Source organism: Arthrobacter sp. yr096 (genome assembly GCF_900108925.1).
Taxonomy (GTDB): domain Bacteria; phylum Actinomycetota; class Actinomycetes; order Actinomycetales; family Micrococcaceae; genus Arthrobacter.
On the sequence record NZ_FNYI01000008.1, the window covers coordinates 57,207 to 114,452 of the forward strand.

The following is a 57,246-nucleotide window of genomic DNA, read 5'->3' on the forward strand; positions in this document are numbered from 1 at the left end:
TGGGTTGGCGCAGGCCTGGCCATCATCGCTGTCGCGCTCATTGCGTCAGCGTCGCTGATGCTGCGACGAACGAACACCTCAGGCACACCGGAAACAGCACCATCACCCGTACTCACACGAAAGGTACTCTCATGACTTCACCAGCGATCCCCAAGACCACACCCACTCTGGATGTCACCGAACCGGTATTCGGAACCGAGACAGTCACGGACTTCCTGCGCGACGGCTACTGGCTGGAAGCGGCAGATATTGACGGCGACGGCAAGCCGGACCTCGTTGGCTACGGCCTGAAAGTCGGTGAAATCTACTGGTACAAAAATCCCACCTGGGAAAAGAAGCTGGTGCTGGACAAGATCAAAGAACCCGTCGGCATGGACTTCGGTGACATCACCGGTGACGGCACCACGGACCTGGTGGTTTGCTACCAGCTTTATGGTCCGGGCGGAACCATCCACCACGCTGACCCCGAAGGCGGCAAGATCGACTGGCTGGAAAACCCCGGCAACCCGTCCGAAGCCACCGAAAACTGGAAGCGGCATTACGTCGGGCGTGCCATCGGCATGCACCGTTTGCGCGTCGGCCACTTCACGCGTACGGACAAGATCCAGATCATCGGGTTCCCCATCGTTGCCGTCGAGGACGTCCACGCTGTCCTGCCCGTGGTGCTGTTCACCCCTACCGATGACCCTCGCGCCGAATGGGACAAGGAAATCATCAGCGACTCGGACTTCCGGATGATCCACGGCGTCGCCAAGAAGGGCGGACTGATTCCCGGCTCACCGCTGGACTCCATCCTCATGGCCTCCGATGAAGGCGTCACGTGGCTCTACTACGACCAGGACAACAACACCTGGGCTTGGGAGCACATCGGAGACGGCGAGGAAAGCCAATTCGAGAAAACCACCTTCAAAGGCAGCGGGGACGTCGACGGCGGCCGCATCGGCGATGATCCTCTGGCCTACGTGGCCGCGATTGAACCTTTCCACGGCAACACCGTCGCTGTGTACGTGCGCAGCGGGGGAGACGCGGAGGCTGCGGGATGGACACGGCACCTGCTGGACATCTACGGGGACCCGAACCAGAACGGTGAGGGCCCCGGTCACACTGTCATGTGCCGCGATTTCGATGGAGACGGCGACGACGAATTCCTGATTGGCCTGCGCGGTCCGGACCCCTGGCAGGGCGCGTACTACTACAAAGCCGTAGATCTGGCGAAGGGCCTGTTCCTGAAATGGAAGGTCTCCGGGGAGTCCATCGCCCGCATCGTTGCCGGTGACTTCACCGGCAACGGCGCAGAAGATTTCGCCACCATCTCCTACTCGGTCCAGCACTACTTCGTTGCCCCCAAAGCCGAAATCACCCTGCACCCGAACAACACCGTCCAACGTGGAGGATCGAACTGATGACAACCACCCAAAAGACCGGCATTGGCAGACGGTTCTTCATGGCAGGGTCCGCCGGCACCATCGCGGCAGCTTCCTTGGCCGCACTCGGAACCGCCGATGCCCCGCAGGCGCAGGCCGCAACGGAATCCGCGACTGTACCTGATGGCTCGGTCATCAAATCCGGGGACTCCCGCTATGCGGACCTCATGACCGGCAACAACCAGCGCTTCGTCTCCCATCCCGACTACGTCCGGTTGATCACCAGCACCAGGGACGCCGAGGATGCCGTCCGCGAAGCAGTCCGCACCGGAAAGAAGGTCTCTGTACGAAGCGGCGGCCACTGCTTTGCTGATTTTGTCTGCAACCCTTCCATCCAGGTCATCCTTGATGTGTCCCCGATGAACGCGGTGTACTACGACAAAAAGATGGGGGCCTTCGCAGTGGAGCCCGGCGCCCGCCTCATGAACGTCTACGAAACGCTGTACAAGAATTGGGGCGTCACCGTTCCCGGCGGCATCTGCTACAGCGTCGGTGCAGGCGGTCACATAGCCGGAGGCGGCTACGGCTTGCTCTCCCGCTCGCACGGACTGGTGGTGGACCACCTCTACGCCGTCGAAGTGGTGACCGTGGATGCGCGCCGTAAAGTCCGCACCGTCACCGCGACCCGCGACGACAAAGGCGAGCTCGGTGACCTGTGGTGGGCACACACCGGCGGGGGCGGGGGCAACTGGGGCATCGTTACCAAATACTGGTTCCGGTCTCCGGGAACTCAGGGCAAGAACCCCTCAGAGCAACTGGTCAAGGCTCCTTCCACCGTTTTGGTCAGTGCCATTTCCATTCCGTGGGACCAGCTGGATGACATCAAATTCAGGCGCCTCATCACCAACTTCGGAACCTGGCATGAGAAATACAGGCAGCCAGGGACCCCGGAATCACACCTCAGCAGCCTCTTCAACGTGAGCTCCAAAGCCCATGGAAGCCTGGGAATGTTCACCCAGATCGACGCGGCGGCTCCGGACGCCAAGGGCGTGATGGAACGCTACGTGGAAGCGATCCTGGACGGAGTTGCCATCACTCCCGAGCCCTTGGAGAAACCCAACGGCGAGATCCCGGCCATGCCCGGGTTCTTCAAGACCCGTGAAATCCCGTGGCTGCAGGCTACCCGCCTGGTAGGCACTGATAACCCGGTTATCACCAACCCCACCAGCCGTGGCGCCCATAAATCGGCATATCTCAACCAGAAGTTCACCGATGACCAGATTGCGGTGCTCTACCGTCAGATGAGCAGGCCGGACTTCACCAACCCCAACACCATGCTGGTGCTGTTCTCCTTCGGCGGACAGGTCAATGCTGTGGCTCCTGACGCCACAGCAAACGCGCAGCGCCAATCCGCGTTCAAATTCTGCCTCCAAACGTTTTGGTCGGAGGCAGCAGATGATGATTTCTACCTTGGCTGGGAGCGGGAAACCTACCAGGGCATGTTCAAAACCACGGGCGGCGTACCCGTCCCAGGCGAGCAGCTGGACGGCTGCTACATCAACTATCCGGACGTTGATGTAGCCACCAGCGAGCACAACAGCTCCGGTGTTGGCTGGCAGACCCTGTACTTCAAGGGAAACTACCCCCGGCTTCAGCGAGCCAAGGCAAGCTGGGACCCCAGCAACTTCTTCACCCACAGCCTCGGCATCGAGCTCCCGGCAGGACGTGCATCATGACCGCCCCGGTTCCCGAGGCGACCACCGCCCGGCCCCGGCTCAGCAAGCTGCCCTCCCTGACAGGGTTGCGTTTCTTCGCTGCGCTGTTGGTGTTCTTCTTCCACATCACGCTGTCCAACTCACCCATACCGCCCAACGATCCCATCAACCCGTTCGCCGACGCCGGGCTCGGATCAACCCTTGAATGGATGGTCAGCAAAGCCGGCTACGTGGGGGTCTCGTTCTTCTTCGTCCTGAGCGGCTTCCTGCTGGCCTGGGCGTCGAAGCCGGGGGAGGCAAAACGTCACTTCTGGCGGCGCCGGTTGTTGAAGATCTTCCCTAACCACCTGGTGATGTGGGCGCTGTCCATGATCCTGTTCGCAGCTGCAATCAACCCTCCACTTGGATGGATCAGCAACCTCTTTTTGGTGAACTCGTTCATCCCGGATGCCTCCGTCTACGTCGCGGTCAACCCGCCGTCATGGACGCTGAACAGCGAACTGCTCTTCTACATGCTGTTCCCTTTGCTCATGGTCCCCATCAGGAAGATTCCCGGCAACCGGCTGTGGGTATGGGCATGGGCCACCGTTGGCGCGATGATCGCGGTGCAGCTGGTCACCACGTACCTGATCCCTGCCACGCCGGTATCGGCGCTGACACCCATCTCTGAAGCCCAGTTCTGGTTCGGGTACATTTTTCCGCCCGCACGGCTGTTCGAATTCATCCTTGGCTCCATCCTGGCCCGGATAGTCCTGTCAGGGCGCTGGGTTCCCTTGAAGATGTGGCACACCCTGGTGCTCTGCGTCGCCGGCTACGCCGCCGCAATGGTGGTCCCGTTTGTTTACTCCTTCAACGTGGCCACCATCATTCCGGTCGCGGCGATCATCTGCACGGTTGCAACCCGGGACATCGCAGGCCATACAAGCTTCCTTGGCTCCAAACCCATGGTGTGGCTGGGGAACATCTCCTTTGGCTTCTACCTGTGCCAGGGAGTGGTGATCTTCTACGGACGCATTCTCCTTGGTAACGAGGTGTACCCAACGCCTGTCGCCTTGCTGGTGGTGGCCGGATTCTTTGTGGCTACGTTGTTGGGCGGATGGGCCCTGTACGCCCTCGTGGAGAAGCCAGTGATGGACCGCTGGGCGCGGCCGCGGCCCAAGCAGGTCCAGCCTGAGCCCGTTCGGGCCACAGTGACCGCCTCATAGACGCGGAAGAACGGAAGGCCCGATCCTGGTGGATCGGGCCTTCCCGTTGTATGAAGCCGTAGTGCTCAGGACATTACCTGGTAGCGGGATGTGGAGCTTCTTCCGTCACGCCGGCCTCGCTGGAAGTCAACAATTGCAGGGCTTCGGCTGCGGGCGTTCCGGGATCGGCGGTGTACATCAGGATCCGGTGTCCCGATTCGTCGGGCGGGGTCAGGACCTCGAAGTTGAGCTCAATATCGCCTACCTCAGGGTGATGCATGTACTTCAGGCCGGACATGCAGTTCTCCACAGGGTGCCGTGCCCACAAATTGGCGAACTCTTCACTGTTCATGGTCAACTCACCAACCAATGAGGCGAGTTCCGGGTCGTCGGTGGCGCGGCCCGCCACCAGCCGCAGCGATGACACCGCACGGGTGGCCTCTTCAAGCCAGCGTGTGTAGAGCTCACGGGTGTGGCGGTCCAGGAACAGCAGCCGCGTCATGTTGGGCCTCGTTGAAGGCGTCTCGGGCGCGGCGAAGTCCAAGTGACCAGCCACAAGCCTGTGACCAATCCGGTTCCAGGCGAGCACTTCACTGCGGCGTCCCAAGACGACGGCGGGTGTGTTGGACATCGACTGGATGAGCCGTAAGGTGCCGGGCCTTACCTTGTCCGGCTTGGTCAGTGTCCGCCTTTTGGTTGTCCCGGGCCGGGCAAGATTGAAAAGGTGCGCGCGCTCATCGGTGTTCAGGTAAAGCGCCCGGGCAATAGCATCGATGACCGCTTCGGAGGCGTTGTTACTGAGGCCCTGCTCCAAGCGGGTGTAGTAGGTGTTGCTGACGCCGGCAAGCATGGCGAGCTCTTCCCTGCGGAGGCCGGGTACGCGGCGGATGCCGTAGTTCAGAAGGCCAACGTCCTCTGGCTGTAAGGCAGCTCTTCGGACGCGAAGGAACTCCCCAAGTTCACTTAGATTACTCATGGGCCCATTCTGCCGGTCTTGAGCGGCGCTGTCCTGTCCCTGCCAGTGACACCTTGATACGACGTCGCACAAGTTCTTGTGACAAGACAGTGGCGTCCAGGCAAGGTAGGGGCCTGTCCCGCCTGTCACTGCCAGGGGTAGGCAGAAGGGGGTGTGGTTGATCCCCAGGCCTTCCGTGAGTGTGGAGATGTGAAGATGCCGTCCGCGGACGGCGACCCCTCCAGAGAAGGACAACTCCATGACCACGCAACCGGATGTCACCACAGGACCCGGCGTTCCACCCTTAGTCGAGGCCCAGCGGCCCGCTGAACCGACAAAACGTATGTCTGGCCGGCAAAGGCTGGCACTCATTGTTCTGCTCGCGGCGAGTTTTACCCTCGCCGTCGACTTCTCGATCCTCAACGTCGCGCTCCCGGCCATTGGCGCCGATGTAGGTTTCAGCTTGGAGAACCTTCAGTGGATTGCGACTGCATTCGCGCTCTGCGCTGCCGGGCTCACACTGCTGTTTGGTCGCGTGGCGGACATCGCGGGCCGCCGCAAGATGTTCATCATTGGCATGGCCTTGCTGGGCGCAGCATCGCTCGCCGGTGGCTTGGCTGCCGATCCTGCTTTGTTGCTCATCGCCCGGGTCGGCCAGGGTGTTGCAACGGCGATCGTGGTTCCGGCGGCACTGTCTTTGCTGCTGGCTTCGTTCCCGGAAGGTCCGCTGCGTGATAAAGCTTTGGGCCTCAACGGGTCCCTGATGGCTGCCGGGTTCACAACGGGGGCAATCCTCGGCGGACTGCTGACGGACCTGCTCAGCTGGCGATGGGCCTTCTTCATCAACGTTCCCGTAGCCATTGCAGTGCTCATCATCGCCCCCATTGTTTTGGCAGAGAGCAAGCCCGCCACCAAGTTGAGGTTGGACGTTCCCGGTGCCATCACGGTGACCCTCGGCCTTCTGGCGCTGGTGTTTGGTCTGACGAATGCCGCTGAGCACTCGTGGGCTGACCCGCTGACGCTGGGCTCCCTCGCAGCAGCCGTGGTGTTGTTCGTTGCCTTCGTGGCCGTCGAACGACGAGCCGCATCACCGTTGGTACCGCTGGACATTCTCAAGCGCTCCACGGTCGCTTGGGGCAACATCGCGGGCATCCTTGCCTTCGTCACCGAAACATCCTTGGTATTCCTGTTGACGCTGTACCTGCAGCAGGTCCTCGGGTACACGCCGCTCGGTGCCGGCCTGGCTTTCGCAGTCCTGGGTCTCGGAACTGTTCTGGGTGGTGTTCTTGGCCCCAAGGTCATCGGAAAGATCGGCAACAAGAAAGCGATTGTCTACGGATTCATCGTCCAGGCCATCGCCACCGGTGCCCTCGTAGTGCTCAGCGCGGACCCCGCCTCCATCGTCCTGCTGCTGGTTGCCACGTTCGTAGGGGGCGTCGCCAACCTCGTGGTGATCGTCGGATTCATGGTCACCGCAACCTCCGGACTGCCCGATGAAGAGCAGGGCCTCGCCACCGGGTTGGCAACCATGAGCCAGCAGATCGGCATCACCATGGGTATCCCGATCATGAGCGCCATCTTCACTGCACAGATCCTCGCAATCGGGAACAACGATGCCCCGGCCGTCCTCAGCGGCGTCACCACAGCTATTTGGGTCAATGCGGGCCTGTGCCTGCTCACGGCTCTGGTGGTGGGACTGTTCCTCCGCAAGCCCGCCCCGGCCGTCAGCTAGGGCTGGCCAGGTCCGCTATGGGCGGCACCTGGTCCTCGAACGGATCCAAACCCGGCCCGCGCTGCCCTGTGGGGGGAGTTATCCCCACAGGGCAGAGGCCCGCCGTGGTTCAGACGGCCCCGTACGTATAGGGTTTCCAAAAAGCTGGGTGTGATTCCCAGAACTGAGTGGGGGAATTGCCCTACACAGCGCCGGTGGAACCCCCGGTGTTCCCCAACAGGGCCGCCAACGTCTTCCACCGCGCGATCTCGCAGCCGTCCGTCCGGCTGAAGTGGCTAAGTACTTTGCGGCCACGGAACCAGCCCTTGACCACGGCCACTTGGGGGCCGCCGTACTGCTGCGTGCAGATTCGGTCCGGCCGCGGCTCGGGAAAGAAGATTTCTTCCCCGAATTGCTCGACGGCGGCAAGCGCCGCAGGCGCGTCCGGCAAGTTTGAGTGTATCGATTCCGGGTCCGGCGAGAGGATGCCGGCGGCGGACCGCAGGTGGAACTCCCGGCTCTCAGCGCCAGGTGCCTCTGTCAGCGTGACTGTCAGGTCGACGTCGTATTCGCTCGTGCTTGTGTCGCTGTAGTTTGCGTCGTTCTCTTGAGGGGAAACCATGGGTACCTTTCGCTGGTGGCGGCGGGTGCCTAGGCAGCCAACCCGCTCAGCTGGTTCAGGAGCGGCCCCACTGCCTGGAGCACGCGGGCCCGCAGCTCCTGGGATTCGGCCGCGAAAGCCCGCTGGTACTCAACGTACTCGGCTTTGCCCTGCGGTGTCTCAATCCTGATAGGTGGGTAGCCCCATTCTTCGAGATCGTAAGGGGAGGCCTGCATGTCCATGGTCCGGATCCGCCACGACAACTCGAAGCAGTCCATCACCAGCCCACTGGGCAGCGCGGGCGTCAGCTTGTAGGCCCATTTGTAGAGGTCCATGTTGGCGTGCAGGCATCCCGGCTGCTCCATGGTCCGCTGGTTCTCACGGGTGGGTGTGAGCTCGTTCAGTGGGATGGCATCCGGTGTGTAGAAACGGAAGGCATCGAAGTGGGAGCAGCGGATGCGGTTCTCTTCCACCACAGTGTCCGTGCCCTCGCCGCCGAGCCGGAGCTTCAAGTATTCGTGCCGCAGCTCGAACTTCTCCTGCCGGTACACCATGGCCCACTCGTGCAGCCCGAAGCAACCGAACTGGGCCGGCCGCTTCGCTGTGCCGCCCAGGATGATCCCCGCGAAACGGACTGCTTCCGCGCGGTCCGCCAGGAAGCCGTCCCGGTCAAAGGTGACCGCAGGGGTGCCCGCCGGCAAGCCCGCAGAGGCGAGGTCGTCGTCGTCGAGCGTTCGGTAGAACTTCCACGCGGCGCGCTCCAGGGCGCGATCCCCACTGAGGACCACGCCGTCGCCGGGATGCCAGCGGAGCAGCTGGCCCGGTTTCTGGGTGTAATACGTAAAGAGGAAGTCCTCAACGGGGTGCTTCTTACCTGCCGATCGTCGTGACAGATAGGGATCTGCGTACCGCGCGACCCGCGCATGGTGGGCTGCCTCCAGCCCGAGCCATTGCTCCTGGGGGAGGTGTTGCAGCCTAGAGTCCGCCATCTGAACCGAGGACGCTCTTCGCGGCGTCCCACAGGGCGATCTGGCAGCCGTCCGTGCGGCTGAAGGCGGCCGTGACTTCCTTGCCGTCCACGGCTCCGGTCACTGTGGCCGTGGCGGGACCGCCGTACTGCATGGTGCACGCCTGGTCCGTCCGGGTAGGTGCCGGGCTCAGGATGGCGGGGCTGTTCTTGATGGTGGCGCACGCTTCCGCTGCGGACGGATGCTTGCTTTCGGCGGCTGGCGTGCCGCCGGCACACACGAGTGTAAAGGTCTGAGGTGCCGCTTCCGGGGTCTCAAGGAGCGTGATGGAGAGCTCGGCGTTGCCCTGACCGGGGGTGGCCGGCTGGCTGCTGGTGGTGGGAGCGCTGCTGGAAGGAGCGTTGCTGGAAGGAGCCGCCGACGACGGTGCTTGGGTTGCGCTGCCCGTGGAGCCTGGGGTGGGGGTGCCGGAGCATGCGGCGAGGCCAGCGAGGGCCAGGACTGCCAACAGGGGCCGAACAAATCGCATGCGCATGGAATCTCCTAAGTTGCGTCCATTTTACGCGGCACGTGTGGTGCCCGCGTCCTCGCTTCAAGGAGACCACCGCGGCCCTGCGCTTGGCTAGGGATAGTGCGCGCTGATGTGGCGGTCAGGAAGAGCTGTTGCGTTGGGTAGCTGCAATCAGGCCCGTCATGGCCTGGTGGAGCCCGGCCACTTCTTCGCGGCTGAGTTGCAGGCGCTCGCGGATTTCGCCGGGAACGGCCGTTGCCTGCTCGCGGAGCGCTGCGCCCTTGGCTGTGAGCTTGATGGCCAATGCGCGCTCGTTGCCGGGCACCCGTTCGCGGGTGATGAGCTCGGCTTCCTCCAGCCGCTTCAGCAAGGGGGAGAGGGTGGCGGGCTCGTGGAGGAGGCTGTCGCTGATGTCCTTGAGGGTCCGCGGGCTCCGTTCCCAGAGCGCAAGCATCACCAGGTATTGGGGGTGGGTGAGCCCCAGGCGTTCCAGCACTGGCTTGTAGACGCCCACCACGCTTCGGGACGCCACGGTGAGCGCGAAGCAGAGCTGGCGCTCCAGCAGGAGGTCGTCCTCCTGGGTGGTGTCGCTGACGGTGGTCATGGTTTCCTCCTGCTTGATGCCCCGGTTAGTTAGTGTACTAATGATTAGCGTACTATGGACTTATTGAACCGTCTAAAAGAGGAGTCGATCAAGCGTGGCAAAGGAATCCCTTACGCGGAAGTTCATGCGCGCCACTGGGAAGTTTCGGGTCATTTTTGGTCCGGCGCAAAGCAGTTCCCTTGATCATGAAATGACCGAGGCAAACCGGACGTTGCTTGCCCAGCGCCAGGCTGAGACGCAGCAATGGGAAACCCTCCGCCGCCCCGATGGCAGCACCTATGTGGTGCCCCGCAACCCGGACGACAAATCCCTGCGCTGACACCGCGCCAAGCCTCTGGCGCCGGAGCCTTTTGGGGCTGCCGGGCGTAAAATTGCCTTACGGGCGGCACGCAGGTGCCCTGCCGTTTTTTCTCTCCCGTAAGAAAGGAGGTGGAAGAACAATGGGACGCAAGTTGGAAGGCTTCCAGCATGTGACCGAAAGGCTGACGTACGTCTTTGGACCGGCAACCCACGGCGACACGGACTCCCCTGTGGTGCACAAGCATGACGACTTCGAGACGGCCTCCGAGCAGGACTTGAAGAACTTCGATGTCGAGACTGATTCGGAAGGCCATCACTACGCCGTTCGGAACAATGATCCGGGACCAACAAGCACGGATTACTCGATGAAATAGGCGGAAACGTCATCCAGCCGTCACGCCCCTGTTGTGCAATTCATCAGCATGCTTATGATGTTCATGGCACAGCATCAGCTGTCTGGGGAGGGGCCAATCCATGAGTTTCCAAGAAGATGCCGCAAGGATTCCTGTCGGTTCGGAACCGCAGGAACGCATAGTCGCGCCCCCGGTGCCGGGTCGGTCCAGGCCCACCCGGACCGCTGCGGTTTGGGTCGCGGTGGCTGTGGGGCTGGTCCTCCTGGTCATGTTGATCGTGTTCTTCGTTCAAAACCAGGACGAGATCACTGTCCGTTTCCTGGGATTTGAGGGGACCCTCGCGCTGGGGACCACGCTCTTCATCGCCGCCGTTGGTGGAGGGGTCCTGGTGGCCTTGGCGGGAGGGGCGCGGATCCTCCAGCTTAGGATCGCCAACCACCGCCGGAACAAGACCGTGGGCGGCCCACTCTAGCGCTGGGCGTTAATTGCGGAAGGACCGGAGCGCTCGCTCCGGTCCTTCCGCAATTAAATCCCGACGGCGGCACTCCCTGACGATGTTTAGCCCGCCGGGGTGGTGGGTCGTCTAGCCTTCGCAGTCAGTGCAGTAGGCGACGCCATCTTTTTCGCGAGCGATCTGCGAACGGTGGCGGACCAGGAAGCAGGAGTGACAAGTGAACTCGTCGTTTGCCTGCGGAATGACCTGGATGACCAGTTCTTCAGCGACGATTTCGCCGCCGGGGCCGTTGGCATCGAGGCCATCGGTTTCGTCCAGTTCAAGCACGACACTCTTGGCCGTGGGAGCGCTGGCGGACTGGAGAGCCTGGAGGGACTGCTCCTGGTTCTCTTTTACATCGGTACGGAGTTCGTCGTAATCGGCTGCCACTTTTTAATGCCTCTTCGTGTTAGGGGGTTACCGGGTATGCAACGTACAGCATGCCACGAAAATTCCATACCATACCCCAGTTCTACCGCTTGTGGCGAAAACCACGTGGGTGACGGCCAAAAAAAGCCGCCACCCAGCGTCATTTCGCACCTGTATTACCGGAGTTCGATGTCCATGGACTGGAACTCGTCGGCCGAGTGACGGCCCACCAGCAGACGGAACGTGCCCTGCTCAAACTGCCAGCCGCCGTCGTAATGCGCAAACGCCTTGGCGCGGATAGTTATTTCCACGCTCTCAGTGCCGGCGGGGGCGAGGTGCGTTCCGGCGTAGCCGGCGAGCCAGCGCACAGGCCTCTCCACGGCTGATTCAGGGCGTTCCAGATAAACCTGGACTACTTCCCGTCCTGTGCGGGTACCGGTGTTCTTGACGGGGACGTGGACCACAACATCGTTCCCGGCGGTCACCCCTTGGGGCGCGTGCGCCGTGCCGAGGTCAAAGGTGGTGTATCCAAGCCCGAAGCCGAACGGCAGGGCAGGAGCTGCGCCGCCTTCGGCTTGCTGCTTCAGCCAAGCACGGTAGCCGATGTGGATTCCCTCCGAGTAGACCACCTTGCCGTCCACGGGTGTGGTGCTCAGGACAGGGACGTCCTCCAGCGCGGCGGGCCAAGTGGTGGGAAGGCGTCCACCCGGCTCTTCGGCACCCAGGAGGATGTCCGCGATTGCGCTGCCGAACTCCTGGCCGCCGAACCAGCCCAGCAGGACTGCATCCACTGTGTCCAGCCACGGCATCACCACAGGCGAACCCGAGTTCACCACCACCACTGTGCGGGGATTCGCTGCCACCACAGCTTCCACCAACTGATTCTGGTAGCCGGGAAGATCCAAATCCTTGCGGTCGAAGCCCTCGGACTCGATGGCTGCGTTGGTGCCCACTACCACCACGGCTACGTCGGAGTTGAGGGCAGCTTCCACGGCGGCGTCGATCTCGGCCTGCGCATCTTCCACCACGGTTTCCTCGCCCAGCAGGATGGCGGTGAACGGGATGACCTGTTCCGCGGGCAACTGGTACTCGGCCTCGATCCGCACGCTCTGACCGGCCGTGGTTTCGATGGCGTGGACAGTCTTGGGAGGATCGAACAGCGCCGCGCCCAGGACTTCGGTATCGTCCTCAAGCTCGCTGTTGAAGACCTCCGTGCCGTCCAGGACAAAGCGGATCCGGCCCACGGTGCCCACGCCCAGGTGGTGGACGCCTGCTGTTTCGGCAGTCCAGTCTGCCTGCATGCGGATGGAGGCAGCGCCGTCGGGGATTCCGATGCCGAACCAAATCAGGTGCGACGCCAAGCGGTCTTCGCCGGAAATTTCGCTACCGTCAGCTGCCAGGAACGTGACGCGGATTCCGGGGACGTTGGAGACGGGGTTGTGCAGCGAGGTGCGGGGGAACGGCTGGATGCCCTCGGCAACCTTGGCGCCGCGAGCGTAGGTAACCATGACGTCGTCGGGCAGTGCGTTCCGCAGGCCCTCCAGCGGCGAGACGGTGTACTTGGGCATCACGGTGGCGCTTCCGCCGCCCTGCGTGCGGGCCTCGTCTGCGTTGTGGCCGATCACAGCAATGCTGCTAAGCGCCTTGGCGTCCAGCGGCAGGAGGCCCTTGTTGCGGACCAGCACGGCGCCGCGGACGGCTACTTCACGTGCGACGGCGGCACCGTCAAGTTGCGCGGGGAGCTGGGTGACAGCCGGCGTGAAGCCTTCCAGTGAGCCGACGCGGGCGGCCAGGCGCAGGATGCGGGTGACCTTCTCCAGGATGGACTCCCGGCTGACGCGGCCATCGTTGACGGCTGCGAGCAGCTTGGGTCCCCAATGGCCCACTGGGCCGGGCATTTCCAGGTCCTGGTGGGCGTTGGCGGCGTCGATCGAACGTACGCCGGTCCAGTCGGACACGACCACGCCGTCGAAGCCCCATTCGGTGGATAGCGGCGTTTCCAGCAGCTTGTTTTCGCTCGCGGTGGTGCCGTTGATGGAGTTGTAGGAGCTCATCACCAGCCAGGCACGGGCCTCGGTGATGGCGTCCTCAAACGCAGCCAGGTACAGCTCGCGGAGCGGACGTTCGTCCACCACGGAGTCGGCGGTGAAGCGCTCTGTCTCGGCTTCATTGGCCAAGTAATGCTTGGGTGTGGCGCCCACGCCCATGGATTGCACGCCGGCTACGTACCCGGCCGCCATGGTTGCGGTGAGCCGGGGGTCTTCGCTCATGCACTCGAAGTGGCGGCCGCCCAGGGGTGAGCGGTGCAGGTTGATGGTGGGACCCAGAACGGCCTGGACTCCCTTGCGGCGGGCTTCCTGGCCCAGGACCTGCCCGTAGCGGTTGGCGGTCTCGGCGCTCCACGTCGCAGACAAAGCCGACGACGACGGCAAGGAGACGGAGTCGTGGCGCTCATCGAAGTCTTCGCCGCGGACGCCCGCCGGTCCGTCGGACATGACCACGCGGGACAGGCCGATCTCCGGGATGGCGTGCGTGGACCAGACATCAGCGCCGGTCAGCAGCTGAACTTGCTGCTCGAGCGTCAGGCTCAGGGCGAGTTCGCGGATCCGCGCTTCGGCGTCCGGCGAACCGTCCTGTGGTGCCGTGACCGCTGCTGCGAGTGTGGGATTCATTTACTTGACTCCTTTGATACGGGTGACGAGGAGGGCGCCGATGATGCCGACTGCCGCACCACCGAGGAACAATGCGGGGTAGCCACCGAAGGCGATCACCGGGAACGCGATGGCGGGGACCAATGACTGCGGGAGGGCCTGTGCGATGTTGAAGACGCCGAACGTCTTGGCATTCTCAGACTGGTTGCCGGGCAGGAGGTCCGTGATGAGGGCTACGTCAACGGCACTGAAGACGCCCAGGCCGAGTCCGAGGATGCCCTGGCCAACCAGTACCTGGTTGGATTCAGTGCTGGTGGCGATCACGATCAGGCCCGCCATCATGATGAGCGCGGAAGCGATCACCATGCTCTTGCGCTTGCCTATGCGGTCGCTGATCCAACCACCGGCGAGGCTGGTGATCACAGTGCCGGCGGAGCTAACCAAGGTTGCTTGGAACACCAGGCCGGTGACCTGGGATTCGGCGATGTGGAGGTGGTCCGTGAAGAAATACGGCAGGTAGAGCAGCCCTGCGCAGTACCCGACGTAAACCATGAATTTGGTCAACCAAGCCCAGCCCAAACCGGGGAAGACCTTGGGGTTGAAGTAGAACGAGCCAAGGATCTCCTTGACGTTCAGCGGCGCCGGCTTTTCCGTGAGCACGCGGTCCTTGAAGGTGAACGCGAAGGCGATGGCAACGGCCGTGCCCACTATTCCGGGGACAACGGCCATCTGCAAGGCGTTATCGAACATCTGCGCGAAGAAGGCGGCCGCTACCAGGCCGATGGGGAGCGTCATGCCGATGAGGCCCGAGAGTCGTCCGCGTTCGGCCGGGGCAGCCTGGTCCGGCAGCGTTGCCACCAAGGCGGCCAGGGCGGCGTTGAAGCCCAGCTGTGCTACAACCCAGGCGACCAGGACGATTCCGACGTCTGTGGCTGAACCCAGCAGGAAAAGGGATGCCAAGCCAAGCAACGAGCCGCCCACGATCCAGGGCTTGCGCATCCCGAAGCGGGAGGTTGTCCGGTCGCTGAGGCGGCCAAAGAAAGGGTTGGCCAGCAAGGCGACAGCCGCGCCGACTCCGGCCACCAGGCTGAGTGCGCCCGCGCGGGTGTCCGGGGTGGTGATGTCGGAAACCTTGATGGCGAGGACCACCAGGGCCGGGGCGAGGACGGCCATCCAGAGGCCTGCGCTCGCGATGGGCATGCCGATGACGTAGGCGCGGGAAGCCGGGCCGGCCGCTGCAGCGTTTGGCCCGGTACTGATAACCGGAGCCTGTTGGGTGATATCGAGGGCCACATTGCCTCCTGTGAACGGTGACCCACCGTTGGGTCTCTGGTGAAGACTGTAGCGCCAAAAATCTAGTCTGACTAGGTTTTGAGCAAATAAGTCGAGTGACACTCGATTTTGGGGTGTGAAATAGACTGACCCAATGCCTACTTCGAGGGCCCGTGGCCAGTACGCCAAGGGAGCGGAACGCCGCGAACAGATCATCCAGACCGCCACCGACGTCTTTGCCACCGAAGGGTTCGAGGGGACAGCCCTCAAGCGTGTGGCCGAGCTCGTGGGGGTGAAGGAAGCCACCCTCTTCCACTACTTCAAAGGGAAGCAGGAGCTTCTCACAGCCGTCCTCGCAGAACGGGACCGGCGTTCGCTGATGGCCAGTGGCCAGGAAGACGTCGGCCTAAGCCTCATGCCGTCAATAGCCGCGCGCAATGAGAGGGAGCCAGGGCTGACCACTCTCTACGCTGTTGCTTCGGCTACAGCGAACCATCCCGGACATGACTCCCATGCCTACTTCAAAGACCGCTACGAAACCGTGATTCGGGATGTGGCCGCTGACATCGAGCGGCGCCAAGCCTCCGGAGAAGTCCGGACAGACGTCGACGCCGTTATGTTGGCACGGTTGACCGTGGCCGCCTTCGACGGCCTCCAGCTGCAGTGGCTCTACGACAAGGGCGTGGACATGGCTGATGGCCTGACGCAGTTGGTGGAGGTGCTGTTGGCGCCGTCCGGCCGGAGAGATGCCAGCGGGTAGGCGAGTGCAGCCCTAACGCAGGAAGGACCGGAGCGCTTGCTCCGGTCCTTCCTGCTGCTCAGACGTGGGGACTGCTCAGACGTGGTGACCCTAGCGGCCGGTGCCGCCGTAAACGGTAGCCTCAGCGTCGCCGTCGAGCTCGAATGCGTTGTGGATGGCGCGGACGGCGTCATCCAGCTTGTCGGCGCTGGTGACCACGGAGATGCGGATTTCAGACGTGGAGATCATGTCGATGTTAATGCCGGCGTCGGAGAGCGCCTTGAAGAACGTGGCGGAGACGCCCGGGTGCGAACGCATGCCGGCACCGATCAGGGAGAGCTTGCCAACGTGCTCGTTGTATTCGATGCTCTCGAAACCGATCTGGCCTTCAGCTGCGCGCAGTGCGGCCAAAGCGTCGGCGCCCTCGACAATCGGAAGCGTGAACGAGATGTCCGTGCGGCCCGTGCCGTGGGTGGACACGTTCTGGACGATCATGTCGATGTTGGAGTGGGCATCGGCGATCACCTGGAAGATCGCAGCAGCCTTGCCGGGGATGTCAGGGACGCCTACAACGGTGACCTTGGCTTCGGACCGGTCGTGTGCAACGCCGGAGATGATTGGCTGCTCCAAGGCAACTCCCTCTTGAATCGTGAACTTTTCGTCGGCACCCGGGATGACCCAGGTTCCTTCGTGGTGGCTGAATGAAGAACGGACGTGCAGGGGCACACCGAAACGGCGGGCGTATTCAACGCACCGCAGGTGCAGGATCTTGGCGCCGGAAGCCGCCAGTTCCAGCATTTCCTCGCTGGAGATGCGGTCGATCTTCTGGGCGCTGCTGACGACGCGGGGGTCGGCGGTGTAGATGCCGTCCACGTCCGTGTAGATTTCGCAGACGTCGGCTTCCAGAGCCGCTGCCAAGGCAACAGCTGTGGTGTCCGAACCGCCGCGGCCCAACGTGGTGATCTCGTTGGTAATGCGGCTCATGCCCTGGAACCCGGCCACAATGGCGATGTGTCCTTTGTCCAGGGCCGTGCGGATGCGGTGGGGGTCGACGTCGATAATCCGGGCCTTGCCGTGGATGCCGTCGGTAATCATGCCGGCCTGCGAACCCGTGAACGACTGCGCGGAAGCGCCGAACTTGTTAATGGCCATCGCCAGGAGGGCCATGGAAATTCGCTCGCCGGCGGACAACAGCATGTCCATCTCGCGCGCGGGAGCGGAGTCGGTCACCTGGCTCGCCAGGTCCAGGAGTTCGTCTGTAGTGTCGCCCATTGCGGAAACAACAACCACAACCTCGTTGCCGGCCCTCTGCGCATCCACGACGCGCTGTGCGACCCGTTTGATGCCATCAGCATCGGCAACCGAGGAACCGCCGAACTTCTGAACGATCAGCTGCTTGGTAATGGCAGCCTCGTTGGAGAGCTCTTCGATCTTCACTTCGGTAGTGGGCATAGTCATGCGCGCACCCTCACTGCATCAATAGGGTTCGAACGCGGCGTACACGAATTCGGGCACACCTGCGTAGCTTATTTGCCCAGTTTATCGCCGTGCACAGCACTGGCAGGAATTGTGACCACATAGCGGCCACCGGTGCAACGCGGGGGAATAATGATCCCTATGACCAGCAGGGAGCCTGAAAAGAAGGAAGCCCACACGCCGGAAACGCGCACGGCGGATCACGCCGAGGTCCACAGCACGCTCCCCGCAGCCATGACGGGAAGGGCCAGCCCGGCGAAAGCGGCAGTGGGCGATAAACCCGTGTTCGCCTATATCGCCAGCCTGCCGCAGCCGCAGCGCGGCATCGCGGAAACAATCGATGCGCTGGCAGCCACCACCCTGCCCAACCTGCAGCGTTCCGTGAAGTGGGGTATGTCCTATTACGGGGTTGGCGATGGCTGGTGTTTCAGCTGCGGCGGATTCGCCGGCCATGTGAAGCTCATGTTCATCAACGGCACGGCACTGGATCCCGTACCTCCGGTGACACCCATAGGGATGGGCAAATCGACGCGCGGGGTGGAGCTGGAATCCCCGGATGACATCGACCATGCCCAGATCGCGGCGTGGATGAAGCAGGTCACCTCCGTCCCTGGTGTTGGGAAGCGCTGAACCGGAGGCGCTGAACCGTCAGCGTTGAACTGGAAACCTGCCAGCGCTGAACCTGTCAGCGCTGAACTGGAAACCTGCCAGGTTGCCAGGGCGGCATACCCGGCGCGCCATGCCCGGCGTACCATCCACATCATGAGGATTGAGTGGGGCGATGGCCGGCGTTCCTGACCAACCGGGCCGTTCGGGACCGGGATGGAATGAGCCCGAATATGAGGTCATCGGTGGCGGAATGATCGATGACCAGCGAATCGGGGCCGATCCTCAGCGGACGGGAAGCGCCCCTTCGCCCGCTGTCTTCACAGCTGCCGTCCAGGAGGCCTGGCAAAGTGCCCGAGGGTCCTTCACAACCTGGTGGTTCTGGCTTGCCTGTGCCGTGGGAATAGCCCTGTCATGGGGGATGGCGGCCGCAGTGGTCGGCTGGGGAGAGGCTAACGGCTGGTTTGAGACCCCCGTGACCAGCTCCACGTACCTGATCATGGCGGCATTCCTTGCCCTCATGGCCGCAGTGCTTGGAGTCATCTGGGGCTTCCGGAACTTTCAAGGAAGCTTCCTCGGGCTGCTGTTGGCTGGCGCGATGAGAGGCGTGGCTTTGTCCGCACCGGCGTTCGCAGTTCTGCTGGCGATCGCCATCAGCGTTGGCGGGCCCATCGGGCTGGCCGCTGCCGCCGTCGTCGTGATGGTTCTTGAAGTGGCCCTGTTCGGACTGATGGGCGCCGGTTCGCGGGCGTGCTTCACCAAAGGTGCACCGGGAGCGGCATTGGCCGCGGCGCTGACAGTTTTCTTTTGCGTGCTCAACGTGGTGGTCACGGTCCTGCTGCTGCCCGGCACGTCGGGGACGGACCAGGCTTCCGTGCCCGTGAACGTGGAGCGCGACGACACCGGAAGGATCACCTCCTACGAATGCATAGGCAGCCTGCATCCCGTTGAGGTGGCGCATACGGACCGTGTCGCCTGGCTGGCGGCGTCCAATCCTGCGTTGTTGCTGGGCAGCGTCGGGGCCGGATTTGTGCCCACGGACAACGAGGTGGGGTGGGTGTTGGCCGGACTGCAGTGGGCGGCCGACGGCCCGGCCCGCGACGTGCCGTGCCTGGGCGGGGAGTCCAGCGAGGGGCTCGCGCCGTCCATGCCCGTCGCTCTGACCGGCTTCGCGGCACAGACAGCGACGGCGGCACTGCTTGCTGTTGCGGGGCGTCGGTTGACGGCCCGGAGGCTGCGAACGTCCTAGCGTTCCGTTGGCGTTTTCTACAGCAACGCGTTGCGGCGGCCTTCGAAGGCCCGGCCCAGCGTTACCTCGTCCGCATACTCCAGGTCACCGCCGACGGGAAGACCCGACGCCAGCCGCGTCACAGTGATTCCGATCGACTTCAGCATCCGCGCCAGGTATGTTGCGGTGGCTTCGCCCTCCAGGTTGGGGTCCGTAGCGATGATGATTTCCTGAATGGCGCCATCGTTGAGGCGCGTGAGGAGTTCCCGGATACGCAGCTGCTCGGGACCCACTCCGGCAATGGGATTGATGGCGCCGCCCAGCACGTGATAGCGGCCCCGGAAGGAGCGCGTCCGCTCTACAGCCAGAACGTCCTTGGATTCCTCCACCACGCAAATGACCGAGGGATCCCGGCGCTGGTCGCGGCAGATGTTGCACGTTTCCTGCTCTGTCACGTTGAAGCAGACAGAGCAGAACTTAACGCGCTCCTTCACCGTGGTGATGGCCGTGACAAGGCGCTTCATGTCCTCCGGATCAGCCTCAAGGATATGGAATGCCAGGCGCTGCGCCGATTTGGGTCCCACACCGGGAAGCCGGCCGAGCTCGTCAATCAGCTCCTGAACTGCACCTTCGTACACAATGTCCTCATTTGTTTGAAATCAATGCTGGAGTCAGCGGGTTTGCAGAGGAGAACCGTCCAAGGCGCGCTCTTCGATCAGCTTTCCGCCCAGAATACGCTCCACCGCAGCCCGCCCAAAGACCCTCGATTCCTCGATGGTTTCGTCCTCAGGGCTGGGGATGTCCTCCGTCACCGCGGCTGGCGCAGCCTGGGTCCGCACAGGTGCCTGGACGCGCCCGGCCTGGGCTTCCGGACTGTTGGTCAGCCGCTGATAGAGGCTCTGGCGTCCGTGGGGATTGCCCGACGCCGGACCCTCCTCCAGCGTGGCCACGGAACCGTGCGCATCCTCGGGTTGCGTCGCCAGGGACGGCCACGTTGCAGGGGCACTGCTGGCTGCGGGGACGCTGCTGGCTGCTGGACTGTTGCTGGTTGCCGGACTGTTGCTGGCCGCTGGATTGTTGCTGGCCGCTGGGTCTGGCATGGACTGCGTTCCCGGCCAGCTCGACGCCGGTGCGACGTCCCAGCTGGAGCTCGGGTTCTGCTCGGCATTGGTTGGGTGGCCGTAGGCTCCGGCAGTTGCCTCCGGAATCTGGGCAGCCGCGGGCTGGTAATCCGGGGCATTCGATCCGGAGGCGGCAGCTTCCTGGGCCGCCTGGGTTCGCTTGCCTACGTTGGATTCAGTGCCGACCACCCACGTGCCTGGCGCCTGTTCGACTGCCCTGGACCAGGGGTCGGCAGAGGTGTCGGATGCCGCGACGGGGTTGGCTGCGGCAGCCCGGCTCGCTGGGGCGGGGCTGGCTGCTGCGGCTCGGCCCGTTGGGACGGTGCCGGCTGGGGCTGGCACAGCGTGGGCTGAGGCTGCGGAGGGCGTGGCAGCTGAGGGAACAGCTGCCTGCCGCGAAGGAGTTTCCTGTTCAGGGCTCGATTGACCCGTCCGCGACGCTGCAGGTGCCGGCGGAGCTGTGCTCTGGCGGCCGTATCCGGAGGGTGGTTCCCAGTCTGCCGGGGGCTCCTCGTCCAACGGCGGGGCATCCTCGTCCAGCGGAGGACCCCAATCGTCGTCAGGGTAGGAGTAATCGCCTGCCGACATGGAGGCGGGCTGGGACGTCGTCGGGGTCGGGGGGAGTGCGGGCGGCGGCGATGCAGGTCCCGCGGCGTGCGCTGCCGCTGCAGGCGCCGCCGCTGGGGCAGTCGTCGTGGAAGCTGGGGCCGGCGCTGGGGCATAAGCTGGGGCCTCGGTTGCTGCTTGGGCGGTGGCTTGGGCCGCGGCCGCGGCGGGCGAGTCTGCCTGCGACCGAGCCGGTACCGAGCCCGAAGTTGTTACTTCTGGAGTTGCCGCAGGAGCGGCCGGCGCAAGGCCCCAGGCAGAGTCGACTGCCGAAACAGGGGCGGGGGCAGGTGCCGGAGCCGTTTCTGCCGGCGCGGAAGGTGCGGACACGGAAGCTGCGGATGCCGAAGGCGCGGGCGCCGAAGCTACGGCTCCCGAGGCTACGGGGGACTCAGCAGCCGGGGTCTCCCGGCTAGTAGGCGCTTTTGGGTTTGGCTCAGAGCTCGCTGAGCTGTTGCCGCCAGCCACTGCGACGATCTGGCAGTCGATGCCGATGGTCTTGTGGATTGCCTGGCGAAGGTTCTCGGAATGGTCGGCGCGTCCGAACGCGCCGGCAAGGCCACCCGTAGTGAAGGCCAGGGTCAGTACCTGTCCGTCGAACTGTGCCACTTGGGCGTTGGGTTCTACGAGCGCCCACGTGCTGCGCTTGATCTTGGTCAAGGTTTGCAGGACATCCGGCCATGCCCGGCGAAGAGCCTCGACGTCCCCACTACCTGCGGCTGGCGGAACCGGGGAAGCAGTTGGCTGCTGCGTTGAGGCAGGTGCCTGCTGTGCGGCCGGAGCGGGCTGCGTTTGCGGCGGCGCCTCGTGCGAGGGGGTGGGCGAAGATGCAGGTGCAGGCTCTTGCTGCTGGACAGGTGCCTGGCCGGGGTGAGCCGGAGCAGGAACCGCGGTGGGTGCGGCCGTTGAGGAGGCGGAAGGCTGCGGAACGCGACCCCCAGCCGGACGATCCTCGACAGGCCAGTCATTGGTGGACACCCGCGGTGCCGTGATGGAGTCCCGTGAACCAGTGTCAGTGGCGGGCTCGGGAGCCGCGGGTGCCTGGGTTGCGGGCGCCGGAGCAGCAGGCGTGCGCTCTACGGCGGCCGGTACCGAGGGCGAAGCGGAGGGGACCGGTGCCGGCTGGGCAGCCTGCACCGGCTGGGGAGCGGGCGCAGCAGACGGCAAAGAAGCTCCAGCGGCAGACGCGCCGGGAGCGACAGCCGAAGTGCCGGCGTCGCCCGCGTAATTCAGGCGACGTTCCACGCGGTCAATGCGCGCCGCGATGCCTCGCTCAGTCTGTTCAGCGCTGGGCAGCAGAATGCGTGCGCACAACAGTTCAAGGTGCAGTCGGGGGGAGGTGGCGCCGGTCATCTCCGTGAGCGCGGTGTTGGTGACATCCGCGGCCCGGGAGAGTTCGGCTGCGCCAAGGTTGGTTGCCTGGTTGCGCATGCGGGCGATCTGGTCCGCAGGCATTCCACGGAGGATTGCCTGGGCGCTCTCGGGCATGGCTTGGACGATGATGAGATCCCGGAAGCGCTCCAGCAGGTCCTCAACGAATCGCCGGGGATCGTGGCCTGTCTGGATGACACGGTCAACTGCCCGGAAAACGGTGGCGGAGTCGGACGCCGCAACAGCATCCACGATGTCATCGAGCAACGAGGCGTGCGTGTAGCCGAGCAGGGCAACAGCGAGCTCGTAGTCCAGGCCGTTGGGTCCGGCGCCGGCCATGAGCTGATCCAGAACGGACAACGTATCGCGGACAGAGCCGCCACCCGCACGGATAACCAGGGAGAGCACGCCCGGGGCTACCGGAACGTTCTCCTGCTGGCATAGGAGTTCAAGGTACTGCATCAACGGCTCGGGCGGCACCAAGCGGAACGGGTAGTGGTGCGTGCGGGAGCGGATGGTTCCGATCACCTTGTCCGGCTCCGTGGTGGCGAAGATGAACTTGATGTGTTCCGGCGGCTCTTCGACGATCTTCAGAAGCGCGTTGAAGCCAGCCGACGTGACCATGTGGGCCTCGTCAATGATGAAGATTTTGTAGCGGTCCCGGACCGGAGCGAAGGTTGCGCGCTCGCGGAGATCGCGGGCGTCGTCAACACCACCATGGCTGGCGGCGTCGATCTCGATGACGTCCAGCGAGCCGGACCCGCCGCGCGCCAGTTCGATGCAGCTGGGGCACTTGCCGCAGGGGGTGTCCGTGGGGCCCTCGGCGCAGTTCAGGCAGCGTGCAAGGATGCGCGCGGAGGTGGTCTTGCCACAACCGCGGGGACCGGAGAAGAGGTAGGCGTGGTTCACGCGGTTCTTGCGGAGCGCCGTCATCAGCGGCTCCGTGACGTGTTCCTGCCCGATAACGTCCGCGAAAGAGTCCGGGCGGTACCTTCGATACAGGGCAGTTGTAACAGTCACAAGTGAAACCTACCTATAGGGACTGACAGTTAAAGTAAGTGACCCCTCATGCACCCGCCAGAGCCCATCTACCCTTGCTACCTTCCGGTCCTGGGGGAGTTCAACAGGATGACGCCACATGAGGGGCCGTCGACAAGCTTACCCGAACTTGGGTTGGGGTTCGAATCGGCTCGAAGGGCTGTGGATAAGGCTCGACGGCGGCTGGTTGGGTTGCGCGAATCACCGCCACCCATTCACTGGCCACGTCATGAAAGCCGGCTCCTCATAAGGGTGCGCGGCCCGCAGGGCCAGCACAACGCCGTCGAGCCTGTCCTCCTCGACCACGCACTCAACACGTATTTCGGGCACCTGCTCCTCAATCCCAACCTCGCCGATAACGGGCCGCGCTCCCGGCAGGGGCGTGAAGCGGCCAGTGCCCGGCGCAGTGAAGGCGCAGTGCGAGTAGTCGCCAATTCGCCCCGCGCCGGCATCGCCAATGGCCAGGAGGACCTCTTCAATGTGGGTCTCAGGTACGTAAACCACCATGGCGTGGAGCTGCGTCATAGGGACATTTTGTCAGTAACTTTGACCAGAAAGCTGCCCGGACCATTGCAAATCCCGGGGCCGCAGCGGACCATGGGTATGTACACCGATTGGGGCAATCTCAAGATTGTGAGCTGCGGGGCCTGGGAGCGAGGGGCCGGACCCGGCAGCTCAACGGTGATACCGCAAGAATGGGCGCGTTGGGGGCGTCCATTTTTCCGTTAACGAGCGCTTCTGCGAGCGTGCATGGACGTGGCAATTCAGCCCGATTACACGATGCCGAAATTCTCGGGTACAGTAGTATCTGCTTTCGAATCGGAAGCAAGGAGAATTCGCCTAGCGGCCTATGGCGCACGCCTGGAACGCGTGTTGGGTTAACGCCCTCGGGGGTTCAAATCCCCCATTCTCCGCTGAAAGAGCCCCTAGATCTAGACGATCTAGGGGCCTTTTTGTTTTTGTGTTGACGCGCCCGTCCGTTTTGTTGACAGAGGTTGGCGCTACAGTGCTCACATGGCAAGCATTCGAGAGCGCAAACGGGCAGATGGGACCACCTCGCACGCCGTGCTTTGGCGCGATTCTGACACGGGCAAGCAAACCTCCTACCCATGGGACAGTGAACATGAGGCCCTACGCTTCAAGCGCCTGGTCGAGGCCAATGGCAATTGAAGTGATCGACGTCCTCCCAACGGCATTTGAGTCGGCCGATAGGTGTCCATAGCTCTTCGCCTTCTTCTTCCATGGCCACGAAGGCGATGTAGGCACGTTTCGGATGCTTCACGCCAAGCTTGACCACTCGAACTTCTTGAAGGTCCTGGCCTTTTCGGGCGCGATAGGCCCAATGCGAGCCGAGGAACAATTCAGAGGGCTGCTTGACCATTGGTGGATTTATCAGCAGGAGGCGTTCGCGAGATAGAGTCCATTGCCTCCGAAGGGAGGTCGTCGGCTAGCTTCAAGTGCCTATGGTCGCAATGCCGGCAGAAGGAACGTGCTGTAACGGCTCTACTTTGCGGTCGGAGAGGGGCTGGGGTTGGCAGGGAGGCCGAAATTTTCGGGATACAGCTCTTTGTAGATTGCGGTTTGGTCTCCGGCAACGCAGACGCTGTCCATCTCCAAGCCGGAGCCTTCGATGTTTGCGTAGTAGGAAACCAATTGTCCGCCGTTTTTGTCAGCGTAGAGGCGAATGAGACCTGGGTCCCGGGGGTTGGTTTCTGTGCGGGTGGTGAAGCCCTTGGATTCCCAGAACGTTTTGACCACTTTGACTGATGCTTGCAGATCGACGGGATCGGCAGTTTGGCTTAGGACGATGTAGTTCACGCCGTCTTCGCCGTCGCTTGTGTTGCAGGGACCGTTTCGGAGGCCTTCGTCGGCCCATTTTTGGGTTCCGATAGCTTTTTGGGTTTCCGTTTTGAAGGCGTGGAGGTCTGCGAGGGCTTGTTTGAGTTCTTCGACCTGGGCTTTGACGGTTGCGGGGTCGCTGGGATTGTTTGAGCCGGTCATGGGGTTCTCCGGGGTAGGGGGCGTGCAGGCGCTCAGTGCAATGGTCGCGCAGACTAACGCGGCGAGTATGCGGCTGGTCTTTAGACGGGCTTTGGGTTCACGGGGCATGCGGTTCACTCTTCCTGAGTTGTTCAACGGCCCGCAAATCCGGCCGGTGGCGATACTGGTCGTGCGCCTGGCAGGATACGGTCTCCGTTGCCGGTTGTTGTCAGGGCCGCCTCGTACAGAGCCGTGGTTCCCTTATCCAGGTACCCGTAGCCGTCGCCGCCATTTTCATGTACCAGTGTGTTGTGTTCTGTGGTGCCTTGATACTGGGTCCCGTCGATCGTGACCTCTTCTGAAGAGAACACTTTCGCGCCGAAGGATTCCAGGCGCGGATCCTGGCGTTGGAAGCGGCCCATTTGGGCCAGTCCATCGCCTGCGGCGTGGGTGGCGTAAACCTGGCCGGCTGGGACGTGGAGGTCTCCGGTGTTTCGGATCTCTTTTTCTATGCCGGCGGAGCCGACCATCGTGAAGGAGGCGACGTCCAACTCCGCAGCGGCAAGGGCGTTGGATGTCACGGTGGTGCCGTAGGAATGGGCCGGTACGTGCAGGGTCTCCGGGGTCCTGTTGCCCAAACCCTCTCTGACGGCGTTGAACCCCTGAAGGTCTGCGACGAACCGGTCGGCACCGGCCCCGGCGGCATCGCCGCTGTTCACGGTCGGAACCGTGGGCGGTTCATAGTTGATCCACGCCACCACCGCGAAGGACTTCTTCCTCGAGATCAGCTTTTGTTGCGACTGGAGGTTCGCAGCGTTGAATGCCCAATCATTGAAGCCGCTTTGCGGTGTGATGAGCATGCCGGACACTGCGTAGGTAACATTGTCGGCCGTATCGGGGTTGCCCGCAGAGACCTGTGCCTTCGGTGAGCCGTGGGTGAGGTCGAAGCCGAGCAGGACAGCTTCTCCTGACGTTCCCGCGTTGACGAGGGCTTGACCGATACCGTCAAGGGCTTTCTGCTGGGTTTGCAGGATTGTCCAGGCCGGGTTGGTTATGGAGTCTCCCGTGCCGATGCGCAGGAGTTGAGGCGTTTTGGCGAGTTCGGCGTTGATGCGTTCCTTCTCTGGGGCGAGGCGTAGCCGGTTGGCGAGGTTCCGGGCGGTCGCTGTGACGCCGTTCAGGTTCCCAATGACCCCCGGGAGGGCCTCGATCAGGAGCTTCTGACTGATGCCGGGTTCGATTGTTCCGTTCTTGGTGACGGTGTGGCCGAGCCCGGCCCACCACTTGGCTGTCACTAGGGGGTCAAGCCCCGGTTGGCTGAGGAGTCCCTGAAGTCGGTCTTTGTTCGCAGGGGCGGCGAGCCAGGCTTTCAGTTGATCGGCGTTCAGGGCCCCGACGTCGTTCAAACTCACTTGCCCGGGTGATGCGTGCTGTATGAGGGCGCTGTTGAGCATGGTGTCGGCCATGGAACCGCTACCGGCTGTTTCGAATGCCGCGGCGATCTGCTCAAGCCAAGCCGCGTCAGCGGCGTTCTCAGTCAGCAGTCGCTCGAAGCCGGACACGAACGTGACACTGCCGCTGTTCACCCACGAACACGCTGAGGTGAAACCGCTCCACGCGTTCCGGATTCTCCCCAGCTCCGCGTCCAGGATGTTCATGGAGGCGCGGGACTGGGCTACAAATTCGCGCAGCTTTCCAGGATCAGCCGAGCTGGTTGCGCCCCCCGCTCCGCCGGCGAACCGGGCCCGGTCCCTCGCAGAGAACACCGCTGAAATCGTCGGTGCAGCGATCGGCCATTCCATGGGCATCGGATCGCTCGCCACGCTCTGGAAAAGCTGAAAGTGTTGTTCACGGATATCGGCGCGTTGCCGCCAGGCGGTGAGTTTTTTTAGCCTGGACTTCTCCTCCTGCGCTTTGAGCTTTGCTTGCCGGACGTCCTCAGCCAACGCTGCGAGAACACCGGCAAGCCTGGCGCGGTCATCAGCCCTGATGGCACAAGCCTGGGTGAATAGCTGCGCGTATCCGCCTTTGAAGTCCTCCACGGCATGATCCATGGCCCCGTCCAGGAAGACACCCTCGCCACGCAGAACCTGATCCGCTGAATCAGCAGCACTGATCACAGCGTCGGCAGCGCCATCATCAAAGACGATCCCGACGGCAGCGCTGTCATTAAAGGTAAAACTCATGCCCGTCCCCCATAAAGCGAACAATAAATCCAACGATTAGCATAACCCGTGGAAGCGTGCCAACGGACTCCCCAACTGCACGACTTTAGAATCGATAAATGCCCGATGAAATCAATAAGCGCCGGTTCCTGACGATTGAGCAGGTCGCGGAAGAGTTGGCGACCAGTGAGGTGCAGATCCGCGTCATGCTCAAGACAGGCCAACTCAGAGGCATCCAAATCGGTGGCCGCAACGCCTGGCGCATCAGCCGGCAAGACCTTGAAGACTTCATCCAGGACGCCTACCGGCAAGTCAGCGAACGAATCGCCGCCGGCAACGTAGAGGATGAGGACGGAGCTAGCTAAGGGAGTGCGGGTTGAGGGACGCCTCTTACGAAGCGCAGGGCCGGACCGTGCCTATGAAGGCTTGGTCCGGCCCTTGCCGCGGAACCGAGGGCAGCCCCAGCCAAAGTGGGGGAAACGATGGCCGATGCGAGGATCCGCTGAACTCAGTAAAGACCAGCCTCAGGTGGCTCGCACGCGTAGTCGGTACTCCACTTTGAAGGATCCGCCTTTCATCACCATCGTGTGCGCAGCTATCGCTATCGGGGCTGGCGCGATCGTCTCCGGCAGCAAGTACCCGGTGCTGAGCCTAGGTTTCCTGGCGACATGGGTTGTCGCTGCAGTGATCGCTAGCGTCATCCTCGCGAAGAAGCGCCGGCATGGTTGGGTTAGTCCTCAGAGCCAAGCCCGCTGTCACGATGAGCGGCCGCCACCCTCTCCAGGACTTCGCGGCATGCCGCAGTTGCGGGGTGGATGCGGCCGGCTGTGCGTGTGGAGGTGAAGACGGTTCGCTTCGGCAGGCTCGGAAGGTCCAGCAGCTGGACCGTGCGGCTGCGGCCGGTCCACACAAGGTCCGGCATGAGGGCCACTGCGTTGCCGGATTCAATGAGCCGGATCTGTGCTTGCAGGTCCGCGGTTTCGTAACGCACATCCGGCTCGAAGCCCGCCGAGCGGCACGCCTGCTCAGCCCAATGCCTTGAGGCAGCCCCGCGCGGTTCCATAACCCAGGGCATGGCGGCAGTGTCAGCGAGTGAGGAAACAGTTTCGCCGCCGAGTCCCACCGGGGGAGTGGCCAGCCGGATGGCGTCGCTGGTGAGGATGACGCGGTCCAGGCCGGTGTGGTGTGGGGCCGCGTGGCCCGGGTATTGCTCGGCCACCACAAGGTCGAAGTCCCGCGCCCAGGTTTCATAGAGTGCTGTTTCCGGTTCGCGCTGGGTCATTTCCACGCGGACCTCCGGGTACTCCTGCCGCATGATGCTGAGGAAGTCGGGCAACAAGGCCAACGCCGCGGATTGGAACACGGCCAAGCGCACCGTTCCAGTGACCATGGACAGCGAGGCCGCAAGCTCGGTTTCTGCCCGCTCCAGGGTCTCCAGCAGTGCGGCAGTGTGCGCCACAAGGATTTCGGCTTGCGGCGTCAGCTGCACGCGGCGTCCTGCTTTGCGCAGTAATTCCACCCCGGCTTCCTTCTCCAGCAGGGTCAGCTGTTGGGACACCGATGAAGGGCTGTACTGCATCGCGTCGGCCACCTCGGCGAGGGTTCCGCGGATCTTCAATTCGTGCAGCAAACGCAGCCTGCGGACGTCCAGCAAGGCGGCCTCCAAAGGTTCGGAATGGGTAATGAATATTCGTCAGAAAAGATCGCTTTTCCTAATGGGATTGTAGATCCATACTGATGGAAACAAACAAACTTCTCCGCCTCAGAAGGAGCCCCCATGACCAGCACCCTCCCGGATGCCACCGCCCCGCGCACCCAGGATTCAGGGCAGTTCGATGCCCTGGCACACGAAGCCATCGCCTTGGTCAGGCACTGGCTCACGGAAGCCAGCAAAATTCCCGTCGACGTATCGGCCCAGCGCCTGGCCGGCGTCCTGAAGGACCCGAATGGCTTGGGCTTCACGGTTGGATTCGTCGACGGCGTCATCCGCCCCGAGGACCTGTCGGTCGCCGGCCGCAAGCTCGCCGAACTGGCTCCGAAGGTGCCCAAGTTCCTCCCGTGGTACATGCGCAGCGCCGTGCGTGTAGGCGGCGTCATGGCTCCGATCGTCCCGCAGGTTGTCATCCCGATCGCCCGCCGCGTGCTCCGCGAAATGGTGGGCCACCTCATTGTTGACGCCACCGATGCCAAGCTCGGCCCGGCCATCGCCAAGATCCGCCAGGACGGTGTGCACCTGAATGTGAACCTCCTCGGCGAAGCCGTCCTGGGTGAGCACGAAGCCCAGCGTCGCCTGGAAGGCACGCTGAAACTGCTGGCCCGCGAAGATGTGGACTATGTCTCCATCAAGGAATCCTCCACCGTGGCACCGCACTCTCCGTGGGCCTTCGACGAAGCCGTCCACCACGTCGTGGAGAAGCTCACGCCGCTCTACCGCCTCGCAGCGTCCTTCCCCAAGCCCAAGTTCATCAACCTGGACATGGAGGAATACAAGGACCTCAGCATGACCATCGCGGTGTTCAAGCGCATCCTGGACATGCCCGAGTTCAAGAACCTCGAGGCCGGCATCGTCCTTCAGGCGTACCTTCCGGACGCACTCGGCGCCATGCAGGAACTGCAGGAGTGGGCGTCTGCCCGCCGCGCCCAGGGTGGCGCTCCCATCAAGGTCCGCGTGGTCAAGGGCGCCAACCTTCCCATGGAGCAGGTTGAAGCATCCCTGCACGACTGGCCGTTGGCTACCTGGGGCACCAAGCAGGACTCGGACACCAGCTACAAGAACGTCATCAATTACGCCCTCACCCCGGAGCACATCGATGCTGTTCGCATCGGCGTCGCGGGCCACAACCTGTTCGACGTCGCCTTCGCATGGCTGCTCGCCAAGGAACGTGGCGTCACCAAGGGCATTGAATTCGAAATGCTCCTGGGAATGGCAACGGGCCAGGCCACCGCGGTCCGCAAGGACGTTGGCAGCCTCCTGCTCTACACACCCGTGGTCCACCCGGGCGAGTTCGACGTCGCCATCGCCTACCTGATCCGCCGGCTCGAAGAGGGCGCCAGCCAGGAAAACTTCATGTCCGCAGTCTTCGAACTCAGCGAAAATGAAGCTTTGTTCAAGCGCGAACAGCAGCGCTTCCTGGACTCCCTGGCCGGCATGACCGCGGAGGTCCCGGGCCCCAACCGCAAGCAGGACCGCCGCCTTCCCGCCGAGCCCGCTCTGCTTGAGGGCTTCAGCAACACCCCGGACACGGACCCGGCACTCCCGGCCAACCGTGCCTGGGGCCGCGACATCCTGAGCCGGATCCCCGGTTCCACCGCCGGCAACAAGATCGTCGAATCCACCAAGGTCTCCGACGCTGCCGAGCTGGACCAGATCATCGCCACCGCCGTGGACGCAGGCAAGGCCTGGGGTGCGCGCCCCGCAGCTGAGCGCGCAGCCATCCTGCACCGCGCAGGCGAGGTGCTTGAGGCCCGTCGCGCCGAGCTCCTGGAGGTCATGGCTTCCGAAACCGGCAAGACCATCGATCAAGGTGACCCCGAGGTCAGCGAAGCAATCGACTTCGCGCACTACTACGCTGAGCGCGCCAAGGACCTGGAAACGGTCGACGGCGCCACGTTCGTCCCAGCCAACCTCACCGTGGTGACCCCTCCGTGGAACTTCCCGGTGGCGATCCCCGCAGGCTCGACGCTTGCAGCGCTGGCCTCAGGCTCCGCCGTCGTGATCAAGCCGGCAAAGCAGGCCCGCCGGTCCGGTTCGGTCATGGTGGACGCGCTCTGGGAAGCCGGTGTGCCGCGCGAAGTGCTGGCCCTGGTCCAGCTCGAAGAGCGCGAACTCGGCACCCAGCTGGTCTCGCACCCGAGCGTTGACCGCGTGATCCTCACCGGTGGCTACGAAACCGCTGAGCTGTTCCGTTCCTTCCGCCAGGACCTGCCGCTGCTCGCGGAGACCTCCGGCAAGAACGCCATCATCGTCACCCCGAGTGCTGACCTGGACCTCGCTGCCAAGGACGTCGTGTACTCGGCATTCGGGCACGCCGGCCAGAAGTGCTCCGCCGCATCACTGGTGATCCTGGTGGGCTCGGTGGCCAAGAGCGCCCGCTTCCACAACCAGCTGATCGACGCCGCACGCTCGCTTACCGTCGGCTACCCGGAAGACGCCACCACCCAGATGGGGCCGATCATCGAAGCGGCCAACGGCAAGCTCCTCAACGCCCTCACCACTCTGGGCGACGGCGAAAGCTGGGCCATCAAGCCCGAGCGCCTCGACGAGACCGGCCGTTTGTGGTCCCCGGGCATCCGTTCCGGCGTCAAGCGTGGCTCCTACTTCCACCTCACCGAGTTCTTCGGCCCGGTGCTGGGTGTCATGACCGCCGAAACCCTTGAAGAAGCCATCGCCATCCAGAACGAGATCGAGTACGGCCTCACCGCCGGGCTCCACTCCCTGGACTCCGCCGAAATGGGCGTCTGGCTGGACAGCATCCAGGCCGGAAACCTTTACGTCAACCGCGGTATCACCGGCGCGATCGTCCAGCGCCAGCCGTTCGGTGGCTGGAAGAAGTCGGCCGTTGGCGCCGGAACCAAGGCCGGGGGACCGAACTACTTGGTGGGCCTGGGCAGCTGGCTTCCCGCCGAGGCCAAGGCCAAGCGCGGCACGGTTCTTCAGGGTGCAGCCGCCCAGCTTCTCGCTGCTGCCAAGTCCGCTGACGTGACGGCCGAGGAACTCCAGACCCTCCAGCAGTCACTCTTCAGCGATGCCGCGGCATGGGAAACCGAGTTCGGCACCGCGAAGGATGTTTCCGCGTTGACCGCTGAGCGCAACGTCTTCCGCTACCGCTCCCTCCCGGTCACCATCCGTCTCTCCGAAGACGAGCGGCTCGCTGAGCTGCTCCGCGTTGTAGCAGCCGGTGCAGTGGCGGGCTCCAAGCTCACCGTGAGCTCCGCCGTCGTACTTCCTGACGCTGTGGTGACTGCATTCGCGAACCTGGGCGTCAGCGTCCGGGTGGAGGACGACGCCGCGTGGCTGGCCCGCGCTGCCACGTTCGACGCCGGCCGGATCCGCCTGATCGGTGGCGACTTCGCTGCGCTGAGCGCAGCCATGGGTGGCCGTCCGGACGTCGCGGTCTACCATGGCGCAGTGACCCAGGCCGGCCGGATCGAGATGCTGCCGTTCCTCCGCGAACAAGCCGTATCCATCACCGCACACCGCTTCGGCACCCCGAACCACCTGTCGGATCACCTGATCTAAGGATTGACCACCGAAGGCCGGGTAGGACGGATTTGCTCCGATCTGCCCGGCCTTTGTTGTGGATTGAGAAAACCTTCAGGCCGCGTAGCCGAGCCTCTGCAACCTCCTGCGGGCGGCCAGCTCACTTGGACCACGGGCACCCAAAGCAAACCGGACCATGCCCAACACGGCTCTCGCCGCGGTGATCACGGGCAACGGAAGGGGGCCGAACCGTGCTGCCCGGAGTCCGAGGAGCTCGCGGTACTTGGGTTCAAGACTGGCGACGGCGGCCGCGAACAGGATGCGGTATCCGGGCTGGAGCAATGGGCTCAGGGGCGGATAGCGAATGAAGGAAACGGTCTCAGCGAGGCGTGCGTCGGCGCGCAGGATCCCCGAGTGGTACCACTGCTCCAGTTCGTCCCGGACCTGCGACTCGGTGAGGGGCGGATTCTCCACCCCCATGAGCCTGCCCGCGGCTGCCCACTCCTGGACATAGGCGTCCGCGCCGCCAGGAATGGGCCTGCCCCATATGCGATTGGCGGTAATAAATGAGTCTGCATAGGTGACATGGACCCAGCGGAGGAGTTCGGGATCATTGGCGGCATAGTCGCGATGGACTCCATTGCCATCCACGTAGGACCCGCGGACTCGCTCGTGGATCTTCCGGACGCGGGCCGTCGCCGCCTCCGCGGCTTCGGTTGAACCGTAGGTCACCGTGAAGATCCACCGGACAGTGTTGGCCAGGCGGCCCAGCGGATCCTTCTGGAATCCCGAGTGCTCGTACACCCCGGCCAGCGCGCCGGGATGGAGGGCCTGCATCAACAGCACCCTGATCCCGGCCACGATGGTGGCCACATGCCCATGCACCGCCCAGACCGCCGACCCTGGAAGGTGATATCCGGCGTCGTTCCCTTCAGCGAGGCGTGGCACCCATTCCGGCGGGGTGCCCGACGTGCCCGTGAAGGTGCGCTGCAGCTCGTGCCTGTACTCGGTGAGGTAATTCCTCATGCATCCCATGAGACCCCGCAATTGCGCCCGTGTACAGGGGAGATTTTGTACAGGTAATGCCCCTAAGGCGAGCGCTCAAGGGCATTATCTGTACAAAAACCCGGGGGATTAGGCTCGGATTCGGCGTCGGGACGGCGCCGCTGCCACCAGCAAGGCAGCAATGGCGACGGCGGCACTCAGGATGAGTCCCGGACGGTACTGTTCCAGCATGGCTTGGGCGCTGACCGTACCGGCGGCCTGGCCGTGCCCGCTGACCAGCGCCGTGGTAACGGCCAGAACCAGGGCGGCTCCAACCTGCGTGCTGGTCTGGATCAAACCGGCGGCCAAACCCTGCTCGGAGTCCTTGATTCCGGCAGTGGCCTGGACGTTGATGGACGGGAAGGCCAGCGCGAAGCCGATGCCCAGCAGGACCACCGACGGCAGGATGTCCAGCGCGTAGTTGGGCGTTGTGCCAACCCGGAGGAACAGGACGTAGCCCAGCCCCAGCGCGGTGAGGCCGGTGAGAATGAGTTGCGTGGCACCGAACTTCTCAATCAGCCTGTCCGCAAAGGGTGCGCTGGTGGCCACCAGCAAGCCTGCCGGCAGCAGGGCCAACGCCATTCCCAGAGGTGTCCAACCGAGCACCGACTGCAGGAACATGGTGACGATGAACTGGAAGCTCAGGTAGGAGCCGAACAATCCAACGGCACTGAGGTTTGCCCTGGCTACCCAGCCCTCCTTGAGGATGCTGAAGCGGATCAGCGGGTGCTTCACCTTGTTTTCGATCACGGCGAAGGCTGCCAGCACGGCAACAGAAACTGCGAACCCGGCGATTGTTGCCACAGATCCCCAGCCCTGCTCAGGTGCTGAAACCAAGGTGTACACCAGACCCAGCATGCCCAGCGCGAGCGTGACCGCTCCCCAGAAGTCGTGCCCACTGTCTTCAACGGACGGCTTGTCCTTGGGAATGAACTTGAGGCCCAGAAGGACAACGATCACGGCGATCGGCACCGAGACCAGGAACGTCCAGCGCCAGCTCAGGCTGGTCATCAAGCCGCCCACCACCAGGCCCAGTGAGAAGCCGCTGGCACCGAACGTGGTGAAGATGGACAGCGCCTTGTTGCGCTCGCGTCCCTCCGCGAAGTTGGTGGTGATGATGGAGAAGCCGGTGGGTGCCGTGAACGCGGCGGCCAGGCCCTTGATGAAACGGGTGGCAATCAGGATGGCGGGGTCGTCCACCAACCCGCCAAGAAGTGACGCCGCAGCGAACACTGTGAGAGCAATGAGGAAGATTCGACGGCGGCCCAACAGGTCCGCGAGTCGGCCGCCCAGGAGCAGCAGGCTCCCGTAGCCGAGAACATAGGCGGAGACGATCCACTGCAGGGAATCGGTGCCGAGGTTGAGTTCCTGTCCGATGGAAGGCAATGCAACACCGACCATGGAGACGTCCAGTCCGTCCAAAGCCAGGACGGTGCACACAACCATGAGCAGCAGCCACTGGGCCCGCGTCCAGCGGACGGCTGATACCAAAGGCGGCTCAGTTGAGGTTTTGAGGGTGGTGGGTGATGTCATGGTCATCAATGTATATGACGCGTCATTCAATGACAAGGAATATGACGCGTCATCTTATGACATGGATTCCAACGGCGTCATGAACTAGAATCGGGACATGGCAACGACGCGTGACCGCCAGCTGCATGACCGCGAATTGGTTGAGCAGTGGCGCAGCATCCAGGACTCCTACTTCCGTACCGCAGGAGCGATCGACCGCGCCTTGGAAGCTAAATTCGACATCGGCCTGAACGAGTTCGAAATCCTTGATCTTGTGGCTGACAGTGAAGAGTCGGCGTGCCGTATGAAGGCCCTGGGGGAGCGCACACCCATGACCCAAAGCGCTGTTTCCAAGGTGGTTGACCGCCTGGAAAAGGCCGGCCTGGTGTCCCGCCAAACCTGCGTGGATGACCGCCGCTCCCTCTTCCTGGAACTCACCGAAGCGGGACGGGCGCTGCACTCCAGCGCCGCCGTGGAGCACCGCGCGCTGCTCAAGGAAAACCTGGGCTGACCGGGGAGTTCCCCGGTCGCTCGCGCAGTGACCTCAGGCTACCTGCCGGACAAGCGCAGACCGTTTCAGGAACCGTGGAGCGCCCGCTACGGGACTGCGTAGGGTGCTCTGGCTTCCGCGACCATCAAAGCGCCGGGCCGTGAGGGAGATTGCACCCATCCCTGCGCCCGGCCGCTACGAATCACTGACATGAAAAAGCTCGGACTCCGGACCAAAGGCACCCACAGCATGGCAGCGCTGGCAGGCGTGGTGTCGGCCGCCGTCGTGCTCGCCGTTGCGGAACTTGTAGGCGCATTCTTTACCGCCAGGGCAACCCCGGTGTTCGCGCTGGGGTCCACGTTCATCGACTTCACGCCGCCTTGGATGAAGGACTTTGCGATCGCCACGTTCGGCACGAACGACAAGGCTGCGCTGTTTGTGGGCATGGGCCTGACGATCGCTGTGCTGGCCTGCGTTCTGGGGGTAGTGGCTTACAAGAAGTGGGCTCTGGGCGTCCTTGGTGTGCTGTTCATGGGTGCGGTGATTGTGGCCGCCGTCCTGACCCGTGCCGGGGTTGGGCCCGCCGATGCCATCCCCTCCGTGCTGGGAACCATTGCAGGCCTCATTGTCCTGCGTCGTCTCATGCGGCCGTTGTGGAGGATGAAAGCGTGGCCCGAAGCCCCCGCCGACGTAGCAGCCGACGCCGACGCCCAGGTTGGGGGCGCCGGCACCAGCCGCCGTCGTTTCTTCGCTGCCGCTGGGATCACCGCGGTAGCTGCCGGAATCGCGGCGACCGGCGGGCGGCTGCTCGGAGCGGCGCGCAACAACATAGCGCAGGCCCGCGACGCCCTCACACTGCCGTCGCCTGTGAAGGCTGCGCCCCCTGTTCCAGCCGGCGTCCAGTCCCCGGTGACAGGAGTCTCCTCTTGGCTGACGCCTAACAACGAGTTCTACCGCATTGATACCGCCCTGAGTGTCCCGGAAATCAACGTCGAAGACTGGGTACTGCGGGTGCATGGAATGGTTGAGGAAGAAGTCACCCTCACTTTCCAGGACCTGCTGGACGCGGATCTGATCGAATCGCACGTCACTCTCACCTGCGTCTCCAACCCGGTGGGCGGAAAGCTGGCCGGAAACGCCAAGTGGTTGGGCATGCCCATCCGCGATGTCCTGGCCAGGGCCAAACCGAAGGACGGCGCGGACATGGTCCTCTCACGGTCCATCGACGGCTTCAGCGCCTCCACTCCGCTGGAGGTCTTGCAGGATGACCGCGATGCCATGCTGGCGATCGGCATGAACGGGGAGCCCCTTCCCATAGAACACGGATACCCCGTACGGATGGTGGTTCCGGGACTGTACGGCTTCGTCTCCGCCACCAAATGGGTGGTGGACCTGGAAGTCACCCGCTTCGCGGACAGCAAGGCTTACTGGACCGAGCGCGGCTGGTCAGAACGCGGCCCCATCAAGACCATGGCTCGTGTGGACGTGCCTGGGTCCTTCGCGAAGTTGAAGGCAGGAAAGGTTGCTGTGGGCGGAACCGCTTGGGCGCAGACGCGAGGAATCACCAAGGTGGAAGTCCAGATCGACGACGGCGAGTGGGTGGAAGCAACGCTTTCCGATGAAGCATCCACCGTTACGTGGCGCCAGTGGTCCTATGAATGGGATGCCACTCCAGGCATGCACTACGTCAAGGCCCGCGCCACCGACAGCACCGGTGAAGTCCAGACGGACAAGCGCGCCGACCCCGTACCTGACGGAGCCTCGGGCTGGCAGTCGGTGATGGTTACCGTCGAGTAACTTTGCCGATGTCAGGCGACCCGGAATTTTCCTCAAGAATCTTGATCCAATACTGAGCCAACCTTTCGGCAGATGGCACCCGGGAGGACTTTATTTCTGATCTGATTCCCGCAACAATGGTGCTTGCACGCCAGGCTGGGGTTTGGTGCCGCTGGCTTTGGGGAGTGTTTCGTGGGCAAGCATCATGAATCAGACCGGGTAGTTGACCTTATCCGCACCGAAGGTTTCCGACGCGTTTTCATCGCGGGAGGCCTCGCCGTTCTGGCTTTCTTCGCGTTTGGCTTCCAGCCCCTCAATGCCGCGTCCACTGGATCGATCAACGGAGCGTTGGCGCAGGGCTTCGTAGGGCCAACCTCCCTGGGCACATTGGTGCCACCAGAGGCTGAAACCCTGGTGATCGACCCCACCCTGGAACCACCGGAACAAACCGCCGGCACCCCCATGGTCTACTTCGACCGCGCCATGGTGCGCAGTGTCAGCAAAGACGGCTCCACTGGTCTCACCGTAGCGTCCGCCAGCCTGTCCCGGCCGCCGGCTGGAAGCCTCTACGCACCTCTTGAGGTCCTGAACCCGAGCTCGCCGTACGGCTACCGCTACAGCCCATTGACGGGCCTCGCCGGCGAATTCCACTGGGGCCAGGATTACGCCGCCGCCTGCGGAACGCGCGTCTACGCTGCCGACGCCGGCGTGGTCAGGGCAGTCGGCTGGCACATCTGGGGCGGCGGCAACAGGGTGGAAATTGAACACGGCAACGGCCTGGTCACCACCTACAACCACCTCCAGGCCATCGGCGTCACGCAGGGTCAATCCGTTCGCGTAGGCGAGGTCATCGCCGAGGTTGGGACCACTGGCTGGTCCACGGGCTGCCACCTGCACTTCGAGACGATCGTGAACGGCCTGCACACCAATCCAAACGGCTGGACCTACTTGCCCATGCGGCAGGTTGATCCGCTGCAGACCATCGCCATGGTGAACTACCAGCCGGGCGTCGGATCCGGGACCTCGGCAGCGCCACAGTGGGCCGTGCCGGTGGCCGACGGCACCAACCGCGCCGTCATCGGTGGCGAACACGAGGAACCCGTGGCCTTGCCCGTGGTGGTTCCGCCGGCCACGCCGGGAAGCACCCCGACCACCACCACACCGCCTGCCACGCAGACGCCACCACAGAGCCCGACGGCGTCGCCCTCACCTTCCGTTACGGCGACGCCCACTCCGACTGCAACGCCCACTCCGACAGCAACGCCGACTCCTTCGCCGACGCAGACCGCTACGCCCTCGCCGACGCAGACCGCTACGCCCTCGCCATCGGCCACAGCGACACCAACGCCTACAGCCACCTCTACGCCAACTCCGACGGCCACGACCCCGGCGGCGACTACCCTTGCACCAGCCGTAACGACGCCGTCGGCACCGGCGCCGGCCGCCGTCGTCGTGCCTCCAGTCGCTCCAGCACCTGCGGCACCTGCTCCCGCCGCTCCTGCTCCCGCCGTGGTGGCACCAGCACCTGCGGCACCTGCTCCGGCTGTGGTGGCACCCGCGCCGGCACCGGCCGTCACGCAGGCGGTTGCTCCGGCGACGACTCCGGTGGCGCCCGTGGCCCCGGCGTTGCCAACCACGCCCGCGGCCGTCCTGCCCTCAACGCTCCCAGCCGTGGTTCTTCCGCCCGGATACATCCTGATAGCCCCGGACCTGGTCAAGCGTCCGGACGGTGTGATCGTGCCGTTGTCCACGCTCATCATTCCTTCGCCCTAGGTTTCGCGGCCCACGCCAGCTCCCGTAAGCTCGATGGCGGCAACCCCGCCAGCCGACGTCGTCAGGAAGCGATCCCATGACCAGCCTGTACAGCATTCCCCTCACGTTCAACGATGGCTCCGAAGCTGATTTCGGCCGCTTCGAGGGCAAAGCGGTCCTGGTGGTCAACGTCGCTTCCGAATGCGGTTACACGCGCCAATACGCAGGCCTGGAAGAGTTGTACGGCAAGTACCGCGAGCAGGGGTTTGAGATCCTTGGTGTGCCCTGCAACCAATTCGGTGGGCAAGAGCCCGGAGCTGACCAGGAAATCGCCGAATTCTGTGAACGGAAATTTGGGGTGTCCTTCCCGCTGACCACCAAGGCGAATGTTCTGGGCAAGCAGCAGCATCCCCTCTTCGCCGAGCTGACCCAGGACGGCGACGGGCAGCCCGCCAAGGTGAAATGGAACTTTGAGAAGTTCGTCATCAACCGGGGCGGTGAACTCGTCGCAAGGTTCCCATCCGCAGTGGAGCCTGACTCCGAAGACTTGGTAGAAGCAGTGGAAAAGGCGCTTGCCTAAAGCCATCGATTTCGAAGGGAGGAAAGTAATTTTCCAACATTCCGCCGGAAATTCGCCAGTTGTTGGCTTGTTGTCTGGTTGGATTGGCCCTACTGGATTGATACGGGAGACGCCGTCTCCCACCAAACGCTAAGGCAGCCATGGAGCTCATCGAGGCCGAGTACCCCAAACCAGGTCATGTGCTTTTGCACTTGAGTGATCTTCACCTGGTGGGTGGTCCGGGAACGCTCTATGGTTCTGTGGACAGCGCAACCAGGCTCCAGGAGATCTGCGACCAGATCATCGCCTCCCGGATCAGGCCCGAGGCCATCATCTTCACCGGAGACCTGGCTGACAAGGGCGAACTCGAAGCGTACAAGCGGCTCCGCGAAATGATCGAACCCGTCTGCGACGCCCTCGGAGCCAAGGCAATCTGGGCCATGGGCAACCACGACAACCGTGCCAACTTCCGGTCCGCTTTCGTGGACTCATCGGAGGCCAGCAGGCCGCATGACCCCGTGGACCGCAGCTACTTCGTCAACGGATTGCGCATCATCACCCTGGACACCACCGTTCCGGGCCACCACTACGGTGAGTTGTCGGAGGCCCAGCTTGAGTGGCTGGCCTCGGAACTGGCCACCCCTGCCCCGGACGGCACCATCCTGGCGCTGCACCACCCACCGGTCCCGTGCGTTCAGGACCTCGCTGTCCTGGTGGAGTTGCGCGGCCAAGCCGCATTGGCCGCCGTCGTCCGTAATACGGACGTCCGCACCATCCTGGGCGGCCATCTGCATTACTCCACGACGGCGGGCTTCGCCGGCATCCCGGTATCGGTCGCCTCGGCAACGTGTTACACACAGGACCTTGGGGTCCGCGCAGGCGGACAGCGGGGGCGGGACGGCGCGCAATCGTACAACATGATCCACGTATACGAGCACACGATTGTGCATTCGGTGGTTCCAATGTCCGGCGGAGTCACCGTGGGCGAGCCCCTGGACGCAGCCGAGGTGCAGCGACGGTTGGCAGAAGCCGGCATCCGCATCCCGCACGAGTCCCGCGTGGGGGCCCATACGTCCCCGGGAACCCATACTTCTTCCCTGCCGCTTACCTCGCCCCGGGTGCCCTGACTACTTCTCCCAGGGAGCTTTCACCGGGAAGTACTTCTCCAGGAAGTCGGTCACCAGCTCGGCGCGTTCGTTGGACTCCACCTCAGGGAAGCTGCCGTCATTGAGGCAGAAGAAGTCCATGTGACGCTTGGCCAAAAGCTTGGGCAGGTAATGAAGTCCCGCCCACATGGTGGTGTCCACGTACCTGACCTTGGCGGTGGTCTGCGTGACCGCACGTCCGGTGAGCAGCGCGTAATAGTGGTAGAAGGAGTTGGTCACCGAGATGTTGTCGGCCGCACGGAAGCGGCTGCCGGCGGTCTTGGCGAATTCTGCCGGGAACTCCTTTTCCATCCGTGCCACCACGCTGCGCCGCAGGGGAGCCGCGGTGTGTTCGAGGTGCCGTGTGGTGATCCGGCCAAATCGCTCCCAGAGCAGCTTGCGGTTGACGCGCGCCGCATTCTCGAAGCCGCTCCGCTCGGCGTCGTTGTCGCCCAAGCCAATGCGGGTATCAGCTTCGATGAACTTGGTGATGCCGCCGGGCGTGAAGAACATATCCGGACCCACGGGACGGCCAAAGAACATGTCGTCATTGGAGTACAGGAAATGTTCGGAGAGCCCGTCGATGTGGTGGAGCTGGCATTCAACGGCCTGCGAATTGTGGGTGGGCAGCACCGACGGATCCGCGAAGAACTCCTCGCTGCGCACGATGGTCACGGAGGGGTGGTCAGCCAGCCAGGAAGGTGCGGGTGAGTCCGTGGCGATGAAGATCCTCCGGATCCACGGCGCAAACATGTGCACGGATCGAAGGGCGTACTTCAGCTCGTTGATCTGGCGGAAGCGGGCCTCATGGTCGTCGCCCTCGCCGAGCACGGTTTCTGCCTGCTGGGCGCGCCGTCTGGCGATGTACTCGGGGTCGCTGCCATCCACCCAGGAAAATACAATATCCACGTCGAAGTCGATGTCGCTGGCATGATCGGCAAACATATTCTCGATGGTGGGCCATGTCAGGCCATGCCGCTGGACCGTGCCGCGCACCGCATCCTGCCGCAGCATGGTGCGGCGGGTGAGGGAGTTCTCTACAGGGAGCTCGAGGTGATCGCCCTCGAACCTCCACAGCTCAAGCTGCACACCCAGGGCCGGCCCGTACCAGAGTCCGCCGCCGGTCTCCACGCGGGGACGGTACAGGCGGAAGATGCGGGATTTCCGGTTGGCGCTCAGCTCACCGTCAGCCACCAGTACTGAGGTTTTCTTCTTCGCGTCAACGGTCATGGAGTAGAAGGGCTCATTCCGGAACGCTGACACCAGCGCCTCCCGGACCACCTTCCGCGACTCCCAGTCGACGGCGATGACCGGCCTCTCGTCATTACCGCGCACCAGGATGAAATCGACACCTGCGGCGTCCAACGCGGCCCGGACAGCCAGGAGATCGGACACCATGGCCTGTTGCGGGGTGAGATCAGCGTTGACCAGGGCGTAGCGCCCGCGGTGACGGACGACGTCGGACCTGTGCTTAAGATGCGCAACGACGGCAGGCGAGACTGCCTCGGCAATTGTGTCCTCTTCAACGGATGGGCTGCCGTGGTAAATCGGATCGACCTGTGCTTGAGTGATGGCTTTTTCTCCGGGATCGTGGGGTGCGGATGGTCAGGAACTTAGATGGACAGGGCCTCGCGCCAGCTGCGGAGGAAGGCCCCGCCGGCGTCGTCATGGATGACGTCGTCCGCCAGTTCCAGGTCAGCTGCCGTCAGGATGGTGTAGGGCTTCACCGGTACGCCGTCTGCGGGCCGGACGTCCACATGCTTCACATCGTGGTCGTTGTGGTGAAGCCAGTCTGCCATGGCGTAGTCCGTGCGGGAATCACCCACCGTCCGCCAAGCGAGCGGGGTGATGCCCTGGGCGGCCAGAAGTTCAACCGCGCGGCTGGCGCCGAGGTCCTTACCGAGGCGGACAGACTCGATGTCCGTGGAGATGATGGTGGGGTCCAGGCGGTAGTCTGCGGCGTCGTCGGATTCGGGCACGTGGTGGTCCAGGATGGCGGCGTTCAGGCCGTGGCGGCCCATGATCTCCAGGGCATCGGCGTCGAAGAGCTTCTGCTCAGCAAGGTAGTCCGCGCTGGCCACTTCCAGGTGCTGCTCCACGGAGACCATGGCGCGCTTGGTCTCATCGAAGAACATGTGGGCGGAGTAATCCTCGGCAACCAACCGGCGGATATCGTCCCCATAGGCCGTGGGCACGGCGAGATCGTGGTCCACGTGGATGGGGCCGGGGCCTTCCGCTGTGTAGCTGAACCAGACCGCGCCTTTCTCGCAAATGGCGTGGATGACGGTGTTTGCCGGCATTCCGGCGGCAATCATGGGTTCCATGACCTGCTCGCTGATGAACGCATCCGAGCGGCCCGTATTGAAGATGACGGGGATGCCGGCCGAAGCCAAGGCCACCAGGTCCGTAATGATGTCCGGTTTGACGTCCCGCGTCACAGGGCTGGCGATGGGGCCATCGACGTCCAGCAGCAACGCCAACGCGGGCGTGGAGTGGGCAGAGGTCCGGGCGGAACCTTGGAGCGGTTGAGTCATGCCCCTATTCTGTCAGTCCCTGCGGTTCCCTTCACAGCTATGACGCCTGTGACGCCATAGGAAGGTAAGTCACCTTTTGGCTACAACCTGCCTGTGCCGCGGGTCACAAGTTCCGTTAGCGCGGCATCTTCCCTAGGCTTGCAGGGTGATCTTCAAAGCTGTGGGCGAGGGACGCCCGTACCCTGACCATGGATACTCCGCGCCGCGGGACTGGGCTTCCCTGCCCCCGCGCCCTGTCCGCCTCGACGAACTTGTCACCACCAAAAGGACCCTGGATTTGGAGGCACTGTTGGCAGAAGACTCAACATTCTTTGGCGATCTGTTTCCGCACGTGGTCCAGTACCAGGGGGTCATGTACCTCGAGGACGGGCTCCACCGGGCCGTCCGCACAGCACTCCACCAGAGGACTGCGATCCACGCACGTGTATTGGTGATCGATGGCTAGGCTGGCCGGTCCGGAGCAGGACGCGGCCACGCCAAAAAAACGTAAGCGTCCCAAGGATGTGACGCAGCTCCACGGCCACCATGTGGTCACAGGGCCGGAACTGAGGGCAACGTTTGCCGAGGACGCCCGGGCCCCGAAGGGCCGGTTCGGGCGCCGCTTGTTCCACGGAATTGTCCTGGTGCTGCTGGTAGGCGTGATCGCCGCTGGCGCCGTAGGTGCCTGGGCCATCATGAACGGCGTGATCAAGGTGCCCACCGCGATCGCCAGCAAGGCCCCCATCAGCCTTTGCCCCACCACCACGTTCGACTACGTCCCCAACGAGACTGTGGCCCTGAACGTTTTCAACGCCACGTCCCGAGGGGGACTGGCAGGCACCGTTGCAGAGCAGTTCACGGCCCGCGGCTTCAAGGTGGGCTCGGTGGACAACAGTGATACTGCCTACTCGGGAGTGGGTGTGGTGGTTTCCGGAGTCAAGGGGCAGGCTGCAGCGTTCAACGTCCAGCGCAACCTTGCCGGCACGGATTACTTCCAGGACAACCGTGAGGACGAATCCGTGGATGTCATCCTCACGCCGGGCTATGAGGGCTTGGTGGAACCCCAATTGGTGGACCAGACCCCAGGCAAGCTGCTGTGCCCGCGCGAAGACCTGCGGATCGCGGACAACTCCAAGTGGCCCATCGTTCCCACGCTCCCGGCAGGGCAGTAACGCTAGCTGGCCAGGGCTTCTTGGTGAGGGGCGTCCTGTGCCGGTGCGTCGTGGGCCGGCGCGTCCAGCCGGACAGGCCGGCCCGCCTCATCGAACCTGGCCCCCGCGCCCAACTGGATGAAGCGCACTGTTTGTTCAGTGCGGGCCTCGACGTCGGAGGCCGGGGCAGGCGGGGGAGTCTCGCCGTCGGGCGTTTTGTTGCGTCGTGCGGCACTGGCCGAGAGCGTTCCGTGAATGAGCCGCGCCAACTGGGCGACGTCGATGTCCGGAAGGTAGCCCTGCTGGACGCCGTCCTGCAGGATGTCCTGGAGCAGGACGTTGAGGTCGCCAACGTGGTCCGCGAGCTTCGCGAAGGAGCCGGGAGAGAGGACGGCGGCCATTGCCGGTCCTGGAGGCAGGTGCCGGCGGCTCAGGTCCTCTACCTGGGTGCGGACGTACAGCGCCAACCGGTCTACAGGATTCCCCAGCGCTGCCAGCGAGTCCCGGAGGTCAACAATGAAGCGTTCGGTCTCATCCAGGGCATAGGCGATGAGCAGCTGTTCCATGTCTGCGTAATAGTTGTAGACCGCTGTCCGGCCAACACCGGCGTGGCGGGCGACGTCCGTCATGGTGAGGCCGGGAAGGCCGTGGGTGAAGAGGAGCTCTCCAAACGCGGTCAAAATCCGACGTTGGGTCTCGGCGCGTTGGGCAGCGTTCGTGGCGGCCGTGATCCTGGGCATATAGACACTTTACAGCGATCTGTCACCAAGTATCGCGGGTTTTTGTACAGCTGACGCCCTTAAGGGGGCTCTTCGAGGGCATTATCTGGACAAAAACTCGCGTAGCATCAAGGAAAACCGGTCAAGAAGCATCGAGGGGGCGTGTTGCGCGCAACGGTCAAGGACGTAGCGCGCCGCGCAGGGGTATCGCCCAAGACGGTCTCCAACGTCATGAATGGCATCGTGCCGGTCAGTGGCCCTACCCGGGAGCGGGTGGAGCAGGCCATGGCCGAATTGGATTACGTCCCCAACCTGTCCGCCCGAGGCCTGCGCAATGGCCGCTCCGGTGTCATTGGCCTGGCCCTGCCGGACCTGGCAACTCCCTTCTCGGCAGAGGTGGCCCACCACATTGTGGAGGTGGCGCACCAGCAAGGATGGAGCGTCCAGATCGAAGAGACGGGCTCGGATCCACAGCGCGAACAGGAGCTGATGACCCGGGCGAGGTCCAACCTCATTGACGGACTGATCCTCAACCCCGTGGTCCTGGACGAGAGTGCCGTGAAGGTTGGCGTGGCGCTGCCGCCGGTGGTCCTGCTGGGCGAGGTCTCGCAGCAGTTGGCTGACCGCGTGTTTGTGGACAGCTTTGCGGCTGCGCGGGAGATGACCCTGGCTCTGGCCAGGTCCGGACGCCGGCGCATCGCCGTGTTGGGCACCACTCAGGGGCGCGGATCTGCGGCAGCCATTCAGCGCACCCAGGGGTATGAAGATGCGCTAGAGATCCTGGGCCTTCCCCGGGATGAGTCGCTGCTGATTCCGTGTGAGAAGTGGACCCCGGAAACCGCGGCCACAGCGCTGGGTGCCTTCCTGGACAAGAACCCTGTTCCCGAGGCCTTGTTCTGCTTCACCGATTCCATGGCTATTGGTGCCCTCAGTGTGCTCTGGAAGCGGGGCTTGCGCGTTCCTGAGGACATTGCAGTGGCAGGTTTTGACGACATTGCGGATGGTCGTTATGCGGTTCCATCCCTGACCACTGTCTCTTTCGACAAACGCGCCATCGCCAGGGAGGCTCTGCGCCTGCTGACCGAACGCATGGGGGACAGGGGCTCCGCCCAGCGGGTAGTCAGCGTTGATTTCAGCATCGTTGAACGGGACAGCACGCGGGCTTAGCTTGTTGCGGCCGAAAGCTTGAGCCGAGAGTCATCGATCAAATTGTGTGCGCTAACAATTTTCTCTTGCTCCGCCTATTACATCGATGTAATGTGAGACCTGCGTCACCCCAGGGCCCACCATCAGCCCCAGTGCGGGACGCGCCGGAGCCGGATTTTGAGCAACACAGCAGTGACCTTTCAGCGGACCCATCCAAAGGAGTGACGGGTGAAGCAGTTTGAATCTTTGACCGGGAAACAGTTGTCCCGGAGACAGTTAATGACAGGATCAGCCCTCCTTGGAGGAGGACTCCTGGCCGCAGGCCTCACCGGCTGCGGAGGCGCCGCGCAGGCTGCCTCCGTGCAGGATATTGATTTTTGGCACCTCCTGTCCGGCGGCGATGGCATCAAGATGCAGGCCATGATCAACGCAGCCAACCAGGCCAACCCCGGATTCAAGGTGCACCCCACAGTGCTCGCCTGGGGGCCGCCGTACTACACCAAACTGGCCATGGCATCGGCGGGAGGCCGCCCGCCCGAGGTGGCCATCATGCACGCCAGCCGGGTCCCTGGCTACGCGCCGGGAGGACTCATTGAGCCGTGGGACCTTGATTTGCTGGCGGAAAACGGAGTCACCGCTGCGGACTTTGCCCCCAGGATCTGGGAGAAGAGCCAGCATAACGGCAAGGTCTTCTCCATCGCACTGGACTCGCACCCGTTCGTCATGTTCTACAACACTGACGTGGCCGGCAAAGCGGGTGTCCTGGGGACCAACGGTCAGCTTCAGGAGGTGGGCTCGCCGGAAGAGTTCAAAGACATGGCCCTGGAAATGCAGAAGGTCACCAAGGCCCACGGACTCTCCTTCGGGTACCTCGGCAGCGGTTCGCAAATGTGGCGCCTGTTCTACACCCTTTACAAGCAGCACGGTGTTGACATGGAACTGACGCCGGGACAGCCCATGAAGGTGGACCGGGAAGCGGCCATTGAGTCGCTGGAGTTCATGGCCTCCCTCTTTGATGACACCATCGCCGCCCAGGCGGGGGATATCAGTACGGGCATCGCGGAGTTTGCCCGCGGCGGATCGGGCATGCTGTTCAGCGGGGTGTGGGAACTGCCCACCATGAAGAAGGCCGGAATCCCCGTTGATGCGGCCACCATTCCCACGCTGTACGGGACACCCGCCTCCTATGCGGACTCGCATTCCTTTGTCCTCCCGCGCCAACTGACGCTGAACGAGGACAAACGCAGGGACGTCTACAAGTTCGTCACCGATGTCCTCAAAGGATCGCTGTCCTGGGCTGAGGCCGGACACATCCCCGGATACCAGCCCGTGGTCCAGTCACAGGCCTACCGCGAACTCACGCCCCAGATTAACTACGCCAACGCGGCGGACATCATCGCCTACGACCCCGAATCCTGGTTCAGCGGTTCGGGCTCGGACTGGCAAACCTACTTCGCGGAGAACGTCCAGAACGTCCTTCTGGGAAGGGACAAGGCAGCTGCAGGATGGGATGCCTTCGAACAACGCACCAACACCCTCCTCTCCCGTCCCAACCCGGTCTAACCGGCCCTTGTACCGAGTGACCAAAGGAGTTCTTGAATGAGTACCTCTACGCTGTCCCGGCCCAGGCCGGAGACTCTCCGCAAACCCACCAGCCGCACCCGGAGCAACCTGAGCGGCTGGGGATTCGCCGCCCCGTTCCTTGTTTTCTTTCTCGTCTTCCTGGTGTGGCCCATCGTCTACGGCTTCTACATGAGCCTCACGGGCAAGTCCCTCACCGGCGCAAACGACAGCCTGATCGGCCTCGCGAACTATGCCGAAGCCCTGGCCGACGACGATATGTGGCGTTCCCTGGGCAACACCCTCTACTTCACGGTGATCAGCACGGTCCCGTTGGTCCTCGTCGCGTTGGTCATGGCCGCGCTGCTCAATATCGGGCTGCCGGCCCAGTGGCTGTGGCGACTGTCCTACTTTGCGCCGTACCTGCTGGCCTCGACGGTGGTTTCCTTGTTCTTCACCTGGATGTACAACCCTCAGCTGGGCCTGATCAATGAGTTCCTGACAGGAATCGGCCTCCCAAGGGTTGCCTGGCTCAATGATCCCAACGTGGCCATGTGGGCGATCGTCATCGCCACGCTCTGGTGGACCGTGGGCTTCAACTTCCTGCTCTACCTGGCCGCGATGCAGAACATTCCGGCCCAGCACTATGAGGCGGCATCGCTCGATGGTGCAGGCGCCTGGCGGCAGTTCTTCTCCATCACCCTGCCGCAGCTCACCCCCACCACCGTCATGATCGTGCTGCTGCAGATCCTGGCGTCCTTGAAGATCTTCGATCAGGTGTACCAGATGACCGCTGGCGGCCCGGGTGGGTCCACCCGGCCTGTGGTCCAGTACATCTTCGAAACCGGGTTCACCGGTTACCGGCTGGGTTACTCGGCAGCCATCTCCTACATCTTCTTCGGACTGATCGTGGTCATCTCGGTCATGCAGTTCGTCATCACCCGCCGCAGGAGTGCATAACCATGGCAATCCCTACCCTGACCCGTCCCGCACCACCTGCCACTACCGCGGATAGCCTCACGATCCGCCAACCGCGCCAGAAGCTGACGGTCGGCAGGATCGCGGCTATCGTCGTCGCTGCCTTCATTGCGGTGCTCTGGCTGATCCCGTTCGCCTGGGCCACGGCCACCGCCTTCAAAACCGAGACGGATGCCGCGGCTCCGGACGTCACCTGGCTGCCGCCGTCGGGCTTCACACCTGAAGCGTTCGTCAAGGTGTTCCAGGACGGCAACATCCCGCTCTGGACGTGGAACTCGCTCTACACCTCGGCAGCTATCACGGCCATCACGCTGGTGATTTCGGCGCTGGTTGCGTACGCGCTCTCCAGGATCGACTTCAAGGGCAAGAAGGTGCTGATGACGGTGATCATCGCGTCCATCATCATCCCGCCGCCCGTGCTGATCATCCCGTTGTTCTACCAAATGCTGGCGCTGAACCTGATCGATACCTCGTGGGCCATCATCCTGCCGCAGGTCATCCACCCGGCCATGGTGTTCGTGCTGAAGAAGTTCTTCGACCAGATCCCGCGTGAACTCGAGGAAGCCGCCGTGATGGACGGTGCCAGCCGCTTGCGGATCTTCACCCAAATCATCCTGCCGTTGTCCCGGCCCATCCTGGCCGCCGTCGCGATCTTTGTGTTCATCGGCGCCTGGAACAACTTCCTCTGGCCGTTCATCGCCACCAACGACGGCAACCTGCTGACCCTCCCGGTCGGATTGCAGACCATCAAGAGCGCCTACGGCATCCAGTACGCGCAGAACATGGCGTCCGCCCTGCTTGCGGCACTGCCGCTGATTGTCGTCTTCCTGTTCTTCCAGCGCCAAATCATCAAAGGCGTCGCGACGACGGGACTTGCCGGAACCTGACCGGCCGCCTCTTTTGTCAACCAAAGTTTCAGAACACAACCAAGGAGATACATGTCCCGCGCACGCATCACCCTCGACCGCGACTTCACCATTGGCGAGGTACCCCGACGACTCTTCGGCTCCTTCGTGGAGCACATGGGCCGCTGTGTTTACACCGGCATCTACGAACCCGGGCACCCGGAGGCCGACCAGAACGGTTTCCGGCAGGACGTCATGAAGCTCGTGAAGGAACTCGGCGCCACCGTGATCCGGTACCCCGGCGGCAACTTCGTCTCCGGCTACAACTGGGAAGACGGGATTGGCCCCGTGGAAAACCGGCCGCGCCGCTTGGATGGGGCCTGGCACACCGTGGAGACCAACGCCTTTGGCCTGCACGAGTTTGTGGACTGGTCCAAGCAGGCCGGCACGGAAATCATGGAAGCCATCAACCTGGGCACCAGGGGAGTGGACGCTGCCCGCGAGATCGTGGAGTACGCCAACCACCCCGGCGGAACCTATCTGTCAGACCTCCGTGCCAAGAACGGCCACAAGGACCCGTTCAACATCAAGCTCTGGTGCCTGGGCAACGAGCTGGACGGGCCGTGGCAGATCGGCCACAAGACCGCCGACGAGTACGGACGCCTGGCGCAGGAAGCCGCCAAGGCCATGCGCTTCGTGGACCCCTCGCTTGAGTTGGTGGCCTGCGGCAGTTCCAGCTCTTCAATGCCAACGTTCGGCGCGTGGGAGCAGACCGTCCTCACCCACACCTACGACGAGGTGGACTACGTTTCCCTCCACGCCTACTACCAGGAACACGACGGCGACGTCGGCAGCTTCCTGGCCTCCGCCGTCGACACCGACTACTTCATTGAGTCAGTGATCGCCACCGCGGACGCCGTCCGGGCCAAGGGCAAGCACAAGAAGCACATCAACCTGTCCTTCGATGAGTGGAACGTTTGGTACCAGCGCGGCCTGGATACTGAGGATCAGCCGCACAACGTGGCCAAGGCCGGCTGGCGTGAGCACCCCCGTGTGATTGAGGACAAGTACAACGTGACCGACGCCGTGGTGGTGGGAACGCTGCTCAACTCGCTGCTGCGCCACGGTGACCGCGTGAAAATCGCCAACCAGGCGCAGCTGGTCAACGTCATTGCGCCCATCTTGTCCGAGGAGAACGGTCCGGCGTGGAAGCAGACCATTTTCCACCCGTTCGCGCGCATGGCCGAGCTCGCCAAGGGCCAGATCCTGCGGCTTTCGGTGGACTCGGACAAGTACTCGAACAGCCGCTTTGGAGACACCGATCTGGTGGACGTCAGCGCAACCTGGAATGAAGAAACGGGCAGGCTGGCACTGTTCTTTGCCAACCGCGGGCTGGAAGAAGCCGCCGACGTCGAGGTTGCCTTGCGTGGTTTCGACGCCCGCCAGGTGATCCGCGCTGAGGTCCTGGAGATCCCTGAGGGTGGCGACCGCTTGACCATCAACACCCAGGATCAGCCGGGCCGCGTTGGCCTGACCGCTCTGGACGGTGTGAAGGCGACTGGCTCCGAACTCCGCCTGACGCTTCCCGCATTGTCCTGGGCCGTCGTCGAGCTTGATGTGGTGAAGGGCTAACGCCGTACGCGAAAGGCGGGCAGCTGGGGAAGCTGCCCGCCTTTGGCGTGCTTATGCCTGCAATCGGGAAGGCCCGACGGCGGGGGCTGCTTAGACCGCGCAGCCGTCCGGGCCGCAGGCCTCAGCGTCAGAGGCGCCCACCGGGATCAGCGGGTTCGCTTCCTGCCATGCCTGGTTGAGGGCCTCGCTGAAGAGATCTGCGGGCTGGGCGCCGGAGATGCCGTACTTGCGGTCGATGACGAAGAACGGGACGCCGGTGACGCCGATGGCGCGGGCCTCGTTGATGTCCTGGTTGACCTCCTCGGTGTATTTGTCCGAGGTGAAGAGTTCAGCCACTTCATCTTCCGGGAGGTCCAGTGCGGCGCCGAGTCCGGTGAGGTAGTCCTGGTTGCCGATGTCCTTGCCGTGCTCAAAGTGGTCGCTGAGCAGCTGCTCCTTGACGGCGTCCTGGCGGCCGTGGGCAGCGGCGAGGTGGATGAGGCGGTGAGCGGTGAAGCTGTTGGCCACCACCACCTTGTCGAAGTGGTAGTCCAGACCTTCGCCCTTTGCCGTCTCCGTGACGTGGGCGAACATCTGCTTGACCTGCTCCGGAGCCATGCCCTTGCGGTTGCTCAGGTAGTCCAGCTCCGTGCCGTCATAGTGCTCCGGGACGGTGGGGTCCAGCTGGTAACTCTTCCACTCGATCTCCACGGAATCGCGGTGCGGGAACTGTGCCAGGGCGGTCTCGAAACGGCGCTTGCCGATGTAGCACCAAGGACACGCGACGTCTGACCAGATCTCAATCTTCATGCTTTCTCCAACCGGGTGAGCGGGCCGGCCATTCCTTACACGGCTGTTATTTTCATCACCCGTTGCCCTCCCGGGGACAGCCCCATACTCTTGGAAAGGGTTATGAAGCCAGCCCTCGGACTGGGGGTTTTGCGCGGAGGCTGACAACGTGCGCATAGGACTCATTGTTGGACCCTGGTTTACCGTCCCACCGGAACGATACGGCGGAACCGAACGCGTTGTGGACGCCCTGGCGCGGGCATTGGTGGACGCGGGACATGAGGTTCTCCTGGCCACCACCGCGGACAGCAGCTGCCCCGTTCCACACCTTCCAGGCTTCGAAGCCAGCAGACCCGAAGAACTGGGGAGCAGCCTCAGCGAGCTGGCCCACGTGATCAAGGCCTACCGGGGACTTCATGACGTTGACATCATCCACGACCACACTCTTGTGGGTCCCCTCTACGCGCATAGACCACCCTGCGTGCCAGTGGTTACCACCATCCATGGACCGCTGTTTCCGCGGGCCATTGAGCTGTACCGCGACATGGCCCCGGACACTGCTGTGCTTGCCATCTCCCACGACCAGCACAGCCGGGTCCCCGAGCTGCCCATAGCAGCGGTGATCCACCACGGCCTTGATCCTTCCACCGTCTCCGTAGGTGCAGGACAGGGTGGATATGCGTGCTTTGTGGGCCGGATGTGTCCCGACAAAGGGCTCCTTGAAGCGATCGATGTTGCCCGGGCGGCCGGAATGCCCCTGCGGATTGCAGCCAAGATGCACGCCCCCGAGGAGAAGCAGTTCTTCGGTGAGGTGATTGAACCGATGCTGGGCCCCAACGAGGAGTTCCTGGGTGAACTGTCCGATCCGGAGAAGTTCCAGCTGATGGGTGAAGCGACCGTTTTGCTCAACCCCCTCCAATGGCATGAACCGTTCGGGCTGGTGATGATCGAGGCCTTGGCCACCGGCACACCGGTGGTAGCCACCCGTATGGGAGCGGCGCCGGAAATCATCACCGATGGCGTCACCGGATACCTGGGTGGGACGGACCAACTCGCCCATCTTGTCAACGAAGCCCGCACACTCAACCGTGCTGACTGCCGGCGATCAGTGGACGAATACTTCAACGCTGCACGAATGGCCGCAGACCACCTCAGGCTCTATTCCGCGGTCATCGATCAGTTCAACGTCAAAGGCCTTTCCGACGACGCCAACGTGCACCAGAATCAGAGGCAAGCTCCCATCAACCTGTGATCAAACAACTAGTGATCGAACAACCTGTGATTGAACAACCCGAGACAGCCAGCCGGGACGCTGGTGGAAGAAGGTTCAGTGTGACATGACCGCCTGGAATGAAGACACCGAAGCCGGCGCGTCAGAAGTGGGTGCCGTCACCGTCGTCGAAGGTTCCTCCTTCTGTATCTCCTCGCATTCCGGCGACATCCACGGCGGCGGTTCCCAGGGTGCCTACTACCAGGACACCCGGATAGTGTCCCGTTGGATCCTGCGGGTCAACGGGGCGTTGCGGGAACCGCTGGTGGCCCGCAACCCCACGGCATTCCAAGCCGAATACGTGGGCCGGGCGTGCTCCACTGATGGCAGGTTCGACAGCCCGCTGGTGGTTCAGCACCAACGGCACGTCGGGTCAGGGCTGCGGGACGACATCACCATCAGGAACTACTCATCGCAGGAAGCTCCCTGCCACCTTGAGTTGTTGCTCGATGCCGACCTGGCGGACCTCTTCGACGTCAAGGGCGGCAGGACGGGCAAATCTTCGCCAGCGGTAACAACGGCGCACAAGAAAGAACTGCACATCGAGTCGGTCCACGCCACGGGTCAACGCAGGGGAGTGTCATTCCGGGCCTCCGGTGCCAAGGTGTCCAAGGACGGATTGGCATTCCACGTCATCATCCCGGCGCGCAGCCAATGGTCCACCAGCATCATCGCCCTCCCGCTGACCAACGGCGAGGGACCCAACGATCCCTTTACCGAGACCACCCCGCTGCATCACACCCCGGGCGTCCGCCGCCATGTGGAATGGGAAGAGCACGTTCCCCGGATAGCAGTGACGGATACCAATGTGGAGGATGTCCTGGAACGCAGCCAACGCGACCTGGGCTCCCTGCGGATCTTCGACCCCGCACACCCGGGCCGTGCCGCCGTCGCGGCCGGCGCTCCCTGGTTCATGGCACTGTTCGGCCGCGACTCGCTGTTGGCCTCCTATATGTCACTCATGGTGGATCCCAATCTGGCCGCCGGAACCTTGCAGACGTTGGCAGCGCTGCAAGGGACCAAGGTAGATGCCAACTCTGAAGAAGAACCCGGACGCATCCCCCACGAAGTGCGGCTTGGAGTCACCGCAGGACTTGCCTTGGGCGGCACCGCTTACTACGGGACCGCTGACGCGACACCCTTGTTCGTGTCCACGCTCGGCGAGCTCAGCAGATGGGGGCTCGGTGCGGACATCATCGACTCCCTTCTCCCGCACGCGGACCGGGCCATCGAGTGGATGGAGAAATACGGCGACCGGGACGGCGATGGATTCATTGAGTACCAACGGCCCAACAAGCACGGGCTGGTGAACCAGGGATGGAAGGACTCCTGGGACGGCATCAACTTCGCTGACGGCCGCATGGCGGAGACCCCCATGGCACTCTGCGAGGTGCAGGCCTACGCTTACGCGGCCTACGTGGGACGGTCGCTGCTGGCGCGGGCGGCGGGTGATACCGCCGTCGAACGCCGTTGCGCAGACCGCGCCGCAGCGCTGAAAGCCGCCTTCAACGAGGCTTTCTGGCTCCCGGACAAGGGCTATTTCGCGCTGGCGCTGGATAAGGACAAGAAGCCAGTGGACTCCTGCACCTCCAACATGGGGCACTGCCTGTGGGTGGGCATTGTGGACGAGGACAAGGCGCCGCTGGTGGCGGAGCGGCTCATGTCACCGGAGATGTTCACCGGCTGGGGCATCCGCACCCTGGGGTCGGACATGGGGGCGTACAACCCCGTCAGCTATCACAACGGCTCGGTCTGGCCGCACGATACCGCCCTGGTGGCCACAGGGCTCATGCGGTACGGCTTCGTCAAGGAAGCCAGCCGGGTTGCGAGCGGATTGTTCGACGCCGCCGAACACTTTGGCGGTCAGCTCCCTGAGCTCTTCTGCGGCTTTGACCGTTCAGACTTTTCGGAGCCGGTTCAGTACCCGACGGCGTGTTCCCCCCAGGCGTGGGCTGCTGCGGCGCCCATACAACTCGCCAGGATCCTGCTGCGGTTCGATCCAGATTTCACGCGTAACGTGCTCCATCTGGCCCCGATCCTCCCTGACTCCTTTGGTACCTTCAAAGCCGATAACGTGCTGCTGGGGCGCTCGCGGATCACTGTTCAGGCCTCCGGTTCGTCCGGAACGGTCACCGGACTTCCTGCCGGACTGGAGCTACGGACTGACCCGCGGCCGCCGCTGACGGGGGAGCTGTTCGGGTAGTGACCTAAAAGGTGCCGCGGCCGTAGCCCCTGCTTGAGCCGCTGGGATCCTTCACTGCGGTTGTGGAGCCCGGCCGCAGCTCAAATTGCGGCGCTTCCGGGACTTTGGGGGAACGCCCGGCATCTGCGATGTAGGCGGCGGCCATCCCGCCAAGTTCCACAAGCGGCAGGGTAACCGTGGTGAGGCCAAAGACCGCCCCACCCCTGGTACCTCCGATGCCAGCCACCGAAACATCATCCGGAATGCGGTAGCCGGAGGTCCACAGGCCAGCCAAAACACCCACGGCGATCTCGTCATTGGCGCACACGATTGCTTCAGGCAGTTCTCCCGCGCCGATGAGTTGGGCCACCGCGTCGCGCCCGGATTCCTGACGCATTCCAACGCTTCCCAACACCATGGGAAGCGCCTGGGCCTCGAACATCGCACGGCGATAGCCCACTACGCGCTGTTCCACAGCTGTCAGCCCGGGCATACCGCCAATAAACGCAATCCTTCGATGGCCCAGCGAGAGCATGTACCGGGTCAATGCGTAGGACGCGGCATGGTTGTCGATGACGATTTTGGTGGAATCGAATCCACGCGGGGCCAGCGCAACCACCCTGGTACCGGCCCTGACAGCAAGATTGACCTCCCTCGCCAATTCAGCCGTTCCAGGGGAACCTTCGATGTCGCTGCCGCAGAACACAATCCCGGAGGCCTGATGCTCCCGGAGAACGCGGAACTTGGTTCGTTCCTGCTCCGGATCCCTGTTGGCGTTGGCCAGGATGGTGACAAATCCAGCCTTGGCGGCTTCTATTTCAATGCCCCGGGTCAATTCGGCGAAGTAAGGGTCCAGGATGTCGCTGGCGATGACTCCGATGATTTTGCTGCGTTGCTGTTTCAACGCCTGGGCGGCCGCGCTCGGTGTGTAGCCCAGCGTCTTGGCGGCGGATTGGACACTCTCGCGAATGTCCCGGGACACCGGATGGGCTGAGCCATTGAGCACCCGCGAGGCTGTGGCCACGGAAACGGCGGCAAGCTCGGCTACTTCCCGCAATGTGGCCATATTTCCCAGACTCCTTCGGTGGATTCAACCGTCCAAGCCTAACTGGCACCGTGATGGTTCTGTGGCCGCGCCGCGAAGTGCTTGACAGGTGCATCCGGACACCTTTAGCGTAATGGTAAACCTTTGCCACTGCGAATTGAATCCTTGTGGATACAGTGGCAAACGTTATCCACTGAACTCAAAGGAGAGATGCAATGACCGACCTTACACAACCCTTCGACCTGATCGTGGTTGGTGCGGGCGCGGCGGGGCTGGCCGCCGCCAACCGTGCGGTGGACCTTGGGGGAAGGGTGCTGCTCCTGGAGAAGGGCCCGGTCCCTGGTGGTTCTGCCGCCTTGTCGGCAGGGATTCTTTGGACCGCCCCAAATCTTGACGTCCTACGGAACATCCAACCGGACGGGGATCCTGTCCTTGGACCGTTGGTGGTTGAAGGCTATGACCAGGCGGTGCAGGATGTCCGTGAAGCCGGCGTGAGTGTCAGCGACGAATGGCTGGACCATCTGGAATGGGGCCGGGCCTGCAAGATCGACATCAAGGAGCTGATTTCCACGTGGTCG

The 57,246-nt window shown here is 63.3% G+C and carries 51 protein-coding genes, 1 tRNA gene and 1 other RNA gene (2 of these 53 running past the window's edge); 29 read left to right on the forward strand and 24 right to left on the reverse strand.

Annotated features, from left to right (window positions below; all coding sequences use genetic code 11):
• The 4 genes in view from BMY91_RS18575 to BMY91_RS18590 are tightly spaced (each overlapping or abutting the next) and all read left to right on the forward strand, a layout consistent with a single transcriptional unit that may run on beyond the window.
• Window positions 1-135 carry the 3' end of an MFS transporter gene (locus tag BMY91_RS18575; RefSeq protein ID WP_090824865.1) on the forward strand. The gene continues 1,077 nt to the left of window position 1, outside the view, so 135 of the gene's 1,212 nt are visible here — the last part of the coding sequence; the start codon falls outside the window, past its left edge; its stop codon occupies window positions 133-135.
• The gene (locus tag BMY91_RS18580; protein ID WP_090824630.1) at window positions 132-1,403 is read left to right on the forward strand and encodes an FG-GAP repeat domain-containing protein; all 1,272 of its coding nucleotides are present in this window, start codon (window positions 132-134) and stop codon (window positions 1,401-1,403) included. Before BMY91_RS18575 ends, BMY91_RS18580 begins: the two co-directional genes overlap by 4 nt.
• On the forward strand, window positions 1,403-3,100 hold the full coding sequence (locus BMY91_RS18585; RefSeq protein ID WP_218143861.1) for an FAD-binding oxidoreductase: 1,698 nt from the start codon (window positions 1,403-1,405) through the stop codon (window positions 3,098-3,100). Before BMY91_RS18580 ends, BMY91_RS18585 begins: the two co-directional genes overlap by 1 nt.
• Entirely contained in the window at window positions 3,097-4,284 is a 1,188-nt protein-coding gene (locus BMY91_RS18590; RefSeq protein WP_090824632.1) for an acyltransferase family protein, read from the forward strand. The genes BMY91_RS18585 and BMY91_RS18590 overlap by 4 nt, the downstream gene beginning before the upstream one ends.
• Window positions 4,285-4,357: 73 nt before the next feature.
• On the opposite strand, the gene BMY91_RS18595 is transcribed toward BMY91_RS18590, so the two are convergent.
• A complete protein-coding gene (locus tag BMY91_RS18595) occupies window positions 4,358-5,239 on the reverse strand; it encodes a helix-turn-helix transcriptional regulator (protein WP_090824634.1) in 882 nt (293 codons plus the stop codon).
• A 322-nt stretch (window positions 5,240-5,561) separates the two neighbouring features.
• On the opposite strand from BMY91_RS18595, the gene BMY91_RS18600 reads away from it, so the two are divergent.
• Complete coding sequence (locus BMY91_RS18600; RefSeq protein ID WP_090824868.1) at window positions 5,562-6,950, forward strand: MFS transporter; 1,389 nt, start codon at window positions 5,562-5,564, stop codon at window positions 6,948-6,950.
• Window positions 6,951-7,131: 181 nt separating this feature from the next.
• On the opposite strand, the gene BMY91_RS18605 is transcribed toward BMY91_RS18600, so the two are convergent.
• The 4 genes from BMY91_RS18605 to BMY91_RS18620 all read right to left on the reverse strand — a co-directional run bounded on the left by BMY91_RS18605 (window position 7,132) and on the right by BMY91_RS18620 (window position 9,613).
• Window positions 7,132-7,551 carry a serine protease inhibitor gene (locus BMY91_RS18605; RefSeq protein ID WP_090824636.1) on the reverse strand — a complete coding sequence of 140 codons (420 nt, stop codon included), beginning with the start codon at window positions 7,549-7,551 and terminating at the stop codon, window positions 7,132-7,134.
• Between the two features lie 29 nt (window positions 7,552-7,580).
• Entirely contained in the window at window positions 7,581-8,519 is a 939-nt protein-coding gene (locus BMY91_RS18610) for a 3-methyladenine DNA glycosylase (RefSeq protein WP_090824638.1), read from the reverse strand.
• On the reverse strand, window positions 8,506-9,033 hold the full coding sequence (locus tag BMY91_RS18615; RefSeq protein WP_090824640.1) for an SSI family serine proteinase inhibitor: 528 nt from the start codon (window positions 9,031-9,033) through the stop codon (window positions 8,506-8,508). Before BMY91_RS18615 ends, BMY91_RS18610 begins: the two co-directional genes overlap by 14 nt.
• Window positions 9,034-9,148: 115 nt before the next feature.
• Window positions 9,149-9,613, reverse strand: a complete 465-nt coding sequence (locus BMY91_RS18620; protein WP_090824642.1) for a MarR family winged helix-turn-helix transcriptional regulator — start codon at window positions 9,611-9,613, stop codon at window positions 9,149-9,151.
• 94 nt (window positions 9,614-9,707) lie between these two features.
• Here BMY91_RS18620 and BMY91_RS18625 point away from each other — a divergent pair, with 94 nt between their 5' ends.
• The 3 genes from BMY91_RS18625 (at window position 9,708) to BMY91_RS18635 (ending at window position 10,738) form a co-directional block, all read left to right on the forward strand.
• The gene (locus BMY91_RS18625) at window positions 9,708-9,932 is read left to right on the forward strand and encodes a hypothetical protein (protein WP_090824644.1); all 225 of its coding nucleotides are present in this window, start codon (window positions 9,708-9,710) and stop codon (window positions 9,930-9,932) included.
• Window positions 9,933-10,053: 121 nt separating this feature from the next.
• Entirely contained in the window at window positions 10,054-10,287 is a 234-nt protein-coding gene (locus tag BMY91_RS18630; protein WP_090824646.1) for a hypothetical protein, read from the forward strand.
• Between the two features lie 100 nt (window positions 10,288-10,387).
• Window positions 10,388-10,738: a LapA family protein gene (locus tag BMY91_RS18635; protein WP_090824648.1), complete on the forward strand. Its 351-nt coding sequence runs from the start codon at window positions 10,388-10,390 to the stop codon at window positions 10,736-10,738.
• 111 nt (window positions 10,739-10,849) lie between these two features.
• On the opposite strand, the gene BMY91_RS18640 is transcribed toward BMY91_RS18635, so the two are convergent.
• The 3 genes from BMY91_RS18640 to BMY91_RS18650 all read right to left on the reverse strand — a co-directional run bounded on the left by BMY91_RS18640 (window position 10,850) and on the right by BMY91_RS18650 (window position 15,072).
• Window positions 10,850-11,149, reverse strand: coding sequence for a DUF4193 domain-containing protein (locus BMY91_RS18640; protein WP_011773410.1), 300 nt, complete (start codon window positions 11,147-11,149; stop codon window positions 10,850-10,852).
• Between the two features lie 155 nt (window positions 11,150-11,304).
• On the reverse strand, window positions 11,305-13,800 hold the full coding sequence (locus BMY91_RS18645; RefSeq protein WP_090824650.1) for a beta-glucosidase family protein: 2,496 nt from the start codon (window positions 13,798-13,800) through the stop codon (window positions 11,305-11,307).
• On the reverse strand, window positions 13,801-15,072 hold the full coding sequence (locus BMY91_RS18650) for an MFS transporter (protein WP_256212826.1): 1,272 nt from the start codon (window positions 15,070-15,072) through the stop codon (window positions 13,801-13,803).
• A 133-nt stretch (window positions 15,073-15,205) separates the two neighbouring features.
• Here BMY91_RS18650 and BMY91_RS18655 point away from each other — a divergent pair, with 133 nt between their 5' ends.
• Window positions 15,206-15,811 carry a TetR/AcrR family transcriptional regulator gene (locus BMY91_RS18655; protein ID WP_090824652.1) on the forward strand — a complete coding sequence of 202 codons (606 nt, stop codon included), beginning with the start codon at window positions 15,206-15,208 and terminating at the stop codon, window positions 15,809-15,811.
• A 90-nt stretch (window positions 15,812-15,901) separates the two neighbouring features.
• Here BMY91_RS18655 and BMY91_RS18660 read toward each other — a convergent pair whose 3' ends face one another.
• Window positions 15,902-17,248, reverse strand: coding sequence for an aspartate kinase (locus tag BMY91_RS18660; protein WP_090824654.1), 1,347 nt, complete (start codon window positions 17,246-17,248; stop codon window positions 15,902-15,904).
• A gap of 159 nt (window positions 17,249-17,407) precedes the next feature.
• Between BMY91_RS18660 and BMY91_RS18665 the strand changes: the two genes are divergently transcribed.
• Both BMY91_RS18665 and BMY91_RS18670 read left to right on the forward strand, forming a co-directional pair.
• The gene (locus tag BMY91_RS18665; RefSeq protein WP_256212827.1) at window positions 17,408-17,896 is read left to right on the forward strand and encodes a DUF1801 domain-containing protein; all 489 of its coding nucleotides are present in this window, start codon (window positions 17,408-17,410) and stop codon (window positions 17,894-17,896) included.
• Between the two features lie 151 nt (window positions 17,897-18,047).
• Complete coding sequence (locus BMY91_RS18670; protein ID WP_090824656.1) at window positions 18,048-19,121, forward strand: hypothetical protein; 1,074 nt, start codon at window positions 18,048-18,050, stop codon at window positions 19,119-19,121.
• Window positions 19,122-19,138: 17 nt separating this feature from the next.
• Here BMY91_RS18670 and recR read toward each other — a convergent pair whose 3' ends face one another.
• The 4 genes from recR to BMY91_RS18690 form a co-directional block, all read right to left on the reverse strand.
• Window positions 19,139-19,738, reverse strand: coding sequence for a recombination mediator RecR (recR, locus tag BMY91_RS18675; RefSeq protein WP_090824658.1), 600 nt, complete (start codon window positions 19,736-19,738; stop codon window positions 19,139-19,141).
• Between the two features lie 33 nt (window positions 19,739-19,771).
• A complete protein-coding gene (locus BMY91_RS18680) occupies window positions 19,772-23,218 on the reverse strand; it encodes a DNA polymerase III subunit gamma and tau (RefSeq protein WP_090824660.1) in 3,447 nt (1,148 codons plus the stop codon).
• A 34-nt stretch (window positions 23,219-23,252) separates the two neighbouring features.
• Window positions 23,253-23,349, reverse strand: an RNA gene (gene ffs, locus BMY91_RS18685) — signal recognition particle sRNA small type.
• A gap of 88 nt (window positions 23,350-23,437) precedes the next feature.
• On the reverse strand, window positions 23,438-23,761 hold the full coding sequence (locus BMY91_RS18690; RefSeq protein ID WP_090824662.1) for a YqfO family protein: 324 nt from the start codon (window positions 23,759-23,761) through the stop codon (window positions 23,438-23,440).
• 304 nt (window positions 23,762-24,065) lie between these two features.
• Here BMY91_RS18690 and BMY91_RS18695 point away from each other — a divergent pair.
• A tRNA-Ser gene (locus BMY91_RS18695) sits at window positions 24,066-24,150 on the forward strand.
• Window positions 24,151-24,374: 224 nt separating this feature from the next.
• Here BMY91_RS18695 and BMY91_RS22980 read toward each other — a convergent pair.
• From BMY91_RS22980 to BMY91_RS18705, 3 genes are all read right to left on the reverse strand, one after another.
• Complete coding sequence (locus tag BMY91_RS22980) at window positions 24,375-24,617, reverse strand: hypothetical protein (RefSeq protein WP_139244912.1); 243 nt, start codon at window positions 24,615-24,617, stop codon at window positions 24,375-24,377.
• A gap of 122 nt (window positions 24,618-24,739) precedes the next feature.
• Window positions 24,740-25,237, reverse strand: a complete 498-nt coding sequence (locus tag BMY91_RS18700; protein ID WP_090824665.1) for a hypothetical protein — start codon at window positions 25,235-25,237, stop codon at window positions 24,740-24,742.
• Window positions 25,238-25,368: 131 nt separating this feature from the next.
• The gene (locus tag BMY91_RS18705) at window positions 25,369-27,402 is read right to left on the reverse strand and encodes an alpha/beta hydrolase (protein WP_090824666.1); all 2,034 of its coding nucleotides are present in this window, start codon (window positions 27,400-27,402) and stop codon (window positions 25,369-25,371) included.
• A gap of 98 nt (window positions 27,403-27,500) precedes the next feature.
• On the opposite strand from BMY91_RS18705, the gene BMY91_RS18710 reads away from it, so the two are divergent.
• Window positions 27,501-27,746, forward strand: a complete 246-nt coding sequence (locus BMY91_RS18710; protein WP_090824668.1) for a helix-turn-helix domain-containing protein — start codon at window positions 27,501-27,503, stop codon at window positions 27,744-27,746.
• Window positions 27,747-28,111: 365 nt separating this feature from the next.
• Here the strand turns inward: BMY91_RS18710 and BMY91_RS18715 are convergent, their stop codons facing one another.
• Window positions 28,112-29,035 carry a LysR family transcriptional regulator gene (locus BMY91_RS18715; RefSeq protein ID WP_090824670.1) on the reverse strand — a complete coding sequence of 308 codons (924 nt, stop codon included), beginning with the start codon at window positions 29,033-29,035 and terminating at the stop codon, window positions 28,112-28,114.
• A 123-nt stretch (window positions 29,036-29,158) separates the two neighbouring features.
• Here BMY91_RS18715 and BMY91_RS18720 point away from each other — a divergent pair, with 123 nt between their 5' ends.
• Entirely contained in the window at window positions 29,159-32,620 is a 3,462-nt protein-coding gene (locus BMY91_RS18720; RefSeq protein WP_090824672.1) for a proline dehydrogenase family protein, read from the forward strand.
• Window positions 32,621-32,695: 75 nt separating this feature from the next.
• Here BMY91_RS18720 and BMY91_RS18725 read toward each other — a convergent pair whose 3' ends face one another.
• Entirely contained in the window at window positions 32,696-33,616 is a 921-nt protein-coding gene (locus tag BMY91_RS18725) for an oxygenase MpaB family protein (protein ID WP_090824674.1), read from the reverse strand.
• A 99-nt stretch (window positions 33,617-33,715) separates the two neighbouring features.
• Complete coding sequence (locus BMY91_RS18730; protein ID WP_090824676.1) at window positions 33,716-35,158, reverse strand: MFS transporter; 1,443 nt, start codon at window positions 35,156-35,158, stop codon at window positions 33,716-33,718.
• Between the two features lie 97 nt (window positions 35,159-35,255).
• Between BMY91_RS18730 and BMY91_RS18735 the strand changes: the two genes are divergently transcribed.
• The 5 genes from BMY91_RS18735 to BMY91_RS18755 all read left to right on the forward strand — a co-directional run bounded on the left by BMY91_RS18735 (window position 35,256) and on the right by BMY91_RS18755 (window position 40,841).
• Window positions 35,256-35,648, forward strand: coding sequence for a MarR family winged helix-turn-helix transcriptional regulator (locus BMY91_RS18735; protein WP_090824677.1), 393 nt, complete (start codon window positions 35,256-35,258; stop codon window positions 35,646-35,648).
• Window positions 35,649-35,837: 189 nt separating this feature from the next.
• Window positions 35,838-37,424, forward strand: coding sequence for a molybdopterin-dependent oxidoreductase (locus tag BMY91_RS18740; RefSeq protein WP_256212828.1), 1,587 nt, complete (start codon window positions 35,838-35,840; stop codon window positions 37,422-37,424).
• 171 nt (window positions 37,425-37,595) lie between these two features.
• Complete coding sequence (locus tag BMY91_RS18745; RefSeq protein WP_177179956.1) at window positions 37,596-39,176, forward strand: M23 family metallopeptidase; 1,581 nt, start codon at window positions 37,596-37,598, stop codon at window positions 39,174-39,176.
• 76 nt (window positions 39,177-39,252) lie between these two features.
• On the forward strand, window positions 39,253-39,735 hold the full coding sequence (locus BMY91_RS18750) for a glutathione peroxidase (protein WP_090824680.1): 483 nt from the start codon (window positions 39,253-39,255) through the stop codon (window positions 39,733-39,735).
• A gap of 140 nt (window positions 39,736-39,875) precedes the next feature.
• A complete protein-coding gene (locus tag BMY91_RS18755; RefSeq protein WP_090824682.1) occupies window positions 39,876-40,841 on the forward strand; it encodes a phosphodiesterase in 966 nt (321 codons plus the stop codon).
• Here the strand turns inward: BMY91_RS18755 and BMY91_RS18760 are convergent, their stop codons facing one another.
• Entirely contained in the window at window positions 40,842-42,431 is a 1,590-nt protein-coding gene (locus BMY91_RS18760) for a stealth family protein (RefSeq protein WP_175538732.1), read from the reverse strand.
• Window positions 42,432-42,472: 41 nt separating this feature from the next.
• Entirely contained in the window at window positions 42,473-43,393 is a 921-nt protein-coding gene (locus BMY91_RS18770) for a Cof-type HAD-IIB family hydrolase (protein WP_090824688.1), read from the reverse strand.
• Between the two features lie 145 nt (window positions 43,394-43,538).
• On the opposite strand from BMY91_RS18770, the gene BMY91_RS18775 reads away from it, so the two are divergent.
• Window positions 43,539-43,838 carry a type II toxin-antitoxin system VapB family antitoxin gene (locus BMY91_RS18775; RefSeq protein WP_090824690.1) on the forward strand — a complete coding sequence of 100 codons (300 nt, stop codon included), beginning with the start codon at window positions 43,539-43,541 and terminating at the stop codon, window positions 43,836-43,838.
• A 58-nt stretch (window positions 43,839-43,896) separates the two neighbouring features.
• Window positions 43,897-44,544 (forward strand): LytR C-terminal domain-containing protein, encoded by a 648-nt coding sequence (locus BMY91_RS18780; protein WP_090824876.1) that lies wholly within the window; start codon window positions 43,897-43,899, stop codon window positions 44,542-44,544.
• Between the two features lie 2 nt (window positions 44,545-44,546).
• Here BMY91_RS18780 and BMY91_RS18785 read toward each other — a convergent pair whose 3' ends face one another.
• The gene (locus tag BMY91_RS18785; protein ID WP_090824692.1) at window positions 44,547-45,263 is read right to left on the reverse strand and encodes a TetR/AcrR family transcriptional regulator; all 717 of its coding nucleotides are present in this window, start codon (window positions 45,261-45,263) and stop codon (window positions 44,547-44,549) included.
• A 144-nt stretch (window positions 45,264-45,407) separates the two neighbouring features.
• Here BMY91_RS18785 and BMY91_RS18790 point away from each other — a divergent pair, with 144 nt between their 5' ends.
• The 5 genes from BMY91_RS18790 (at window position 45,408) to BMY91_RS18810 (ending at window position 51,403) form a co-directional block, all read left to right on the forward strand.
• Window positions 45,408-46,409, forward strand: a complete 1,002-nt coding sequence (locus BMY91_RS18790) for a LacI family DNA-binding transcriptional regulator (protein ID WP_090824878.1) — start codon at window positions 45,408-45,410, stop codon at window positions 46,407-46,409.
• A gap of 207 nt (window positions 46,410-46,616) precedes the next feature.
• Entirely contained in the window at window positions 46,617-47,951 is a 1,335-nt protein-coding gene (locus BMY91_RS18795; protein WP_090824694.1) for an extracellular solute-binding protein, read from the forward strand.
• Between the two features lie 36 nt (window positions 47,952-47,987).
• Entirely contained in the window at window positions 47,988-48,908 is a 921-nt protein-coding gene (locus BMY91_RS18800; RefSeq protein ID WP_090824696.1) for a carbohydrate ABC transporter permease, read from the forward strand.
• Between the two features lie 2 nt (window positions 48,909-48,910).
• Window positions 48,911-49,813, forward strand: coding sequence for a carbohydrate ABC transporter permease (locus BMY91_RS18805; protein ID WP_090824698.1), 903 nt, complete (start codon window positions 48,911-48,913; stop codon window positions 49,811-49,813).
• A gap of 51 nt (window positions 49,814-49,864) precedes the next feature.
• Window positions 49,865-51,403, forward strand: coding sequence for an arabinosylfuranosidase ArfA (locus BMY91_RS18810; protein ID WP_090824700.1), 1,539 nt, complete (start codon window positions 49,865-49,867; stop codon window positions 51,401-51,403).
• A gap of 90 nt (window positions 51,404-51,493) precedes the next feature.
• Here the strand turns inward: BMY91_RS18810 and BMY91_RS18815 are convergent, their stop codons facing one another.
• Window positions 51,494-52,192 carry a DsbA family oxidoreductase gene (locus BMY91_RS18815; protein WP_090824702.1) on the reverse strand — a complete coding sequence of 233 codons (699 nt, stop codon included), beginning with the start codon at window positions 52,190-52,192 and terminating at the stop codon, window positions 51,494-51,496.
• Window positions 52,193-52,340: 148 nt separating this feature from the next.
• Here BMY91_RS18815 and BMY91_RS18820 point away from each other — a divergent pair, with 148 nt between their 5' ends.
• Window positions 52,341-53,423, forward strand: a complete 1,083-nt coding sequence (locus tag BMY91_RS18820; RefSeq protein ID WP_090824704.1) for a glycosyltransferase family 4 protein — start codon at window positions 52,341-52,343, stop codon at window positions 53,421-53,423.
• A gap of 85 nt (window positions 53,424-53,508) precedes the next feature.
• Window positions 53,509-55,644, forward strand: coding sequence for a glycogen debranching N-terminal domain-containing protein (locus BMY91_RS18825; RefSeq protein ID WP_090824705.1), 2,136 nt, complete (start codon window positions 53,509-53,511; stop codon window positions 55,642-55,644).
• 4 nt (window positions 55,645-55,648) lie between these two features.
• Here the strand turns inward: BMY91_RS18825 and BMY91_RS18830 are convergent, their stop codons facing one another.
• A complete protein-coding gene (locus BMY91_RS18830) occupies window positions 55,649-56,689 on the reverse strand; it encodes a LacI family DNA-binding transcriptional regulator (RefSeq protein ID WP_090824707.1) in 1,041 nt (346 codons plus the stop codon).
• Between the two features lie 194 nt (window positions 56,690-56,883).
• Here BMY91_RS18830 and BMY91_RS18835 point away from each other — a divergent pair, with 194 nt between their 5' ends.
• On the forward strand, window positions 56,884-57,246 hold the beginning of the coding sequence (locus tag BMY91_RS18835) for an FAD-dependent oxidoreductase (RefSeq protein WP_090824709.1). 1,008 nt of this gene lie beyond the right edge of the window; 363 of the gene's 1,371 nt are visible here — the first part of the coding sequence; its start codon is at window positions 56,884-56,886; its stop codon lies off the right edge, out of view.

Excerpts from the sequence above, each read along its gene's own strand:
- BMY91_RS18730 (WP_090824676.1), bottom strand. The coding sequence starts at position 35,158 with ATGACATCACCCACCACCCTCAAAACCTCAACTGAGCCGCCTTTGGTA.
- BMY91_RS18725 (WP_090824674.1), bottom strand. The coding sequence starts at position 33,616 with ATGGGATGCATGAGGAATTACCTCACCGAGTACAGGCACGAGCTGCAG.
- BMY91_RS18665 (WP_256212827.1), top strand. The coding sequence starts at position 17,408 with ATGACCAGCAGGGAGCCTGAAAAGAAGGAAGCCCACACGCCGGAAACG.
- BMY91_RS22980 (WP_139244912.1), bottom strand. The coding sequence starts at position 24,617 with ATGGTCAAGCAGCCCTCTGAATTGTTCCTCGGCTCGCATTGGGCCTAT.
- BMY91_RS18815 (WP_090824702.1), bottom strand. The coding sequence starts at position 52,192 with ATGAAGATTGAGATCTGGTCAGACGTCGCGTGTCCTTGGTGCTACATC.
- BMY91_RS18825 (WP_090824705.1), top strand. The coding sequence starts at position 53,509 with ATGACCGCCTGGAATGAAGACACCGAAGCCGGCGCGTCAGAAGTGGGT.
- BMY91_RS18770 (WP_090824688.1), bottom strand. The coding sequence starts at position 43,393 with ATGACTCAACCGCTCCAAGGTTCCGCCCGGACCTCTGCCCACTCCACG.
- BMY91_RS18710 (WP_090824668.1), top strand. The coding sequence starts at position 27,501 with ATGCCCGATGAAATCAATAAGCGCCGGTTCCTGACGATTGAGCAGGTC.
- BMY91_RS18705 (WP_090824666.1), bottom strand. The coding sequence starts at position 27,402 with ATGAGTTTTACCTTTAATGACAGCGCTGCCGTCGGGATCGTCTTTGAT.
- BMY91_RS18645 (WP_090824650.1), bottom strand. The coding sequence starts at position 13,800 with ATGAATCCCACACTCGCAGCAGCGGTCACGGCACCACAGGACGGTTCG.
- BMY91_RS18735 (WP_090824677.1), top strand. The coding sequence starts at position 35,256 with ATGGCAACGACGCGTGACCGCCAGCTGCATGACCGCGAATTGGTTGAG.
- BMY91_RS18580 (WP_090824630.1), top strand. The coding sequence starts at position 132 with ATGACTTCACCAGCGATCCCCAAGACCACACCCACTCTGGATGTCACC.
- BMY91_RS18585 (WP_218143861.1), top strand. The coding sequence starts at position 1,403 with ATGACAACCACCCAAAAGACCGGCATTGGCAGACGGTTCTTCATGGCA.
- BMY91_RS18740 (WP_256212828.1), top strand. The coding sequence starts at position 35,838 with ATGAAAAAGCTCGGACTCCGGACCAAAGGCACCCACAGCATGGCAGCG.
- BMY91_RS18600 (WP_090824868.1), top strand. The coding sequence starts at position 5,562 with ATGTCTGGCCGGCAAAGGCTGGCACTCATTGTTCTGCTCGCGGCGAGT.
- BMY91_RS18800 (WP_090824696.1), top strand. The coding sequence starts at position 47,988 with ATGAGTACCTCTACGCTGTCCCGGCCCAGGCCGGAGACTCTCCGCAAA.
- BMY91_RS18805 (WP_090824698.1), top strand. The coding sequence starts at position 48,911 with ATGGCAATCCCTACCCTGACCCGTCCCGCACCACCTGCCACTACCGCG.
- BMY91_RS18595 (WP_090824634.1), bottom strand. The coding sequence starts at position 5,239 with ATGAGTAATCTAAGTGAACTTGGGGAGTTCCTTCGCGTCCGAAGAGCT.
- BMY91_RS18755 (WP_090824682.1), top strand. The coding sequence starts at position 39,876 with ATGGAGCTCATCGAGGCCGAGTACCCCAAACCAGGTCATGTGCTTTTG.
- BMY91_RS18635 (WP_090824648.1), top strand. The coding sequence starts at position 10,388 with ATGAGTTTCCAAGAAGATGCCGCAAGGATTCCTGTCGGTTCGGAACCG.
- BMY91_RS18785 (WP_090824692.1), bottom strand. The coding sequence starts at position 45,263 with ATGCCCAGGATCACGGCCGCCACGAACGCTGCCCAACGCGCCGAGACC.
- BMY91_RS18605 (WP_090824636.1), bottom strand. The coding sequence starts at position 7,551 with ATGGTTTCCCCTCAAGAGAACGACGCAAACTACAGCGACACAAGCACG.
- BMY91_RS18615 (WP_090824640.1), bottom strand. The coding sequence starts at position 9,033 with ATGCGCATGCGATTTGTTCGGCCCCTGTTGGCAGTCCTGGCCCTCGCT.
- BMY91_RS18810 (WP_090824700.1), top strand. The coding sequence starts at position 49,865 with ATGTCCCGCGCACGCATCACCCTCGACCGCGACTTCACCATTGGCGAG.
- BMY91_RS18700 (WP_090824665.1), bottom strand. The coding sequence starts at position 25,237 with ATGACCGGCTCAAACAATCCCAGCGACCCCGCAACCGTCAAAGCCCAG.
- BMY91_RS18690 (WP_090824662.1), bottom strand. The coding sequence starts at position 23,761 with ATGACGCAGCTCCACGCCATGGTGGTTTACGTACCTGAGACCCACATT.
- BMY91_RS18750 (WP_090824680.1), top strand. The coding sequence starts at position 39,253 with ATGACCAGCCTGTACAGCATTCCCCTCACGTTCAACGATGGCTCCGAA.
- BMY91_RS18670 (WP_090824656.1), top strand. The coding sequence starts at position 18,048 with ATGGCCGGCGTTCCTGACCAACCGGGCCGTTCGGGACCGGGATGGAAT.
- BMY91_RS18660 (WP_090824654.1), bottom strand. The coding sequence starts at position 17,248 with ATGACTATGCCCACTACCGAAGTGAAGATCGAAGAGCTCTCCAACGAG.
- BMY91_RS18590 (WP_090824632.1), top strand. The coding sequence starts at position 3,097 with ATGACCGCCCCGGTTCCCGAGGCGACCACCGCCCGGCCCCGGCTCAGC.
- BMY91_RS18720 (WP_090824672.1), top strand. The coding sequence starts at position 29,159 with ATGACCAGCACCCTCCCGGATGCCACCGCCCCGCGCACCCAGGATTCA.
- BMY91_RS18655 (WP_090824652.1), top strand. The coding sequence starts at position 15,206 with ATGCCTACTTCGAGGGCCCGTGGCCAGTACGCCAAGGGAGCGGAACGC.
- BMY91_RS18630 (WP_090824646.1), top strand. The coding sequence starts at position 10,054 with ATGGGACGCAAGTTGGAAGGCTTCCAGCATGTGACCGAAAGGCTGACG.
- BMY91_RS18620 (WP_090824642.1), bottom strand. The coding sequence starts at position 9,613 with ATGACCACCGTCAGCGACACCACCCAGGAGGACGACCTCCTGCTGGAG.
- BMY91_RS18830 (WP_090824707.1), bottom strand. The coding sequence starts at position 56,689 with ATGGCCACATTGCGGGAAGTAGCCGAGCTTGCCGCCGTTTCCGTGGCC.
- BMY91_RS18610 (WP_090824638.1), bottom strand. The coding sequence starts at position 8,519 with ATGGCGGACTCTAGGCTGCAACACCTCCCCCAGGAGCAATGGCTCGGG.